Source organism: Blastomonas sp. UPD001 (genome assembly GCF_003426715.1).
Taxonomy (GTDB): Bacteria; Pseudomonadota; Alphaproteobacteria; order Sphingomonadales; family Sphingomonadaceae; genus Blastomonas.
In genome coordinates, this window is record NZ_QKVT01000067.1 from 1 (window position 1) to 53,373 (window position 53,373).

Here is a 53,373-nt window from a genome sequence, read left to right on the forward strand (position 1 = left end):
TGCCGCCGCTCCTCCGAGTACCATGATCGGACAAGTTCGCTCGCATTAATGCCCGGGTTGTGTGCGATTCCTAGATTATCAAAGGGATAGTCTCGAACATGCACGCGCCAAAGACGCCGCAATGAGGCCATCGCCAGACACTCGGCGAGCTCCGGCGAGATGAAGGGGAGGGCGCCTTCGATCCGCGCAAGGGTCAGTTGCCAAGGGGGAGGGTAAGGCGCCATCGGGCAAATAGTATATGAACGGCCTAAAAAGTATACCCAGCTTGTACGGTTGATTTGCTGTCCGATAAATGCCCTTCACGGACGACGAGCTATTCTATATAAAGCAGGCGAAATTCACTGCGATGTCGCCCCGGCCCGAAGGCAAGGGGGGGCACAGCAGCGGACTTGAATCTTGAGGAGTGTCGCCTTGGACGATGACAGCAGCAAGGCCTTGAGGCATTCAGATGAGGTTGCGCTCGCGCCCTTGGGGAATGCGATCCCGCCGCAGCTCGCGGCTGAGATCGAAGCGGCCCGCTCTTACCGGGCGCGGTCCAAGGCCGCCAACACGGTCCGGGCCTATGAGAGCGACTGGCGGCAGTTCGAAGAATGGTGCTGGACGCGCGATCTTGAGCCTATGCCGGCTATGCCGGAGGCCGTGGCCACATACCTTGCCTCGCTGGCGCAGGCGGGGAGGGCGGACAGCACCATCGGGCGGCACCTTGCAGCCATCGCCTGGCACCACAGGCAGGCAGGGCAGGTCGCACCCCAGCATCGCGATCCGCGTGATGTCATTGGCGACACACTTGCCGGGATCCGGCGCGAGCAGCGCGCACGGCCGACGCGCAAGAAGAGCGCAATTCTGGCGGCCGATCTTGCGCGGATGATTGCAGCTGCTGAAGGCCAAAGTCCGCGGGCTATCCGCGACCGGGCCGTCATGGCACTTGGGCTGGCGGCGGCGTTGCGGCGTTCCGAGTTGGTCGCGCTACAGCTGGCTGACCTCGAGCTGGTGCGGGAAGGCCTCAAGCTGACGATCAGGCACTCGAAAACAGACCAAGAAGGGGAAGGGCAGGTCATCGCGGTGCCGTCGGGAAAGATTCTCAAGCCGGGCGCGCGCCTCAACGAATGGCTCAGCGCAAGGGGAGGGGAGGCTGGTCCTTTGTTCTACCGCACCGACGCACAAGGGATGATGACCAAAGAGCCCATGTCGGATCGCTCGGTTGCCCGCCTGATTCAGCGCTACGCCCAAAAGGTTGGGCTCGATCCTGCCGCAGTCGGTGCGCACTCACTGCGCTCAGGGTTTCTGACCGAGGCGGCCAAGGCCGGAGCCTCGCTGCCCAAGATGCAGGAGGTATCGCGTCAGAAGAAGGTGGAGGTGCTCCTCGGTTATGTTCGCGATGCCGCGTTGTTCAAGAACCACGCCGGTGAGAGCTTTCTATAGGGAATCTAGGCTATGGAATGCTGGCTTGCTCCACGATGGTCCCTGGTTTCAGATACCCTTACGGAGCGTCACATATGGCAGAGGCATTATCGTGCTAGGTCTGCTAGAGCTGGATCGCGAATAATTGATTACACCGCAGGAAAATTTCATTAGATTCCCCAGGTAGTCGATTTTGATCCTGCCGATTGAGTGACTGAAACATAGAAAATGGCCCGCGCTGATCATCTCGTCTCGCTCGTTCGCGCCAGCGTTGCTGGCGACCGTGAGACGCTGCGCGCAGCGGCCGAGGCCATTGCCGCGGACGAACGAGCCAAAAATCACCACATCGTTGCAGATCGCATCGAACGCGCACTAAGCACCGTGCCGGTAACGCCGCCGCCTCTCACGACCTCCCAGCCTCAGGTCGGGCCAGGTCGAGACACGATCATCGAAATCGAAGCGCGGGTTAGATTTGATGATCTGCTCCTTTCGTTGCCAGCGCGCGAGAATGGTCGTCAGCTGATCGAAGAGCACATGCGTGCTGATGTTTTGCGCGCACATGCCTATGAGCCACGGCATCGGATTCTGCTTTCCGGGCCTCCTGGAAACGGGAAGACGTCCTTTGCTGAGGCAATCGCGGAGGCGCTGGGCTTACCATTCTTCGTCGTGCGTTATGATGCTTTGATCGGCAGTTACCTTGGTGAGACCAACGCTCGGCTTCGCAAACTGTTCGATTATGTGCGCACACAGCCGAGCGTCCTATTTTTCGACGAGTTTGATGCTATCGGTAAAGAGCGTGGCGACACCCATGAAACCGGCGAAATCAAGCGCGTGGTCTCGTTCTTGCTCATGCAACTCGATCAATTGCCGCCGTATGTTATAGTTGTTGCGGCTACCAATCATGCAGAGTTGCTTGATCGCGCGGTATGGCGTCGCTTTCAGATGCGGTTAGCTTTTCCACAGCCCGATCGCAAACTGCTTGAGGTGTTTTTGGACAGGGTCATCTCTGGCTGGCCTGAAACTCCGCGCATGACTGTACAGAAGCTCGCGACCCGCCTTGGCGAAGTAAGTTATGCCGAAGCGCTCGACCTGTGCCAGAATGTGAGGCGCAGGCAGATATTGGGTTTGGGGGAGATTGGGATTGATGATGCGCTCGAGACAGAGCTTGAACTATGGAAATCGCGCGTACGGCCCGGGAATGTAGATGGCGAGCGATCCAACCAAGCCCCTGCTGAGGCTGACGCCAGACCAATCAAGACAACGCCCCGCCGGTCAGCAAAAATTTCCCCGGCCACCTGAATCTTTCCCTCGGGATCGCCAGCAAGCCACATTTGCCCCAAACTTCGACCGCCTGGCCCAGGCTTTGGCGCGAGATCCGGGCGGTCTCGAACTGCGTGCCGATCCGGCTGCCCTGGCACCGGAGAGATTGCTCGTCTTCGAAGTCCGTGGCTCGGTGAACAATTTTGCCGCAGCCGTTCAGCGCGTGCCCGGCCTCGAACTGATCGACGAGGAGGAGTTAGGCAGCGACGACGACAAGGAGCCCGTTGCCTACCTCCTTGTTCCGGACGCACGCGCGCTCGCAGAACTGCTCTCTCTTTGGAGGCGCTGGAACGCCGATCAACTGCAATTCGGGGAGACGCCGTGGCGTGGCGTGTTCGAACTGCTTCGCGATCTGCGACCATGGGGGCCTCAGGACAGGGTCCAACGAATCGACGCCAGTTTTCTCGCCGAGGAGATCGAGGAGCGCGGCGAGGACGAGCTTGTCCCGCTGGAGATCGAATTGATCTACCGAGCCTCTGAGGTTCAGGCCCAGGCACGGGAAGATGAAGTGCGCGCGGCAGTGACCGCACGCGGCGGGGATATCATCTCGCGTGCCCGGCTGCCCGACATCGCCTATCATGCCCTGCTTGTGGATTTGCCGGTACGCGCGATCCGGGAGATCATCGATCGGGCGGAAGGCGGCATCGCCAGCCTCGAGCCTGTCATGCACATCCGCCCGCAAAGCCTAGCGACGACGATCGAGATCGAGGACGTCACAGACGCCGGCACCGCTGCTGCGGTCGGCAACCTGCGCGAACCGATCCTGGCCCTGCTCGACGGAGTTCCGGTCGCTGCACATCCGCTGCTCGCCGCTCATCTGGTCGTGGATGATCAATTCGATCTCGAACCCCATGCCCCCGTGGACCAACGCGTCCATGGCACTGCGATGGCGTCGCTCCTCGTGCATGGCGACAGGAACAATCCCGCACCGGCATTGCCGCGGCGCATTCATGTTGTTCCGGTGATGGGTGCTGGGGATCGCTTCCCGGCACGACGGCTTGTCGTCGATATCATCTTTCTCGCCATTAGAGCGATGCGAGAAGGCCCGGATGCAACGGCGCCGGGCGTGCTGATCGTCAATCTCTCGCTTGGCAACGAGCGGCGTCCCTTTCAGTCGTCGCTGTCGGCATGGGCACGGCTGCTGGATCGACTGGCGTACCGATACGGCATTCTGTTTCTGGTGAGTGCTGGTAATGTGAGGGAGACCTTCGGCGTCCCAGCCTTCGCGACCGGCACGGCTTTCGAAGACGCTGACGCCGCCGCTCGCTGTGACGGCACGCTGACCGCGATCGGCAATCTGATGGCTGACCGGCGTATGTTTTCGCCGTCCGAGGCAATCAACGCGGTGACGGTCGGCGCGTCCAACGACGATTGGGTGTCGGCTGCGGACCGCCGCGCCGCCCGCACCATCATCGACCCCTTTCCGGGCATTCGTGCCGCCAACCCGTCGAGCGCTCTCGGCCCTGGATTTGCCCGATCAGTCAAACCCGACATTTTGATGCCGGGAGGTCGCGAGCACCTCCGCCAGATGCGGACCGACGGTCATGTCTTCGTCAGGCCGGCGCCCTCGACGCGCCCCGCTGGCCTCAAAGTGGCTGCGCCTCGTACCGGCGCCTTCGGGGTAGCCGAAGGCTATTCGGGCGGGACCAGCGGCGCGACCGCGCTGGCATCACGCACATGTCATCGGATCCACGACGCACTAGAGGCGGCGTATCCGGATTTTGCGGGCCTGCCCCACATTCAGCGGGCGGCCTTGCTTAAGGCACTGCTTGTCCATCCCGCCCGGTGGCCCGATGACATTGCTGCACGGATCAAAGCGATCATCGGTCCAGTCGGCGGACATCACAGCCACATCAAGGACAATATCAGGCGCTTCCTGGGATTTGGCTATGTTGACGCCGAAGACGCGGTAGCGTGCGCGGAGGACCGCGCGACGTTCTGGGCGGTTGGAGAACTTTCGCGCGACCGTGTCACCACTGTCCGTGTTCCCATACCGGCGGTTATGAGCGGTCAGGCCCGGCCCCACAGCCTCTCGGCGACGCTGGCATGGTTCACACCCGTGCAACCGGGACGCAAGAGCTACCGATCCGTTCGCCTCAAGCTGCTCGATCCAGCAGAAGCCGGCACTTTGGGCGTTTCTCCGCGAAGCCTTCAACCGGACGGCAATCAGACTAATCGCGGCACCATATTCATGCGTTGCTGGGAAGGTGACAAAGCGCCGGTCGTCGGCCCGGATATGACGATTGACCTCGTTGTGCAGCGCGATCCAGATCCGGGCACTCCGATAGATGAAGCTGTACCATTCGGTCTTGCGGTCACGGTCGCCATGCCCGGCATCGTCGGTCTCTACACGCAGGTCGCACAGCGCCTCGGCATCGCGCCGCGTCAGTCGGTCTGAGGCTCGCTTTTTTTCGGGATTTTGCAACTGTGAACGTCAAAAGGAAGCCTGCCAAAGCCGAGCGACCAACATCGAAAATGCGCACGATATTCCGCGAGGTCGCGCGCGACATTGTCGCCCGGGATCGCAAGGCGCGTAAAGGGGGGCGCACGCAAAATACGATTGGCGAGATCGAGCGCGCAATGGTGAAGGCCTATGTCTGCGGACAAGAAGCTCTGTTGAACAAGCGCGAGGGGTTCCGCCCTTCGGTCAATGCTTTGGTCGATTGGCTGGAAATTCCCCCTCGGGCAAGAGAGACGCTGAGCTTCCTGACAATCTGTTTTTCTCACCGCTGGTCGGCGTCACCTCAAGCTTTGTACGCTGAACAACGATTTTCCGGACATAATGTGAACATTGGTGTCAGGCAGCGGCGCGAAGGTACTGGTAGAGGGTTTCGCGGCTGATGCCCATGTCGCGCGCGATGGTCGCCTTGCGTTCACCGGCGGCAACGCGGCGGTGCAGATCGGCAATCATCTCATCCGAGAGCGACCGTTTCCGCCCCCGATAGGCGCCGCGCTGCCGAGCGATCGCAATGCCTTCGCGTTGCCGTTCGCGGATCAGGGCGCGCTCGAACTCAGCAAACGCACCCATGACCGAGAGTATCAGATTGGCCATCGGGGAGTCCTCCCCCCGAGAAGGACAGGCTTTCCTTCTCAAACTCGATCCGGATACCTCGCTTGGTGAGGCCCTGGACCAGCTTGCGCAGGTCATCCAGATTGCGGGCCAACCGATCCATGCTGTGGACGACGACGGTATCGCCTTCGCGGGCGAAAGTGAGCAGAGCCTCAAGCTGGGGGCGGTTGACGTCCTTGCCCGATGCCTTGTCGGTGAAGGTCCGATCGAGCGACTGACCTTCCAATTGGCGATCCACATTCTGATCGAACGTGCTGACCCGGACATAGCCGATCCGTTGCCCCTTCACTGCGCACTCTCTCCATCAAAATGTCAGGTTGAAATCTATGATACGCAACGACATTCGTCAACAAATTCCGTTTAGTACCCTAATCTGACAGAAACCGCGGTAGCGCCCTGACGTCCGGTTAGGCTATACTCCAAGCTGACATCACAAAATCAAATCCCTCAAAGATGGCGTCAATTGCCTTGATGGGGTAAAAACTGGAGTGCTTCCAGGATGGGACATTCGGCAACGTCATCTCCAGTGCATCTGGCTAACGTGGTCGCCAGCGTCACCTCTATCTTCTGCAAATCTGCAATGCGGCGGCGGACATCTTCAAGGTGGAGTTCGGTTCTCGCCATAACCTCCGCGCAGGTTTGTGCACCGGTATCGGTGAGCGACAACAATGACCGTATGTCATCCATTGCATAGCCAAGGTCGCGCGCGCGCAGGATGAACTGCAACCTTTGCACCAGTTCCGGCGAATAGACGCGGTAGCCGTTGGAACTGCGAGGCGGCCCCGGCAGCAATCCCACCTTCTCGTAATAGCGGATGGTTTCGAGATTGCAGCCTGTTTTCCGGGCAAGCTGGGCACGCAAGATGCCGACCTGTTGCTCCATGAAAATACCTCTTGAGTCTGTAGTGGCTACAGAGCCTACACTGCGAATCACTCAGTTGGAACAAGGGATTCAAGCCATGGTCTCAACGCCGGAAGCGGGACAGCCAGCCCTCACCGAAAACCACGAGCCGAAGCAGGCAAACTGGGTTGCGGCGGGCGCATTGATCGGCGCGGGGCTCGCCTCGGCTTGCTGCGTCGTCCCGCTACTGTTGGTTATGCTCGGAATTTCCGGCGCGTGGATCGCCAACCTGACGGCGCTCGAACCTTACAAGCCCTATGTCGCAGGCGTAACGCTCGCGCTGCTCGGCTACGGCTTCTGGCATGTCTATTTCAAGCCGAAACCGCCCTGTGAAGACGGTTCCTACTGCGCTCGTCCACAATCGGCTTGGACCACCAAGGCGGTGCTGTGGCTGGGCCTTGCCGTCGCCATCCTGGCGCTCACCATCGACTGGTGGGCACCCTGGTTCTATTGAAAGGAAATACCCATGAAAAAGACAGTATGTATCGCTATGGCCGTGCTGGCTATGGCTGGCGGCGGGGTCGCCTATGCAGTTAGTGGCACGGCGCAAGATCGCCCCGCGGCTACCGCAACCGCTCAGAAGCAAACCACCTTTGCCATAGAGAACATGACCTGCGCCACCTGCCCGATCACCGTGAAGAAGGCGATGGAAGGCGTCGCCGGGGTAACGGCGGTCACGGTCGATTTCGCAGCCAAGACCGCGCGCGCAACCTATAACCCGCGCCGCACCAATGCTGCTGCGATTGCCGCTGCATCAACCAACGCGGGTTATCCGGCGCGCGCTATTCAAAACTGAGCGGGGCGCCGCCAGCGCCTCAAGAAAGCGATAAGCAATGAACGACTGTTGCAACCGCCCCGGGCAGGAAGGATTTGACGTTGCCGTCATCGGCGCGGGTTCTGCCGGGTTCTCCGCCGCGATCGCCGCTGCCGATCTGGGCGCGAAAGTGGCGCTCGTCGGTCACGGCACGATTGGCGGCACCTGTGTCAATGTTGGCTGCGTTCCTTCCAAGACGCTGATCCGCGCCGCCGAAGCGGTGCATGGTGGGCTTGCCGCCGCGCGCTTTCCCGGCCTTGGGGGCGCTGTCCAGATGGATGACTGGTCCGTATTGGCGGCGTCGAAGGACGATCTTGTCACGACGCTGCGCCAAAAAAAATATGTCGATCTGCTGCCCGCCTATGAAGGTGTGAGCTATATCGAGGGCAAGGCACGCTTTGCCGATGGTGCGCTGATTGTCGGCGATGCGCCCATGAAGGTCGGCAAGGTCATATTGGCGATGGGTGCGCACGCCGCCGTGCCGCCGATTCCGGGGATGGACAGCGTGCCCTACCTAACCAGCACATCGGCGCTGGCGCTGGATCGCTTGCCCAAATCGCTGCTGGTGATCGGTGGCGGGGTGATCGGGGTAGAACTGGGACAGATGTTTTCGCGTCTGGGCGTTGATGTCACCATCTGCTGCCGAAGCCGCCTGCTCCCCGAAATGGACCCGGAAGTGAGTGCCGCGCTGAAAAACTATTTGGAAGCCGAGGGCGTGCGGGTTTGCGCAGGTGTCGGCTATCAGCGTATCGCCCAAACACAGAGCGGGGTCGAATTGACCTGCGAGGGGCATTGTGACACCGTCGCGGCGGAACAGGTGCTCATCGCCACCGGACGCCGACCCAATAGCGACGGGCTTGGGCTGGAGGAGCGCGGCATAGTGCTTGCCCGTAATGGTGGAATCGTCGTCGATGACCACCTCGAAACGTCGGTTCCAGGCATTTACGCGGCGGGCGATGTAACGGGACGGGACCAGTTCGTCTACATGGCCGCCTATGGCGCAAAACTGGCCGCGCGCAACGCGGTGACGGGCAACCAATACCGCTACGACAATTCCTCCATGCCATCCGTCGTCTTCACCGACCCGCAAGTCGCCAGCGCCGGCCTCACTGAAACGACAGCACGGGCGCAAGGCCTGGACATCAAGGTTTCGCTGCTCCCGCTCGATGCTGTGCCAAGGGCACTGGCAGCACGCGATACGCGGGGTCTCATCAAACTGATTGCCGACAAGGCGAACGACCGTTTGCTGGGCGGCCAGATCATGGCACCCGAAGGCGCGGATTCGATCCAGACACTGGTGCTGGCGATCAAACACGGCATGACCACCCTGGAATTGGGTGCAACGATATTTCCTTACCTGACCACTGTGGAAGGCCTCAAACTGGCGGCCCAAACGTTTGATAAGGATGTCGCCAAACTGTCTTGCTGCGCCGGGTGATTGCTCGGGGATCAACCGGCAACGAATGGCCTCCCTCCAGTGCAAGCCGCTTTGGTGTCAATTTTGTAATTCGCCTCAGCGGGAGAGCAAAATGGCACGACGCCGACTTCTGACCGGAGACGAGCGCCGGCGCCTGTTCGATCCTCCTGTCCAAGAAACCGCGATCATTGGGCATTATACCCTTTCTGCGGAAGATGTTGAATTGGTTGGGCGCCGCTATGGTCCAGCAAATCGCCTCGGTCTGGCTGCACAAATCGCTTTGATGCGACATCCCGGCTTTGGTCTGCAACCCGAGATCGGGCTTCCCGACGTCATTCTTCAGTACCTCGCGGCACAGTTATTCGTCGATCCTTCCTCCTTCTCTGCATATGGTCAGCGCGCGCAAACCCGTACCGATCATGCCGATCTCGTGGCGCGTTATCTTGGCATACGCCCGTTTCGACGCGGCGACCTGGCACTTGCCCTGAATCTTGCCGCGCAAGCCGCCGAGTATACAGACAGAGGTGAACCGATTGTTCGCGCCCTCATGGTTGGCCTGAAGGGTGAGCGGTTCATTCTTCCGTCAGGCGACACACTGGAACGCGCCGGTCTTGCTGGCCGGGCACGCGCACGCAAAGCTGCCGCAGCCGCAATCGTCGAAGGCCTCAGCTCTGCTGAACTGACACGGCTAGACGAACTCGTAATCAACAACCCGGATTTCGGCATGACACCGCTGGCGTGGTTGCGTAATTTCGAAGAAGCCCCGACTGCGGCCAATATCAATGGCTTGCTTGAGCGCCTGCGCTATGTTCGCGGCATAGGTATCCACCCGGTAGTTGGGGGCGCCATTCCGGAATTCCGCTTTGCCCAATTTGTCCGCGAGGGCGGCGTGGCACCGGCATTCCTGCTTTCGGATTACAGCGTCAATCGCAGGCGGGCGACGTTGACGGCCGCAGTGATCGACCTTGAGGCCAGACTTGCCGATGCCGCGATCCAAATGTTTGACCGACTTATCGGCGGCATGTTCACGCGCGCGCGGCGTGGGCGCGAGCGTCGCTACCAAGATAGTATTCAGTCGGTGGGGCAACTCATGCGGCTGTTTGGCGCCACGATTACAGCACTTGATGAGGCTGTCCAGAATGGCGGCGATCCGCTCGAATTGATTGACGAAGCGGTGGGCTGGCACCGGCTTGTTGCGGCAAAGGCCCAAGTAGATGCCCTTGCTGATCTTGCCGGCGAGGACGCACTGGTAACGGCAACCGAGCGTTACGCCACGCTACGGCGTTTCAGCCCGGCATTTCTGGACGCCTTCACCTTCAAGGCGTCTGGAACAGGGACGGCACTGATCAAAGCCATCGATGTCATTCGCGATGCGAACACACGAAAGTCGCGCGACCTTCCCGATGGCGTTCCACTGCCATTCCCCAATCGGCAGTGGAAGCGTCTCATCACCGAAAGCGGCCGTATCGACCGCCGACGTTATGAAATTGCGATCATGGCAACCTTGCGTGATCGTTTGCGCGCCGGTGATGTATGGATCGAGGGAACCCGCAACTATCAGCGCTTCGATGCCTATTTGCTGGGTCGGCGCGACGCCGCCAAAGTGGCGGATGTGCTTCCGTTCGATTCAAATGCTGCATCCTACCTCGCTGACCGGGCACGAAATCTTGACTGGCGGCTGCGCCGATTTGCCAAGCAGTTGAAAACAAACAAGCTTGAGGGAGTGTCGCTCGAACGAGACCGGCTCAAGCTTCAGCAAATGCCGCCTGTCACCCCACCGGAAGCTGAAGCCCTCGATCGCAAGCTCGATACCCTGCTTCCCCGCGTGCGCATCACCGAGCTGCTGCTTGAAGTCGCCGAACGCACTGGTTTTTTGAACGCATTCCGTGACCTGCGCTCAGGCAAGGAGCACGACAACCCCAGCACGGTACTCGCCGCAATTCTGGCTGATGGCACCAACCTCGGGCTGGAGCGGATGGCCAATGCCAGCGAAGGCGTCAGCTATGCCCAACTCGCATGGACCCACAACTGGTATCTTTCACCCGAGAACTATCAGGCCGCGCTGGCCATGATCATCTCAGCCCATCACGAATTACCCTTCGCGCGGCATTGGGGCGCTGGCACCAGTTCGTCGTCCGATGGCCAGTTCTTCCGGTCGGGGCGGAGCCGTTCAGGGGCGGCGGACGTCAATGCCAAATATGGCGCCGAACCTGGCGTGAAAATCTATTCTCACCTTTCCGATCACTTCGCATCATTCGGATCACGGATCATGTCCGCGACGGCAGGTGAAGCGCCTTACGTGCTCGACGGGCTTGTCCTGGGCGCCGGCAACCTTCCGTTGCATGAGCACTATACCGATACCGGCGGCGCCACCGATCATGTTTTCGCACTCTGCCACCTACTCGGGTTCCGCTTCGCGCCCCGGCTGCGCGATATTGGCGACCGCAAGCTGGGTTCGATCGCTGCGCCATCGACATACAAGGGCATCGAAAATCTGATGGGCCGCACCATCAAAACGGCAGCGATCGAGGCCGATTGGGATGACATCGTCAGGATTGTCGCCTCAATCAAGGATGGCACGGTGGCGCCGTCAGTAATCTTGCGAAAACTTGCCGCCTACAAACGCCAGAACAGGCTGGATTTTGCATTGGCTGAACTGGGCCGTATCGAGCGCACTTTGTTCACGCTCGATTGGCTTGAACAACCGGAACTGCGACGTGCCTGTCAGGCCGGTCTCAACAAAGGCGAGGCGAGGCATACGCTTGCCGCCGCCATCTATACCAACCGGCAGGGTCGGTTCACCGATCGCTCGCTGGAAAATCAGGAATTTCGCGCATCTGGGCTGAACCTGCTGATTGCGGCGATTTCCTACTGGAACACGGTCTATCTCGACCGGGCCGCCCAGCACCTCAACGCTGTCGGCACGACGTTCGATGCGGCACTGCTTGCGCACCTTTCTCCGATGGGCTGGGCGCACATCAGTCTGACCGGCGATTACCTCTGGGAGCAGGCCAGGCGACTTCCAGCAGGTGAATTCCACCCACTCAACGAGCCAATGGCGCGGTTGAAGCGTGTAGCGTAGCCCATGTTCCGCTTATGTCCGAGAAATCGTTGTCTGGCGAACAAACCTTGAGGTGACGCCCAGTTCGGTGGGAACGCCAGCACGTTTGCCGCTGTTCACCTCAGTCTTCTTTACCCACTCTAGCACCGTGTGCCCCGAACAGCCGATCTTCTCGGCAATGGATGTGATCGCCGCCCAGCGGGACGAATGGTCGCCTTGGTGGTCCAGCACCATGCGGACGGCCCGCTCACGAACCTCCGGTGCAAACTTGTTCGTCGTCTTGCTCATCGTAGACCCTTCCTCTCAGGAGTTGGGGCCTCCGGCAATCCCGGGGCGGTTCAAAGCAATGATTGCTCGTTCGCGGTAGCCCAGCAGCCTGAGCGCATTAACGACGACGAGCAGCGTTGATCCCTCATGAACCGCCACCGCAGGCCCAATACCGAGGCCGAGAATGGTGGCAGGCACGAGGAAGGCGACGACACCCAAGCTGACGAAGACGTTTTGCCGGATTATTCTGCGGGTGTGCCGGCTTAGGCCGACCGCGAATGGTAGATGCGCAAGATCATCGGCCATCAACGCCACATCTGCCGTCTCCAGCGCTACATCCGAACCCGCTGCGCCCATCGCGATGCCGACCGTCGCGCTTGCCATCGCCGGCGCATCGTTGACGCCGTCGCCCACCATCGCGACCTTTTCCTCGCCGGCAAGCTTTTTGATTGCCGCGACCTTGTCTTCAGGCATGAGGTCGCCCCATGCCTCGTCGATCCCGACTTTTTTGGCGATCGCTTCGGCGACTTTCTGGTGATCGCCAGAAATCATTATCATCCGCGACACGCCCATCTCGTGCAGCCGGCGCAGCGCGGTCTTTGCCGCTGCGCGGGGCGTGTCCATCAGGCCGATCGCGCCCAGGTCACGGTCCCCCTTGCGAACCACCATCGTTGTGCGACCGTTCTCGCGCAGTTTCGTGATCGCGTCTTGCGCTCCCTGCCCCAGCGCTGGAATGCCCTCACTTCCGAACATCTCGGCCTTGCCGATCCAGACCGTCTCGCCATCCACGCTCGCGGTGACGCCTCGACCGGTCAGGCTCTTGAGGTCGCCGACAGTCGGCATGGCGCGATCGTTCAGACGGTCGCGGCCGTCCCTGACGATAGCTTGGGCCAAAGGATGGTCGCTTAGCGCCTCGACGGCGACCGCCAGCGCCAGCAACTCGCCTTCATCGGCGCCATCGACGGGCACGACATCCGTGATGCGCGGACGCCCTTCAGTCAGCGTACCCGTCTTGTCAAAAGCGATCGCTTTGAGTGACCCAAGGTTTTCGAGCGGTGCACCACCCTTCACGAGCACGCCGCCCCGCGCTGCACGGGCAACGCCCGACAACACCGCGCTTGGCGTTGCAATCGCAAGCGCACATGGGCTTGCCGCCACCAGCACCGCCATCGCGCGATAGAAGCTGTCGCGGAACGGCTCGTCGACGACCACCCATGCAAACAGCAGGAGCACAGAGAAGATGAGGACAGCAGGTACGAAGATTTGCTCGAACCGGTCGGTGAAGCGCTGCGTCGGCGACTTCTGCGTCTCCGCTTCGCTCACCATCTTCACGACCTTGGCGAGCGCGCTTTCATTTGAACGGCGTGTCACCTCGATCTCGATCGCGGCGCTCCCGTTGATCGTACCGGCAAAAACCCGGCTTGCCGCGTCCACTGCATCAGGCTTTGCCCGCGCCGCTGCGGCATTGGCGACCGGCACCTTGTCGACCGGGATGCTTTCACCCGTCACCGGGGCCTGGTTGATCGCGCTGGTGCCCTTGATGACGAAGCCGTCAGCAGGCAGGCGCTCGTTCGGGCGGACGATTGCAACGTCGCCGACGACCATCTGCGCGACTGGGATTTCGCTGATCTGCCCGTCGCGACGCACGGTCGCGATTTCCGGGGCGAGCTTTGCCAGCGCCTCGATCGCCTTCTTGGCGCGTCCCATCGCGTAATGCTCAAGCGCATGTCCCAGGCTGAACAGGAACAGCAGCAGCGCGCCTTCGGCCCATGCGCCCAGCGCAGCGGCGCCGGCGGCGGCGACCAACATCAGCGTGTCGATCTCGAACTTCTTCAGCCTGAGATTGTCGATCGCCTCGCGCAGCGTGAAGAAACCGCCGAAGAAATAGGCTGCGACATAACTGGCCGTGGGCAGCCACTCCGGTGCGCCGGCAGCCAGCGTCTCAATCGCATAGCCGATCCCCAGTAGCGCGCCGCAGGCAAGCGCGAAGATCAACTCGGTATTGGGGCCGAGAAACTCGGCGTGGCCATGGTCGTGGGCCTCGCCGGTGCCGTGCACTTCTTCGCCCGCGCCGTGGCCCCTGGAACCGCGTTCATGGCCGGCATGTTCGTCTGCAGCGACCCGCTTGCCAACGCTCACCTTGAGCTTGCGAAGCGCAGCGCGCACCTCCTCTTCAGTAGTCTCGCGACGATCATACTCGACCCGGATCAACCCGCTAGTGCTGGCGCTTGCCTGCACGACACCGGGCAAAGCGCACAACGCATCGCTCACGGTGCGCGCACGACGTTCGTGACTGATACCTGTTACCTGCCAGATCGCATGGCCGAAGCGTTCGGTGATTTCGGCACCTGCGGCGCGCACCATCTCGCGCAAGCGCGGAAGCGGCAGCTTGGCGGCGTCGAAATGGATGCACAGCGCTGCCGGCGTGTCGCCGTCTACGCAGATCACATGCGCCCGCTCGACGCCTTCGCGCTTAGACAGCGTGGATACGAGACGGTCCAGGCAAGCATCGGCCGCGTCAGGAAGGTCCGGCAGCAGCACGGGAATATCGAGTTCGAGCTTGTCGTTCATGACGACCTCCTTTCGCTTTTCTTGGTTTCGGCGCGCGCGTCGCGCAGGATTTCGACACCGCCTTTGATGGCGATGATGGCGGTGGCGAAGCCGACCAGCAGGTCCGGCCAGTTGGTGCCCAGCCACAGCACCAGCACGCCGGCGATCAGGATGCCGCCGTTGGAAATAAAGTCATTGAAACTGAAGGTGGTCGCGGCCCGGAGATTGACGTCCGGCTCCTTAAGGCGCTGGAGCAGCCGCAGGCAGAGGTAATTCACGCCGCCAGCGATCACAGACATGACCATCATGGTCGGTCCGATGGGCTCGCTGCCCTGCAAGTAGCGTCGTCCGACATCGATCAGGATGCCGCCCGCGAAGATCATGAGCATGACGCCCGAGGCCATTGCCGCGCGTGTTTTCCATGTCTTGCCCCGGGTGAGCGCGACGAGGCTCAGCGCATATACCGCCGTGTCTGACAGGTTATCGACGCCGTTGGCGATCAGTGCGCTTGAATCTGCAAAATAGCCTGAGACGAAGAAGCCCGCCGCGATCGCCGCGTTCAGCAGCAGGACGATCCAGAGCGTGCGACGCTCTTCCCCACCAGTGTTGTCGTTGCTCGGGATCATCCCATGATCTCCTCGAGCGTCAGGAGGGCGAGGAATCCCACAAAGAACATCGAGCTGATGAGCGGAGTGTCAGGCTTCTCGTGTGCTTCGACCAACAGCTCCTCCGTGACGAGATAGAGCAGCGCCATAAGTCCGAAGCTGAGGAAACCGGCGATCATCACCGGGGAGAGCGTGGCGACCGGAACGGCCGCCAGCGCGCCGATCGGCAGCAGCAGCGCCATTGCCGAGACGATCACGATGATGCGCAGCCGCGAACGGTAGGTTTCCGCCAGCTCGTTGGTGAGCGTCAGCCCCAGGAACAACACTTCGAGCGTCAGCGCGATCGTCAGCAGGAAACCTGCCTTCTCACCGGCGACGAACGCCAGGCCGAGCACCAGACCATCGACGAGGATGTCGATGCCGATCGCGGCGAGCAGTGCCATCGGCCCCCTGAAGCGGGCCTCGAAAGCCTTGAGCGCCAGCATCGTTGCAACGCCCGCTGCCCCGCCAATCAATGTGGCGCTGGGCGAAGCCTCATGTTTGACCTGGGGCAGGATTTCGGTCGCCGCGAGATGCTGCAGGCCCGCCACAAGGCCGGGCTGTAACTTTGTGCGGCTCGCTATGATCGCGCCGAGCACGACCGCCAGGACAGGCGCAAGCGTATAAAGCAGTGCCTGCATATCCTACGTCTCCTCCGGTGTTCGGTGACAGACGTGGATCTTCCCGCGCCGCATGAAGGCGATCGCCCCGCCCGCCACGATGGCGCGCGATTGGTCGCCTCGAAACTCGTCACCCGTTCGCTGCGCGCGCAGGATCTCGGTCTTGCCGTTGGGCAGCCAGGTGACGGCCATCTTCAAGCCGTCATCGATGAAGTCGACATCGGCGCGCGTGCCGTCGTCACAGTACATGATGCGCTGCCCTATGAGCTTTGACGTCAGATGCTTTTCATGCGTCGGTTCGGTGGGCTGGGTCGGCGCTGGATTGCACGCCCCTACAATCAAGCCAGCTACGAGAACCGCGCCGAGGCGCGTGGTCGCCAAGCCTGTTTGATGCAGCGAGGCGCGCAAGTCGGTCACAATGGCGCGCCTTGGTCCGGCGCTATCGGCTCAGGTGCCGGCAGTCCCGCCGTGTCGAGATCTTCCATCTTGATCGTGCGGCACGTGGCCGTGAGGGGTGATGTTTCGCCAACAACCATGAAAATTCGACCTTTGGTTTTCTCCGCGATCATCCGATGGGCATGTTCAAAATGTCCCGATAAGCCGAGAGCAGCTTGTTCCGGACTTGCAGGGTTGCCTCGAAAGTAATGGACGCACGGCTTTGAATGAGCGCGACAGTCGCAATGTCGGTGGTTTCGCCACGTTCGTACGCTTCGGTAACGACATCCTCTTGCTCCTGGGTCTCGTTGACCTTGGCGACCACAGCGTTAAGCGTGTCGGCAAAGGTTGAGGCCGGAGCGGTCGGCGCGACGCCTGGCGGTGCCGTTGGCTGCGCCTCGCGCAAGGCGCGACTTCGTGCGATCACTTCGGCACGAATGGCCATTACATTCGAGATCGACGTGTCAGACATCGCTTCTCTCCCGCTGCAGTGCGATGTGTCGGAGGACGGGACGTTTCATCGGGTGCCCTCCCGTTCGCAGATCCGGGTGCGGCCATCGCCTTCCACGATCGTGAGTTGCGACCCTTTGAACGTCGCGGTGGCCGTCTCGCCAATATATTGCAGGCCCTGCGCTGGAGCCGTCAGTGTCATCGGCGGCCCACTGTTGGAGCGCCGCAAATCAATCTGCAGCCCGCTGTCCTTGTAGTCGACGAACAGGGGTTCCCCATCGGAACAACGATACGGATGCCGGCCCATTTCCCCGGTCGCCACAGCGCTATCGGACGAATGGATTTGCTGCTCCGTTGGCGGGGCCGGCGGCTTGCTTTCCGAGCAAGCCGCCAGCCCACCAGCGAGGACAAGAGCGGGCAGTGCCCGCTTCCAGTGCGTCATCATCGCGCCTTCCTCCTGTAGCGGGAGGGGACGCGCTGACGATTGATCCCACGGGCAGGCTGGCCTACCCGCCAGCGCAGATAGGTCGCGAAGCGTTCGTCTGCCTCGACCATCAGGGAATGCAGGCGGCGCAACATCATAGCCGCGAATGGGAATGAAAGCGCACCGCGTAGCGTGCAGCTATGCGTTACCCTGGTGCCGCCATCGTTCCCTGCCAATTCGTACCGTTCCTCGAGGGTGAAAAGGTAAGGGATGCCGCAGGACCATGCGAAGGCATGCGGCTTGTCGAATTGATCGACCCGGGCGGGCGTTCGGATCGGCCGGGTGATGCCCTGAATCGCGAAGGTGCATTCCGTGTCACCCAGGCGGGACGGGCTATCTAGAAATACGAGCGGACTCCACGCCCGGCGGTGATCCGGATCGGTCAGCGCCGACCAGATGCGCAGTGGCCCACCGTGAAGCATTGAACTGGTTATGGTGCGAGGCATATCCCCATCTCCAAGAGATGAGCGGGGCGATCGCGGACCGCCCCGCTCACCCATCAGGCCAAGTTGTTCACGAAGGTCTGACCGTGGTCGTCCCCTTCATGCTCCTCTCTGTAGTGCTCGGGGTTTCCGATCACCTTCTGCCCGAACCGGGCGTAGAGCGTCGGCAGCACGAACAGCGTCAGCAGCGTCGCCGAGATCAGGCCGCCAATGACGACCGTCGCCAGAGGCTTCTGCACCTCCGCGCCTGCCCCCGAACCCAGCGCCATCGGAACGAAGCCGAGGCTGGCGACTAATGCAGTCATGATGACGGGGCGCAAACGCTGCATTGCGCCGACGTGCGCGGCCTCCTCGCGGCTCATGCCCGACCGGATCAGGTCGTGGATCGAACTGACCATGACCAAGCCATTGAGGACTGCGATGCCCGACAGGGCGATGAAGCCCACCGCCGCCGAGATCGAGAAGTCCATGCCACGCAGGAACAGCAGCAGCACGCCGCCCACCAGCGCAAACGGCACGCCGGTGAACACGATCGCGGCATCCCGCACCGATCCCAACGCCCCGTAGAGAAGCAGGAGGATCAGGATGAAGCAGGCCGGGATGACCAGCTTCAGCCGCTCGCTTGCCGATTGTAGGTTCTCGAACTGGCCGCCCCATTCGAGATAGGCACCAGCGGGCAGCCGGACCTGGCTGCCGATCGCCGCCTGCGCGTCCGCGACGACACTGCCGACGTCGCGACCGCGCACATTGGCCTGGACCACCACGCGGCGTTTGCCGTTTTCTCGGCTGATCTGGTTGGGACCATCGATCACCTTGATGTCGGCGACGCTGGAGAGCGGCACATAGCCACCCCCTGCCAACGGCACCTGCACCTGTTCGAGCAGACCGATGTCTGCACGTTGCGCCTCGGACAGCCGGATCACCACCGGGAAGCGACGGTCGCCCTCGAAGATCTGGCCCGAGGTTCGACCGCCGATCGTGGCGGTGACGGTGTCCTGCACATCCTGCGCGGTGACCCCCAACCGCGCCATTGCGTCGCGATTGACGCGAATGTCGAGCATGGGCAGGCCCGTTGTCTGTTCGACCTTCACGTCCGCCGCACCTTCCGTTTTGCGCAGCACCGCGGCGATCTGCTCGGCCGTCCGGTTCATCTGGCTGAAGTCGTCGCCGAATACCTTTACGGCGATGTCGCCGCGCACGCCGGCGATCAGCTCGTTGAAGCGCATCTGGATGGGCTGGGTGATCTCGTAGGCATTGCCCGGGATCTTCGCGAGGTTCGCCTCAATGCGGCTTACCAATTCCTCCTTCGGCAACTCGGGATCGGGCCAATCCTTGCGCGGCTTCAGGATGACGAACATGTCGGTCGCGTTGGGCGGCATCGGGTCCGAAGCCAGTTCGGCCGTGCCCGTCTTGGAATAGACGAACGCTACCTCGGGCTGCTTGGACATCATCCGCTCAATCGGCACCTGCATCGCCTGGCTCTGCTGGACCGAGGTCGCGGGGATGCGCAGCGACTGGATCAGCAGGTCGCCTTCGTCGAGCTGCGGCAGGAACACCGAGCCGAGCGTGGTGAAGGCTAGCGCCGCCACCACAAGGCTGCCGACACCTGCCCCGATCGTCAGCGTCGGGCGCTTCATGGCCCTGTCGAGACCGGGTTCGTAGCGCTTCTTCAGCCACGTGATGATGCGGCCGTCCTTCTCCTCCACCTTTTTCGATAGCCAGATCGCGATCATGGCGGGGACGAAGGTGAGAGAGAGGATGAAGGCGAAGCCGAGCGCGATGATGACGGTGAGCGCCATCGGCACGAACGTCTTGCCCTCCACGCCGGTCAGCGTGAGCAGCGGCACATAGACGAGGATGATGATCGCCTGCCCGTAGACCGAGGGACGGATCATTTCGCGGGCGGCGCGAGCCACGGTCGCCAGCCGTTCCTTCACGGTCAGCAATCGCCCTTCATGATGCTGTTGCTCGGCAAGCCGCCGCAACGCGTTTTCGACGATTATGACAGCGCCATCAACGATCAGGCCAAAGTCCAAGGCGCCAAGGCTCATCAGATTGGCCGAGACGCCTGCGCGCAGCATCCCGAAACCGGTCAGCATCATGGTAATTGGGATAACCAACGCCGCAATCAGTGCTGCACGGAAGTTGCCCAGCAACAGGAAGAGGACGACGATAACCAAGAGAGCGCCTTCCGAAAGATTCTTGGCGACGGTCTTGATCGTCGAATTTACCAGCTCCGTGCGGTTGAGCACTGGCTGAATGACGACGTCAGGGGGCAGCGAAGCGTTTATCGTCTTAAGTTTTTCCGAGACCGCAGTCGAAACGATGCGGCTGTTCTCGCCAATCCGCATGATCGCCGTGCCGACGACGACTTCCGTGCCGTTCTCCGACGCCGAACCCATGCGGATCGCCTGACCCGTCTTCACAGTCGCAACCTGTTCGACAGTGATCGGCACGCCATTACGCGTCGCGATCACTGTCCTGGCCAACTCGCTCGCATTGCGAACAAGCGCGTCCGAGCGGACAGCCAGACCCTCACCATTGCGATTGACGAAGCCACCCCCGACGCTGGTGTTGTTGCGTTCCAGCGCAGTACCCAGATCTGTGAGGGTAATGTTGAGCGAAGCAAGCTTCTGAACGTCGGGCACGACGAGAAACTGTTTGGCGTAGCCGCCAATTGAGTCAACTCCTGCTAGGCCTGGCGTGGTTTTCAGAAGCGGCGTCACTATCCAGTCCTGCGCTGTGCGCAAATAGGTCGCTTTGTCGACTTCGGTCGTCAGTCGTTCACCCTCGGGCGTGATATAGCTGCCGTCAGGCTGCTGGCCCGGTTCACCGGGCTTGTGCTTGTCGTCCTCACGATGCTCGAGCCGAACGGTGTACATGTACACCTCGCCCAGGCCTGTCGCTATCGGACCCATTTCAGGGTTTACGCCATCAGGGAGGTTCTCCTGCACGCCCTGCAAACGCTCACCCACCTGCTGGCGGGCAAAGTAGATGTCCGTCGCGTCCGAAAAGACGGCAGTAATCTGCGCGAATCCGTTGCGGCTCAGCGAGCGCGTATATTCAAGGCCGGGAGTGCCGGCGAGCGCGGTTTCAATCGGGAAAGATACCTGCTTCTCGACAAGCTCAGGCGAGAGTGCGGGCGCACGGACGTTGATCTGGACCTGATTGTTGGTGATGTCCGGCACCGCGTCGATCGGTAGCCGGTATAGGGAATAGGCGCCGATGGCGGTGACGATGACGGTGAGGAGCAGGACCAGCCAGCGCTTCTCGACCGCCCATGTGACGATGCGGGCGATCATGGCTTAATCCTCGTGGCTCGCTTCGCCCTTGCCGATCTCGGCCTTGAGCGTGAAGCTTCCGGTGGTGGCGATCTGTTCGTTGCCGGTCAGGCCCGACTGGACGATCACCGTATCTCCAGACGCATCGCCGAGCTGAACCTGGGTCGCCTTGAAACCGGTGGGCGTGCGGACGAACACGACCGGCTTACCCTCCAAACTCTGGACCGCTGTCCTCGGCACACGGATCGCATTGCTGCCACCACTGCCCGTGAGTTGGACGGCAGCCATCACAGGCTCGCCGACCCGCCACTCACCACCCCGATTATCGAGCGTGGCAATTGCGGGCACCAGCCTCGTCTGTGGGTCGAGCGCTGGCGAAACGAAAGTCACGCGCGCAGTCGCTTGGCGCCCCGCCGCCGTGACCAGCACCGTGCTGCCAGGTCGCACCCTGCCCGCATCCTCAGCTTTAAGGTTGAGGGCAATCGACACCTGGCTAAGGTTGGCGATACGATAAAGCTCGGCATCAGCAGCGACCGTCTGTCCCAGCGTAACTGGACGAGCGATGATCTGGCCGGAGATCGGCGCAGCAATACCAAGCCGGTTGAGGCCGCCGCCGCCGCCGCCTGCGGCCGACACCATGCTTTGCGCCTGCTTCAGCGCGATCCGCGCTTCGGTAGCCGCCGTGCGTGCCGCGATCAGATCCTGCTCTGGTGACACCCTCTGTGCGAACAAGCGTTCCTCGCGCGCGAGGTTCGAATTGGCGAGCTGAAGCCGCGCACGTGCAGCTTCTACCTCCCCCTTTATTTGGGCCACCTCAGGGCTTTCGATGACCGCAATTGTCTGGCCGCTTACGACTGATTGGCCCAGGTTGCGTGTCAATGCGACGACCCGCCCTCCAATCGCGGCTGACACGACCTGCGTCCTTTGTGGGTCGCCCTCGATTATCGCAGGCAGTTCGATCGTCCCGGCTCCGCCGATGATCGGTCGTCCGATCTGCACGCCGGCGGCAGCGATCTGATCGGCATCTAGCGTGACGACGCCTTCATCGGCATGGCCCGATTCAGCACCGCCATTTTCCCCGTTCGCGGCCCTTTCATTGGCGGCGGCGCCTTCCTCATTACCTGAATTTTCGCCGCCACATGCAGCCAGCAGGAGCGCGAGCGACGCTGCGCCAGCGAGATAAAGACTCTTCATCACTTGTTTCCTCCATCGGGCGCAGGAGTGGTGAGCCGCTCCAACCGCGCACGGGCATTCTGATAGTTTGCGAGCGCATTGATCGCAGCGTTACGCGTCTCGGCGAGGGTACGTTCTGCATCAAGCAACTCAAGTTGCCCGAACTTACCCTCCCGATAACCGATCCGGGCAATGCGGGCGGCCTCCTCGGCAGCCGCCAAGGCAGGGCCGGAGGCTGTGCGAGCCGCTGTTTCCGCATTTGCCGCTTGGGCCTGCGCGTCGGTGATTGCCTGCTCTATGTCGAGCGCAGCCACCCGGCGCTGAGCATCTGCCTGAGACTGCTGCGCGGTCGCCTGCGTAATCGCCGCGCGACCATTATTGAACACCGGGATCGGAATCGACACGGTCAACACCGCCGCCAAGTCGTTGGTCTCTTCCAAGCGGCGAATAGCAGGACCGACATTCAGATCAGGAACCCGATTGGCGCGTGCAAGACGTACCCCAGCTTCTGCAATAGAAACATCAGCGTTCGCGGCCGCCATTGCCAGAGTACTGGAAGTGTCCACTGTCGCTACCGGACCATAAACGTTTGCATTGGCGAAGCGGTCGAGTGCTGTCCCGTCAAGAACACCGGTTATCGGTCCGCCGATCCGCCGCTCCAGGTTTGTATGAGCCGCTTTGGCCAAGCGAAGCTGTTGCTCCACATTCGCCTCAGCGTTGATACGGGCAACCTCCGCTCGCTGCTCCTCCAAAGGGGAGGCGCGGCCCGCCTGCACCCGAATGCGTGCAGCCTGAAGCGCGTCGCTGGCGATCCGGGCCTGATCCCGCGCCGTCGCCACCCGCCGGTCGGCTGCGACCGCTTCGACATAGAGCTGCGTCACCTGAAGCCGGACATCCGCCGCGATGATCGCGGCCTGGATCTCGGCCCGGGACAATTGCGCATTGGCGACCGCGACGCGGGCGCCGCGCTTGCCGCCTAGCTCGATCGGGATTGCAAAACCGACCGTGGTTTCCGCGCTGCGGACGCCCCGATACGGACCTGACCCGACGACGTTCTCAACCTGGCCTTGAACGACCGGGTTCGGCCGCAAGCCCGCAACGGTGCGACCCGCGCGCGCTGCCTCGACCGCAGCACTGGCTGCTTCCGTGGCGGGTGCGGATCCGCCAGCTGAACTGACTGCCTGTTCAAGCGTGTAAACTGGCGAATCTTGCGAAAAGGGTGCGATCGATCCGACCTGTGCATGGGCGATCGAAGCGCATGAGGCGGCGATTAAGAAAGTCACAAAAATCTTATGCATCGAGATGGCGCTCCGTCATAAAGACCGGCCTGCATGGGTGACCAATCGGCAAGTCGGACGATTGACCTTTGCCGGCGCGTCTTGTCTTTGGAGTGGGATATGCCCTGCGCAGAGGGAGAGACACGGAGTTAGCCGCAACAGTCCGGGTTGTGATTAGCCGGATAGTATCGGCAAGTGGGTGCTCGATTTCGCTACCGCTGATAAAGGGGGAGGCAGCCAGCGCTGGCGAGGCAGCGACCAGCATCGCCGCCCGGGTGGGGACGCACAAAAGCAATTGCATGGAAAACTCCTGAACACAGGTGCAAATGGCACACGGGCGCAATGGCCCGAGTGCACTGAGCGACTGGGTTCAGGCTGACGGCGGTTGAAGGGGAGGCGCTTGAGCGAACGAACTCAGAACGGCGTTACTCAAGGCTGAATGCGAGGTATCGCCGCCCAGTGGCAGACCAAAATCACTTGTCCCTTCGCTGGCAAGTCCGATGCTGCAATGATGATGAACCAGCCCATGACATGGGCCACCGTCATCGCTGGAACTATTCCGGTGCCCGTCCATGTTTGCATGATCAGCGTGAGCATCCAGCATCATGACGCTGTCGTACCCGCTCGCACTATGCGCTGCAGCCGGCGATTCAACGCCGCCAAAGGCAAGGCCGATAGCCAGCCATAACAGGAGGAACATAGCCCGCACGCTAATGACCTACTCGTACCGACCGTAAAAAGCAACCGTGAACGCCTAGGGTCATTTGCCTATCCCGTCTTGCAAGAGCTCAAGAAGATCAGGTGGAATTGGCATTGGCTGAAAGGCGCTCACAGTCGACCGCCCGGTATTTCCGATCGGCAACTTTCCCGTCAGCGCGCCGATCGGTGCAAGAAGCAGTCGGAAGATCTGGCCAAGTGCTTCGCTCCAATCGCGCTGCCGGATGGCGAGACTGAACATTGCGCCGTGAATGGCGAGATGGAGGCCCCAAAAGGGCTGCGCAATAATGTGCACCCGTTCAAGATGGCGCCAGGCAAGGCCATGATTTCCTAAAGCTTCAGCTGACCGATATGCCGCCATTTCGGCCGCAATTACCCGCCGCGCGCTTAGGCTTCTAGCCAGCTCCCGCCAGCGTCCCTGCCGGTGCCAATAAAAGATCTGCGCGAATGCCCAGATAAGCGGGGTCAACAAGCCGGCGGACACCTCAACCTCGTCGGTGTAATGTGTCCCCCCGCTCCGATACGGAGCAACCGTAATCCAATGGTCCCACCTTGTGATCAGGTGACTATAGCCGTCATCGCGCAGACGCTTCGGCCATTCGGTGCCGGCAGCTTCGTGCTGGGACGTCACGATCCACTGTGTCCCGAACGGAATAATGCCAAGGAGGCGGAGCTTGACCTCATAGCGCTCGCCAGGCCGAAACCTGTCGAACGCCGCGTCATCGACCGGGATGAAGCGCACCAGCGGCCAGGCGATATGCTGCAGCAGGCGCGCCGTCTGCACCTCGGCCCAGACTGTTTCCGGCTTGAGCGCGATATGTGTCGAACGGGAAACCTTCATGCCGCAACGCTCCGCAATTCACGCCGTGCCTGCTGGACAATCTGAATGCCGCCGCTGATCCCGAGCAGTGCCAAAATCGCTGCAACAATAAGGTCGGGCCAGGCTGTTCCGGTGCCGAACACGCCAAGTGCGGCCGCCATAACGGCGATATTGCCGATCGCGTCATTGCGCGAGCATATCCAGACCGAGCGCATGTTCGCGTCTCCAGTGCGAAAACGGTAGAGCATGATGGCGACACCGGTGTTGGCCGCCAGCGCGAGCGCGCCGATGATTCCCATCAGTTCAGGCTCGGGTGCAGCTCCGCCGAGCGCCGCCAGAACGGCTGTGATCACGACCCAACCACCCAGACCGATGAGGGCGAGCCCCTTGGCCAGCGCCGCCCGCGCGCGCCATGCCAGCGCCATCCCGGCGACCAGCAGGCTGATCGCATAATTGGTGGCATCCCCCAGAAAATCGAGTGCGTCCGCCTGCAACGCGCGGCTGTCCGCAGCGGCCCCTGCCGCCATTTCCACCGCGAACATGCCGGCGTTCACGCCGAGCGCGATCCACAAAGCCCTGCGCCAGCGCGGGTCGTTCAGAGTTGCCGTCGTTCCGCACGCGGCCTTGCAGCAATCATCAGCCATCTTTTTGCCTTCTCGACAATCTGCGAGTCGGCATTCTATCTACACCCTGTAGCAACTATAGGGTCAAGCCCGAAGGAGTGGCAGTGAAAATTGGCGAACTCGCGAGCGCCACGGCGACGAAGGTCGAGACGGTGCGCTATTATGAAAAGATCGGGTTGTTGCCGCCACCCGCCCGGACAAGTGCCAATTACCGTGCCTATGGCAATGATCATCTGGCGCGCCTGTCGTTCATCCGCCGCGCCCGCGATCTCGGTTTCACGCTCGAAGCCGTGCGCGAACTGCTCACGCTGTCGGATGACAAGGCCCAATCCTGCGATGCCGTTGACGGAATCGCGCGCGTCCACCTCACCGAAATCGACCGCAAGATCGCCGATCTGAGCGCACTGCGCGGCGAACTGGACCGGGTCATCGGATCCTGCCGTCACGGGACCGTGGCCGACTGCAAGATCATCGAGACCCTCGCCCCGCGCACGCTGACCGCAACGTGATCGAAGATCGCTGCTTTGGCGCCAACGCTTCGGCCTCGCGTGCATGGATCCACCAGACCGCGTTGACGATGCTGCGACACCCGGCAATGGTCTGCCCAGCCCCACTATCGCCACGGATCGAGCACTAACCATGCCAACCCTGCAAACCGGACTCATCTATGCGCTCGCCGCGCTGGCGGAGATCGCCGGTTGCTTCTCGTTCTGGGCATGGTTGCGGCTCGACAAATCTGCCTGGTGGGTTGCGCCGGGCATGGTGTCGCTCGCGATTTTTGCCTGGCTCCTCACGCTGGTCGATACATCCGCTGCGGGCCGCGCATTCGCAGCCTATGGCGGCGTCTACATCGCAGCGTCACTGATTTGGCTTTGGAGTGTCGAAGGCGCACGACCCGACCGCTGGGATGTCATTGGCGCGGCGATTTGTCTCGTCGGAGCAGGATTGATTCTGGTGGGTCCGGGACGATCAGCCTGATGGCTGCAATTGGGATGGTCACTCGAAAAGCATTTCGTGAACATCCCGAATGCCAATAAGTTAAAGGCTATAATGAATAGCTTTTACGAGGCTTGCTCGACTGTTAGGCATTCGCGCAAGAGCGGTCCAAAAGAAAGCGGGCGCCCAGTTGGTGACCGGACGCCCGCCCTTATGCCTTGGCTAGTCCCTTACGGGCAGCAGTCCATTGCAGCCTCGCAGCATGCGAGCACGAGGTCGCAGCAGGACATTGCGAGCGATGCGACCTGCTCCGGCGCGGCGGCAAAAGCAGCTGAGCTGGAACCGAGCAGCACTGCTGCCGTGATGATGTACTTCTTCATGATGTTTATCTCCGTTGAAATTGAATTCCGTCGATCAGCGGAGCATTCGGGGAGGCGGCGGTTCCGGCCCCCCGTTAGGCAGGGGCGGAAACTTTTCGAGAAGCGCTAGAAAATTGAGTGACGAAAGATCGCGCGGCTCTAGCGACGAAACGCGCGCTGCCGGACCGGCAAGACCTACTGCTACATCAAGACGATGTTCGAGCTGAACCGGCGCTATGGCTGGTCGAAGTTCATCATCATCGTCCCGAGCATCGCCATCCGCGAGGGTGTCGCCAAGTCGCTTTCGATCACAGCGGAGCACTTCACCGAGACCTAGGGGAAGAAGGCGCGCTTCAGCGAGCACCAACGCAACTGCCTCGGCATATTCTTCCTCGAACATGCGGGCATATTCGCCGTTCTGATCGTCGCGGCTGTAGTCGCGGTACTTGGCCACCTCGTCGATGAAGAACAGCGACAACACCTTGACCCCTTGGGCAAAGAGCTGGCGTTCCTTTTCGAGATGTGCGCGGATCGTTTCGCGGAGCTTCCGCTCGATGAGGCTGCCTGGCGCAAGCACCTCGAAGCACATCTATTTCGTCGCTGAAACCAAGGGGTCGATGTCGTCACTTGCGCTTCGAGACCTTGAGCGGGCGAAAATCGACTGCGCCAAGAAGTTCTTCGCCAAGCTAGCGGAATCGAACCCGACGCCCAATGTCAGGTACGGGGTAGCTGATAGCTACAACAAGCTCATGGAAATCGTGACGACTTGATCATTGCCCCCGGGCCTCTCAGCTCGCCCGAATAAGGCGCGGTCAAAGTCCACCACGCCGGATTGTCCGATACACGGTCGGCCGCGAGACCTTGAACAGCTTGCCGAGGTCGCTGATCGAGTATTCGCCGGTGGTGTGCATCTTGAGCAGCTCACGCTGCTGGAGGTCGGACAGCTTCGGCGGCTTGCCTCGGAGCTTGCCCTTGTCCCGGGCGATCTTCATGCCCTCGCGGGTGCGCAGCCGGATGAGGTCGCTCTCGAACTCGGCGAAGGTGGCGAGGATGTTGAAGAACATCCGGCCCATGGGATCATTGGGATCATAGACCTGCTTGCCCAGCGCGAGGCTGACGCCGCGCTTCTCCAGCTCATCGGCGATCGCGCGGGCGTCGGGCACCGATCGGGCGAGGCGATCCAGCTTGGGCACGACGAGCGTCTCGCCGGCGCGGACCGCAGCCAGTGCCTGGGCAAGGCCGGGGCGATCGCGGTTGCGGCCGGTCAGTCCATGATCGGTGTAGATGCGGTCCTCTGGCACGCCGAGCTCGATCAGCGCCCGGCGCTGGGCGGTGAGGTCCTGCTTGTCGGTCGAGCAGCGGGCATATCCGATGAGAGTGTTGGTCATGGCTCTAATCAATCATTCGAATTGCTGCGGGCTGTCTGAAAAGTCGCCTCAGTCGATCACGCAAGCTACGCTCGCTTCGCAGCGTGCATAACTGCACGCCGCCGATCTCCATTTGTACAAAGGCGGCGGCAGCGGCGATTACTTCAAGGTGCATTCCACCAATAATTTCATCGCTTTGAGGCTCGAGGATGAGGTACACTTCACAGCCGTCGGGCTTGGCCTTCAGATTTGGTCCGCCGTAGCGCATGTAAGCATTAGCGGCATCGAGCCGCTTCCACTCACCCGGACGGTCAAAATCAATATGGTTCCCCCCGAGCTTGTTCGCGACGAAACGCAATATTTGACCTGTATTGAACCAATGGCCATCGTAAAACAAACGCGGTTGAGCCAGAAACTTTTTAAGCGGAAGTCGGATCTGCCCTTCATTGACGAAGCTGCGATCAACGCATCCGGGGTCGAGTGGACTGTCATAGATATGGCGTATCGCTTGCCCGTTAGCCATCACCCCGCCGGTCAAATAGTAGCGGAACGCATTTGTACGTTCGCCGTAAGCCTTCGCGAGGCTGTTGCCCTCTACAGAGAACAACGCTGACTGCCGCAAAGGTGCGAGGATCCTTTGAAGGTCGCCATCAACAAGCCAGCGACGAAGAATTCCGGATGTGAGCCGGATGTGGCTCTCGCTTACCGCCCTCCCTTGAGGAAAAATGAGAGGTACCAGCGTTTCGATGTCTCCGACGAGCAGGCGGACCAACTCGTTATACTGTTCATCGGTGAGCGCGCTTGTCATATGTAACGGATGAGGCCCCTGTGTGAGAAAATAAAGCGTACCACCTTAATGAGAGAGCGGGCAAGCCGGATTTGCGGAGGGCAGGGGGGGCTGACCTCTGTTGCCCGGAAAGTGTCCGGTGAACGATCGCTTTCGGACAAGCATCCGCAAGGCATTTCAATTTTTGCGAGGGATGGATACAATGGTAAGCCCCTGTCATTGGGCGCTTCGAAACGGTTGCCGCCTCAAAGCTCTACTGCGACTTTGTCGGCGTTCTGTGTCTCGACTCGCATTTTGCGCGCGAGGGCGCCGATGCGGCATTCATCGGTCTGCACCGCGAGAACGTCGCTTCTTGGTTACAAGAAATGCGACGCATCTCCTCCAAAAGGAGCATCGGGGAAAGTCAGAGCCGCACGAAATCGGTCTCTGGACTCAGCGCCAATCCTTTTAATGGCCTTGTCTGTTGATCTTTGCTCTGACCGGGCTCAAATCGAATTTACGCCGACAACGGGCTTGCGATTGCCCTGATCGCTTTGAGCCCGCTCCCGAACCGCGCAATCTGCTCGCGATGGGCCTCCAATTCGCTGTAGGGCAGATAAGAGATATCGAGGTCCGCCACGCGGCTGAAGGCAGGCCGGGCAATTTGGGCGCGCACATCCTTTTCCCGGTTGCCGGGAGCGACGAGGAACAGTCCCGCCGCAGCGTGGAACTTACTGCCACTGAGCGCCAGATCGAGCATCCGGACGATCCCGGAATAGATTGAGGTCGAGTGCTCGACCTCGAACGCTGCAGCGACCCGAGCGCTATCCTGCTCGAGCCAGAGCACGTCGATCAACCGGATCGCGTCCGCGCCAGGAGCGGTGGCAATTTCATCGGGCAGAAGATCAAGGCAACCCTCGCGGAGCGGCGTTCCCTCGAACAGGCGGCCCCGGTCATTCGCGGCAATCCATACGCGATAGCCGAGCGCCAGCCCAAGATCGCGAAGCCAAGCCTGCATTTCGGTGTGGGTCCGTTCGCTCTCGCCCTGGGCAAGCTGGGTCTTGTCCAACTTGGCTGCCTCCGCGCGCACCGCATCGAGCCTTCGACCCCAATCGTTGGGCTCTTCTCCATCCAAAGGCGGTGCGGGATAACGGCCCGAGCCGATGTCGAACAGGAGCCCCCCGATCGCGCCGAGGTCGTTCGACAGCAAGTCGCGGTATTGGTCGTTGAGATCGAGGATGCCGCCGCGCATCGCCAGAAACTGTTCCCAGCTTCCCAGCTTCACCTTGGCGCCGGTCATCGCGTTGTAGCCGTTGACGATCGCGGTATTGAATGGCGCGATCAGGATCGGATGCAGGAAATAGAGCAAATTGGCGACCGCCGGACCCAGGCCCTTGATCTTGAGTGCGTCGATTTCGCGGATATGGGAAATGACATCCTCGGCCTCGTCGCAGCAGACGCAATTATGGAGCAAGCGGCCGAAGGCGCGCTGATTGGCCGGACTTTCGTAAATGTCGGGAATGCGCAGCTTTGGCTTCCAGAGGAACGCATGGTCCGCGCCCTTGAAAATCTGGCGCTGTTCGGCGATCGAGTGGACGACCGTTTCCAGCGAAGAGCCGCGATAGGCGACGCCGAAAGTGCCTGCCTCGATCTCGGCCACGACCTGCTGGATGCCGCGTCTGATCGAGCGGAAATTTTTGATGCGCTCGTCCCACAGGAACCAGCTTTGATAGGTCGCGCCCGAATCCTCGCGCCATCGTGCGATGAGTTGGCGGGTCAGCGATGATCGGTCAGCAGCACTCATGTCGAAGCGATCAGCTGCCCGGCTGTTTAGGTTTGCGCGACGAGCTGTGCGTCGAGATGATGCGCCATGCTTGTCCATCCCATTTGAGCACACTGGTTGCTACGCCCAAACGCTCGATCACCTCATCCGATTTGAGGACGACCCGGTAGGTGTAGGTCTCGGTCGCGACCGCGATCGGTCCTTCGAGCCTGATATCGGCGTTGTAGTCTCCGAAGGTGAAGGATTTGAATTCCTTGAGTTCGGGGCCAAGGTGATGGTCGCGATAGGCGGCGAAATTGCCCTCGACCTTGCCCGATTCGACTACGACGGCGTCAGGCGCAAACAGCTGGTCGGTGCCAGTGATATCGAGGCGCTCAACCGCAGACTTGTAGGCCGATAGAACCGCCGCGACGCCTGCCCGATCGGGTTGCTGGGCAATGACTGGGCTGCCGATCGAAATGCTGGCAATCAGCAAGAACGCGTGACCGGCAAGTGAAGTTCGACGCATGGTAACTCTCCCCTGTTCGAATTGAATTGGCGCGTTTCAGGGCTTGCCAGCCGGGTGATTGTGCCCGTGCGAGCCATGAAAGAAGTGCATAAGCGGGCAGAGCAACAGGATCGCGTAGGGCAGTAAACCGAGCGCGTGTGCCCAATGTTCGCGCAGCAGGTAAAACAGCGCGATCGCGGCGAAGGATGCCGCAGCGAGAATGGCGGGACGGGTGAAACGCATCGGCTAGATCTCCACGTGCTTGAGGCGGAGGGCATTGCCGATGACGCTGACCGAGGACAGCGCCATGGCCGCAGCTGCGATGATCGGCGACAGCAGCAGTCCGAACAGCGGGTAAAGCGCCCCCGCCGCAACGGGAATCCCCGCGACATTGTAGGCGAAGGCGAAGAACAGGTTTTGACGGATATTCGCCATGGTCGCATGGCTCAGGTGCCGGGCGCGGACAATCCCGGTCAGGTCGCCCTTGAGCAGGGTGACGCCCGCGCTTTCGATTGCGACGTCGGTTCCCGAGCCCATCGCGATGCCGACATCGGCGGCGGCAAGCGCAGGGGCGTCGTTCACCCCGTCGCCGGCCATCGCGACGATCTTGCCCTGGTCGCGCAGCCGCTTGACGATGGCGCTCTTCTGGTCCGGCAGCACGTCGGCTTCGACTTCGGCGATACCGAGCCGCCGCGCAATCGCCTCGGCCGTAACGCGGTTGTCGCCGGTCAGCATGATGACATGGATGCCCGCTTCGCCGAGTGCCTTGAGCGCAGCGGGGGTCGTCTCCTTGACCGGATCGGCGATGCCGATCGCCCCTGCGGCCTTGCCGTCGATGGCGAGGAAGATCGCGGTTGCGCCCTCGCTGCGCATCCGGTCGGCGCGCTCCGCGAGCGCGCCGGTCGCAATGCCGCTTTCGCCCATGAAGCGGGCATTTCCGGCGACGAGAATGCGGCCATCGACAGTGCCGGTGATGCCCTTGCCGACTGGCTGATCGACACTGCTCGGCTCGCTGATTGCAAAACCTCTAGCTTCTGCTTCCCGCACGATCGCGAGCGCCAGGGGATGTTCGCTACTGCGCTCGAGGCTGGCGGCGAGGCGCAGCACTTCGTCCCTGTCGAACCCCTCGGCGGTCTCGATGGCGACCACGGCAGGCTTGCCTTCGGTCAGCGTGCCGGTCTTGTCGACCACCAGCGTATCGACCTTTTCCATCCGTTCGAGCGCCTCGGCGTTCTTGATCAGCACGCCGGCCTGCGCGCCGCGACCAACCCCGACCATGATCGACATCGGCGTGGCGAGACCCAATGCGCAGGGGCAGGCGATGATCAGCACCGCGACCGCCGCGATCAGGCCATAGCCCATTGCAGGGGCCGGGCCGATAAGCGACCAGGCGACGAACGCAATGGCGGCGATCGCGATCACTACGGGAACGAACCAGCCCGACACCGTATCGGCAAGCCGCTGGATTGGCGCGCGGCTGCGCTGGGCGTCGGCAACCATTTGGACGATGCGCGCCAGCATCGTGTCGCGTCCGATTTTCTCTGCGCGCATCACCAGACCGCCGGTCTGGTTGATCGTTCCGCCGATCAATTTGGCGGCGGCCTCTTTGGTCACCGGCATCGATTCGCCGGTGACCATCGATTCATCGACCGTGCCGCGGCCTTCGAGCACCACGCCATCGACCGGCACCTTCTCGCCGGGACGGACACGCAAGGTGTCTCCAACCATGACCTCGTCGAGGGAGATTTCCTCGTCGCTACCGTCAGAGCGGATCCGCCGGGCGAGCTTGGGCGAGAGATCGAGGAGCGCACGGATCGCCCCGCTGGTCGTTTCGCGGGCGCGCAGTTCGAGTAGCTGCCCGAGCAAAACCAGAACGGTGATCACCGCCGCCGCCTCGAAATAGACCGCGACCGATCCATCCTCGGCACGGAACGCGGCAGGGAACACGCCGGGGGCAAGCGTGGCCGTCATGCTGTAGGCCCAGGCGACGCCGGTTCCCATCGCGATCAGCGTGAACATGTTGAGATGGCGACTTTTCAACGAAGCCCAGCCACGCTCGAAGAATGGCCAGCCGGCCCACAGGACCACCGGCGTCGCCAACACCATCTGGACCAAATTGGCGATCCCGCCATCGAGCATGTGGCGCAGTCCGGTCAGATGCCCGCCCATTTCAAGCGCGAAGACCGGCAGCGAGAGCACGAGGCCGATGACGAAGCGCCGCTTCATGTCGGCATATTCTGGGGAAGGGCCGTCGTTTTGCGTGGGGGTCATCGGCTCCAGCGCCATGCCGCAGATCGGGCAGCTTCCGGGACCCGGTTGTTGGACCTCCGGATGCATCGGGCAGGTCCAGATCGCGCCTTCGGGTGCTTCGTGCTGCAGCTGCGGTGCTGTTCCACCCGATTGGTGGGTAAACCGCTGGGGGTCGGCGATGAATTTCGTCCGGCAACCCTGGCTGCAAAAATAGAAGGTTTCAGCCTCGTGCGTAGCTGTCGGTGTCGAATCCTCAGGTTCGACAGTCATGCCGCAGACCGGATCGTGAAGCCTCGACGATTCGGTAGTGTGGTGGCGGGAGGCCATGTGTTTGCTCCATGGTTATCCTCCCGCCTCCGGCCCGCAGGCTGGGCGACCCGACGGGCATGCCGAACGGGAAGGAACGGCTAGCTGCTAATCTTGGATACGCGGATCGAACCGTCATCCCTCAAGCTGGCATCGCTTTTCTGGCCACCCGCGGCCCCGAAGTCTTTTTCACCGCACAGGATCGAGATAGATCCAGTCACAGTCTTCACGTGTTGGAGTTCGCGCACCTTCGCGAAGCCCGCCTCGCGCAATAAAGGGATGAGCACGCCGTCGGCATTGGGCTGGGTGTCCGCAATCCCATCGAGCTGCTGGATCGTTGCCCTGAACAGTCTGCGCATGAGCCAAGAGCGCTGCTCGCCATAGTCCGCGATGAAGAGGCGGCCTCCTGGCTGGAGTATGGCATGCACTTCGCGCAGCAGTCGCAGTTTCTCGTCGAGCGGAACCTGATGAAGCACCAGGCACAGCGTCGCCAGACTGGGCACCGGCCAGTCCGCTACCGCCTCTGCCGAGAAGAACGATTGCCTGAATTGGGCATCGATACCGGCTCGTCGCGCTTTTTTGCGGGCGATGTCCAAGGCATGAGGGTCGGGATCGATGCCGAAATAGCGAGTGGCCGGATTCTTGCGTGACACCAGCAGGGCAAGGCTGCCGGTTCCGGCACCGATGTCGAGCAACAGGTCGTGGTCTTCAGGAGCCAAGAATTCGACCAAAGCCTCGCGCCAGACTGCCTCGCGGGTCGATAGCCGGACACCGGCATCGTAAAGCGGCGTCAAAAAGTGATAGCCAGCGGCGGGCGTGTAGGAGCCGCTCCCGGTCATCGGCGTACCCCGCTGCGCTGCGGTGCGGGATCAGTCGCTGCTAATTCCGCAGTGAATGGCTCGACAAGCTGTGCTAGATAGGTCTCGGGATAGTCGGAGCGACCGGCAATACCGAGCGAGCTAGCGCGAATCTGGGCGCTCGATCGGAATTGAGCCGTCCCAAGCATCACATCCCAGATCGTCAGGAACAGACCGAAATTGACATCGCCCTCGGTCTCGGACGCGAGGTGATGGTGGCGATGCACCGGCGCGATCGCCCAGAGCAATGCCAGGGGCCCGACCCGCATGTCGACATTCGAATGTTGCAGCTGTAACTGGATGGCGACCGCGAACGATCCGACAATCGCGACGTCCTGCGGAATTCCCAGTAGCAGCCACGGCAATGTCCCGACGGAAATCTCGATCAGCTGGTGGATCGGGTGTTTAAGCAAGCAGTTGAATCCGTACATTCGGCGCACCGAATGGTGGACCGCATGGAAGCGCCACAGCAGGGGGATCCTGTGACTGGCGTAATGGGTCAGGCTGATCCCGGCATCAAGCAAGATGATCGCCAGCGCTAGCTCGGCCCAGAACGGCAGCAAGGAAGGCCAGAGCGGGGACCAGGGGACGAGGCTGGCAAAGAAGGGAAGCAAGAGCACCAGCACGAGGATCGAGCCTTCGTTGACCAGCGCATGGGCGATGTCGCGGCGGGCGTGGCCATGGCTGCGATTCCAAACCGGCTCGAACGGCGCAACGCGCTCCGATACAAGCGAGGTGACAATCGCCAAAGCGAACAGCGCGATCAGCCAAATGGGCGATCCACCGGACGAAACCAGCACGGCCGCGGCCCCGACAAAGCCGAGAAAATAGACAGGTGCATAGAGAGTTCGGAAGAGAGACATTCGGGCGATCCCATACGGTTCGCTCGGTTCTCTGCGGCAAGCGCAGCGCCGGGTCTTGAACGAATCGCTGGTTCGAACCTTAGCGGACGATCGAAATGTCGAGCTGGGCGAGCCCGAGCGATGGCGTAACCCCGAACCATTCGACCAGCCGCCGGTTGAAATGCGCCTGGTCGGCAAAGCCCCCTGCGGCAGCCGCATCGGCGAGGCTGGCGGAGTGGCGGAGTGCGTCGATCGCATGTTGGAGCTGCAACCATTGCAACAATTTGACAGTCGGAAACCCGAAATCGCGGCTGACGACTTCACGAAGGCGTGCTCGCGACAGCCCCATTGCTTGGGCCAATTCGGCGGCGCTCATCCCTGGTTCGATCCCTGCCAATGCCGATCGCAACCGGCTATCGATCAAACTCACGGGACTGGTTCCCAGGAAACGGGCAATCCACTCTTTGGCTTCGGTCCCGGATCGCACGGCCCGCAGCGCCGCAGTCTGCGTGGGAGGGAGGCGGAATGGCTCGGGCCGTCCGAACAGGTCGCACCGCCCGCCAAACCGCGGATCGACATAGATGGTTCGCACCGCTGATCCGGCGGGGCCGAGGCTATGCAAGGTCCCGGCCGGGATGGCTGCGGCCTCGCCCGCGGCTAGGTGCAAGGAAAGCGTTCCGCCGATTGCGCAGGGAGCATCGAGCGCAAGGCTGACCTGGTGCGCCAAGTGGCGATGCGGCCGGTTGTCGCCCGCACGGACGTCGAGCAATGCCCAGCCGACGCCAAGCACCATTGTCCCCGACCAGGGCGAGCCCCTTCCGCTCAAGGCCCCATCGTGCTGGCGGGCGGCTCAAGCATGCCGAACCACGCCACAAGCGCCAGGATCGCTATCGCCGCCCCCGCTTCCAGCATCAGGCTCTTGCGAAGTGCCGCGACAGCGCTGGACGCATCCCCGTCGTTCAGCCCAAGTGCCAGATCTGGCGTCAGGCGCCAGCGGTTTCGCGCAGCGAGGAGCAGCATCCCGGCAACCAGAACCAGTTTCAGAAAAAGTGCCTGCCCGTATGTGGTGTCAAAAACGCGCAAGATATTCGAAAAGCCGATCAGAACCTGACCGTTGATCAGTCCGGTAACAGCGATTATTCCAACACAGATCGTGCCGACCCGTGAAAAATCTTCGAGAGCGCGATGCCCGACCACCAATTTGCGGCCCGAATGCTGATCGAGCGGGGACCGCAGGAGCAGCAGGAAGGCGGCGATCCCGCCGAGCCAGATCGCAGCGGCGAGCATATGCAGCATATCGCTCAGCTTGTGGATGAGACCCAAGCCGCCCTCGCTTGCTCCAGCATGACCTGTCCAGACGAGCGATGAAAGCGCCACTGCGCCCGCAAGCGCTATGGTGCCAAGCTGCTGCTCATCGGTCCAGCGCCGCGAGAAGGCAGCCATCAAAACAACCGCAAGCGCCGCCATCCGCACCAACCACGCGGTGCCGATCGGCGTTTCAAACAGGATGGATTGGCTGGTTTCCCAGTCGATATCGGTTAACGGCCCGCCCATCATGGCCGCGATCAGTGCAGCCAATCCCAGACCCGACAAGGTAATTGCCGTAACTGACCAGAAAGTGAGCGCCCACCGCAGTGAAAGCACCTGCCCTTCCGGCCTTTCATCGTGCCGCAAGGCGTAGAGCGGAAAGGCGGCGAGCCCGACAAGCAGCATCAGGCTCAGATACAATCCGAGCCTGATGGCAATCATCCCAAAATCAGTGTCCACGTTCTATTTGACCGTGAAGCTGAATTCACTGCCCATACGATGCGTGTCAGCACCAGCGGCCGACCATATGACTTTGTAGGTGCCCGGGCTGAGTGCCTTCTTGGGCATGAGCATCATGGATTTCCCGTCCTTGCCCATCATCGACGTGAAAGCGATTTTCATTGGCGCGTGATCGGACATCCCGGGCATGCCGATCATCAGTAGCTCAACCTTCATCGTCGAAGCGATTACCCGCTCATTGAACTGCAGGTTTACCGACGTGACATTTGAGACGGTTGCGTTTGCGGCAGGCGCCGAACTGACCAATTTGGCATGGGCGAGAGCGGTATCGGAAAGGGCGGTCAGCGAGAGCACGGCCAACGAGAAGGCAACAAGGGTCTTGCGCATATTCGGTCTCCAAAAAAGTGGTGCCAGTCATGAATACGCATGTCGAGGTCGCACCCCTCAGGACGGAAATTGTTGAGGGGTTTTTCGCGCGAGCGCGTATGGCGCTGCAGAACAATTGTTGGATGAGGGTGTGATGGACGATTTCCTGAAACAGTTGCGGCACCCCCCGCCGGTGGGCCTGTTGGACGGCGTCGACGATAACGTATTGGCAATGCTCTCGGATCGTCGACGCGAGACTGGTGCGTCATACCGCCTCATGGCGTTGGCTGCAGTGGTTTCCCTTGGCTGGGGCGCTTTCGCGGGGGTCACCACGCGTGCCCCGATTGTCGCGGCGCGCCCGCTCTCGCCATTCGCGCCGAGCACCGCTTTGGCCCCTTCAACCTTGCTGGATGCACGCTAACGATGGGCTACCGAAAAATTCTGCTGATCGCCGTGGTCGCCTTCGTTTCGGCGCTGACAGGCGTCTTTATCGGGCGCTTTGTCGCGGATCAGCCGCGAGCAAAAGAGAGCGAGTTGCACGCGCTGCTTCACGACAAGCTCGAGTTGACCCCGCAGCAGCGCTCGAAGGTTGAGGCGATTGAAGCGAAGTTCGCCGTTCGGCGAAAGGCGCTCGAACTTGAAATGCGAGCGTCGAATGTACGGCTCGCTGAAGCCATCGCGGAAGAGCACGGGTACGGACCAAAGGTGACCGCCGCGATCGACCATAACCATGTGGTCATGGGAAAACTGCAGAAGGAGACGCTGGAGCATCTCTTCGCCATGCGCGGGGTGTTGAACCCCGAACAGGCCAAAATGTTCGACAACACTGTGGTCAAAGCCCTGACCGCCGATGCGCAGTGACACTCGATCTTTCGCAATGTGACGACCACGAGCTGTCAAGCCTTGCGGTAGCCGGTCAAGCGCAGGCATTTCGGGAATTGATGCGTCGCCACAAGGATCCGGTTTATCGTTTAATCCGCAACAATGTCGGCGATCCGAACGAGGCGCTCGATTTGCTACAGGAGAGCTTTGTTTCGGCGTTTGGCGCCATCCGCCGCTATGACCCGGATCGGCCGTTTCGGCATTGGATTGCCAGGATCGCGCTCAACAAGTGCCGCGACTGGGCGCGGCGGCGGGCCGTGCGCTCATTCTTCTCGCTGGCCCGCCCGATCGAACGCGATGAGGATTTCGGGAGCGATGCGCCTGGGCCTGCGCGCGAAGCCGAGAGCCGTGCGGAGCTGCTGCGGGTTGAAAGGGAGATTGCCAAATTGCCGCAGCCGCTTCGCGAAGTGCTCATCCTGCGAACTATCGAGGAAGCGAGCCAAGCCGAGACCGCCGCGATCCTGGGGATCAGCGAAAAGGCAGTTGAAACGAGGCTCTATCGAGCGCGAGGTCAACTGAAGGCGCAGTTGGCGGCCGAGCCTGTATCCGGTCGGCCCTAATCACGCACGTCATTAGCAAAGCGTACCACCGCTTGCAGCATTTATGGACAGCCGGTGGGGTTTGGTCGCTCGCGAGCCGTACTTGCATGGCGATGCGGCGGGGCAATTGGCGGAATATTTTCTGATTATGCGTGAGGGATGCATGTGCCCGCCGCGTAAAGCCATGTGTAATCCCCATCGTCGAACCTGGACAAGATATGACCCTCGACAGAAGATCCTTTATCGGCGTCGCTGCCGCCGGTGGCGTAACAGCCGCCCTTGCACCCTGGTTTCCGGCATGGGCGCAGCCCGTCTCGCCGGGGATCACGGAGCCGATTCCAACGGTTTCGGGTAACGACATCAGCTTGCGGATTGCCCGTCAGACCATGCGTGTCGATGGCAAGGTCAGCCGCGCGATCGCGATCAACGGGACTGTCCCGGCACCGTTGATCCGTCTACGCGAAGGCCAGAATGTTCGCCTCTCTGTTACGAACGACCTCGACGAAGACAGCTCGATCCACTGGCACGGTTTGCTGCTCCCGTTCCAGATGGACGGGGTTCCAGGCGTCAGCTTCCCTGGCATCAAGCCGCGCTCAACCTTCGTCTATGAATTCCCTGTCATGCAGTCGGGGACCTACTGGTATCACAGCCACTCGGGTCTTCAGGAGCAGCTTGGACACTACGGACCGATCGTCATCGATCCCAAGGGTGCCGATCCGGTGGCCTATGATCGGGAGCATGTCGTCGTGCTTTCGGATCACAGCCGACTCTCGCCCGAGGCGATTTTTCACAAGCTCAAGGTCAATCCCGGGCACTTCAATATGCAGCGCCAGACGCTCGGAGGTCTGCTGTCGGGCAAGGATCAGCCGCTTAAGGACCGGCTTGATTGGGGCGCGATGCGCATGGATCCCACCGATATCGCCGATGTCAACGGTTCGACTTACACTTTTCTGGTCAACGGCTATGGCCCGAAGGACAATTGGACGGCGCTGTTCCAGCCGGGCGAGCGGGTGCGACTGCGCATCATCAATGCCTCGGCAATGTCGATTTTTAACGTCCGCATCCCGGGGCTTCGCCTGACGATCGTGCAAGCCGATGGGCTCAACGTTCGACCGGTCGAGGTCGACGAGTTTCAGATCGCGGTTGCCGAAACCTATGATGTTATCGTGACGCCGGCCGAAGACCGCGCCTACACGCTGGTCGCCGAAGCCAACGACCGCTCGGGCATGGGCCGCGCAACGTTAGCGCCGCGCCCGGGGATGGTCGCCGCAGTCCCGCCGCTGCGTGAGCGTCCGCTAGCCAATATGAAGGACATGGGCATGGGCGAGATGGACATGTCCGGTGGCTCGATGTCCGGCATGGATCATGCAGCGATGGGCCATGGCTCCGGCGGCTCGATGGACATGCCCGGAGCACCCGCTCCGTCGACAGACTCGATGCCCGGCATGGAGATGTCCAATTCCGATACCATGTCCGGGATGGACCACGGTTCGATGAACATGCGTGATTTCAGTGTGGCACCGCAAGTCGAGAAAAATCCGGGCGTACAGACGATCTCGCCGATGCCTGTGGACCGAATGGGCGAACCGGGCCAGGGATTGGAGAATGTCGAGCACAAAGTGCTCACCTATCACGATCTCGTAGCGCTTGAGCGCAATCCCTATGTCAACGCTCCTGATCGTTCGTTGGACATTCACCTGACCGGCAACATGGAGCGATTCATGTGGTCGTTTGACGGCGTTAAAATGTCGGACTTTCACGAGCCCATTCCGTTCATCGAAGGTGAGCGGGTGCGGATAAACCTCATCAACGATTCAATGATGAGCCACCCGATCCATCTCCATGGGCATTTCTTCGAGCTGGTGACCGGCAAGGGCGCATACTCTCCAAGGAAGCACACCGTGCTGGTGCAGCCAGGCGGTAAGGCAAGTTTCGACTTTACCGCCGATGCCGTCGGTGACTGGGCGTTCCATTGCCATCTGCTCTATCACATGCACGCAGGGATGATGCGCGTTGTCAGCGTGCGTCCGCGGGGGGTAGGCGCATGAGCCGAGCCGAACTGTTGCTCGCCAGCGTGATGTTTTGCGCGGCAGCCGTCCCCGCTTCGGCACAATCGATGCAAAGCATGGATCATGGCTCGATGCCGCCCGCTAGCGAGCCCGCCAAACCCAAGGCGCCTTCTGCAAAGCCAGTCGCTCAGAAGCCGGCGGCGCCTCCTTCGGCAAGCACATGCTCGCCTGAACACGCGGAAATGGGGCACTGCGTTCCCGAACCAACGGGTTCGACGCCATCCACGCCCGACACAATGCCAGCGATGAAGATGGCACCGCCGCCCGCGCCATCCGATGACGGTTGCCTGCCCGAGCACGCAAGGATGGGGCATTGCACTCCGGCTGCCGAAACTCCCAAGCCGTCGGAGACGGCTCCGGGATCCGCAGCCGATGAAATGCCAGGCATTTCTATGGGCACGGCCTCGTCGGTAGCAAGCGGTGTCGATCCGGACTGCCCACCTGAGCATGCAAAGATGGGCCATTGCACGCCAAAGGTCGCTCCTTCATTGCCCCAAGGCGGGTCCGGGACGGCGACCGGCACCGACTTCGCGCCTGGCAACGCGCCCGCCCCCGCGCCGCCTTCGGACTGGTATGCCGACCGGTTTTTCCCGAGTGAAACCATGCGGCGCTCGCGCGACGAGATGATGAAAGAAGCCGGGGGCACGACTTTTCGCTATGTATCCTTCGATCTTGCCGAATACGTCGTCCACAAGGGCAAGGACAGCTATCGTTTCGATGGCGAGGCCTGGTTCGGCGGCGACATCAACCGCTTCGTGTTCAAGTATGAAGGCGAGGGCGAGTTCAGGGGGGCATTGGACGATCTTGAGCTGACCGGCGTCTATTCCCGCGCGATCTCACCCTATTGGAACCTGCAGGCGGGTGTCCGCTACGACGTGACGCCTGATCCGTCGCGCACCTATGCTGTCGTCGCCATTGAAGGTCTGGCACCCAATTGGTTCGAGGTCACGGCGTCGGCATTCTTGTCGGACAAGGGGGAACTGCGCGGCCGGTTCGAGGGATTTTACGATCAGCGCATTACCCAGCGGCTGATCTTGCAGCCCCGGATCGAGGCCAATTTTTCCGCGCAAGCCATTCCCGAGCTTGGGGTCGGAGATGGCCTTTCGAACCTCGAGCTTGGGGTTCGCTTCCGCTACGAAATCAGAAAGGAGTTTGCACCTTATGCAGGCTTTGAGTGGACTAGGCAGTTTGGCGAATCCGCTCGCTTCGTCAGAGCGAACGGAGGAGAAGTCTCTGACCCGCACTTTGTGATGGGCGTGCGGGTCTGGTTCTAGAGGAGTTAGTCTGGAGGAACGGTTCGTAGCGGACCAGCAGATCCATCTTTCCAAGGGTATTTTCTTGAATAAGCTCGCTCCTCTCGCATTAATAGCGGCGGCGTCTGCGCTTGCCGGCTGCGGCGCGACTAAACAGCCCTTTGCGCCCGACCAATCGGCAAATTCGGGACCGGCTTTAGCGGAAGCCCAGGCAGACGTGACGGCAACGGATAGTGGCGCAAGCGGATCACCGGCGGGGCCGGAGGGCGCGCCGCAACGATCCGAAGCAAAACCGGTACCAGAGCCCAGCACCCCGAAACCAAAACCAGCTTCAAGGGCCGGCGCACCAAAACCTCAACAGAGAGCGGAATCCAAGGCTGCAACGCCCGTGCCCACCAAGACCGCACCGCCGCCCGGCGAAGCCGATCCTCATGCGGGCCATGACATGAGCGACATAAGATAAGGCAACAATCGGAACGCCGATGGTGATCGGAGGCGGTCGCAATGGGTGCAAATCGGGGGACCAATGGGAGCGAAGGTAAGGGTTCATGTCGCCGCGAGCCGCATTCACAAATGGTTGGCGCTGGTTATCGGGGCGCAGCTCCTGATCTGGTTTTCGAGCGGTGTGCTGATGAGTTATCTGCCCATCGAGCAAGTGCGCGGCGAACATCTTGTGGACCGCGAGCGCGTTGTCGCGATGCCGAAAGGCGTCGATTTCGTCGCGCCGACCCGCCTGGTCGCGGCGGCCAAGACCCCGGTCGAGTCGGTATCCTTCGCCATGCTCGCCAATCGCCCAGTCGCCCTGGTCGCGACGGCGGAGGGAACCACTCTTTTCGATGCGGTGAGCGGCGCGCCACTACTGCCGGTTGACGCAGCGCTTGCCCTCGCAATTGCACGCGATGCGTGGAAGGCTCCGGTCAAGCCCGATGCCAAAGTTTCTCGCGTCCTTGCCGAAAGCCCCGAATATCGCGGCGCGCTTCCCGCATGGCGCGTGGCCTTTGCCGATCCTGACAGCACCAGCGTTTTCGTCGCGGCGGACTCGGGCAAGTTGACGGCGGTTCGCAACGGGACGTGGCGGCTCTACGATTTCTTCTGGAGCCTCCACATCATGGACTGGAAGAACCACGAGAATTTCAACACTTGGTGGTTGCTGGCCTTTGCGTGCGGCGGCTTGGTGCTCGCTATTGCGGGCGCGATCCTGCTCTTCATGCGCTGGCCGTTTCGCCGGAAAAGGCGGGCGGCATGAAGTTTTTGGCTGTTCTGTTTCTCGCTCTCGGCCTCGCATTACAGACCGGGCCGTTGTGTGCTGATGCGGCACCGCTAGCCGCGGCGACATCGATGGCGATGGATTGCTCGAACGCGCAAGACGGTCATCTTCCGGTGCCCGATGGTCACGCGAAAGATTCTGCCATGGCTTGTCATGCCTGCGCCTCACGCGCGGCCGAGCCGCCGACCGTGCAGCCGGTCGCAGTCTGGAATGATCCGGTGCCCAAAGAGGAGGCAGCAACCTCGATTAAGGGAATTGCCCTCAAACCACCGCATCCGCCGCCGCGAGATCAGGCCATGCCAAATCATTCAACCTGATCACGGAGCAATAGATCATGAAACTCAACTATCTGCTTGGCGCGTTCGCGCTCACCCTGTCGACAGCGGCTTTTGCCGCAGAACCGCCTTCCGCTCCGAAGAAGGAGTGCTGCTGCAAGAAGGACGAACATGGCAAGATGGCCTGTTGTCAGGACAAAGCCGAGGCAGCGTCCGACGATCATGCGGGCCACGCCATGGGCGGCATGGAACACAAGTAGGCAACTCGGTGCTCAGGCGGCTAGCTGCCGCCTGAGCACTTCAGGAAGGCGAGATATACAATGCGAAAACTCATTCTGGCACTGGCGTTAGCGGGTTCACCCGCCATGGCCTCGACCGCGGCAATCATGCACCGGGATCCCGGATGCGGCTGTTGCGAGAAGTGGGCGGCACAAGTCCGCAAGGGGCTGGGCAAGACCATCAGAGCGGTCGACGCCTCCAACCGCGCAGCCCTTCAGGCAAGGTATGGAATTCCACCCACCCTCCGTTCGTGCCACACCGCCGTGATCGACGGGATGGCCTTCGAAGGTCACGTTCCGATCGAGGATATGCGGCGTGTCCTTTCGGCAAGGCCGAGAGGCGTGAGCGGCCTTGCGGTCGGCGGCATGCCACTGGGGTCGCCGGGGATGGAAGTGCCGGGGCAGGAACCCCAACGCTTTGCGGTTTACGCCATCGGCGCCGGGGCGCCGACTGTCTATGCGCGGCATTGACCGTTTGCGGCGCTGACTCGACCGGTCCGCCGTTGCAAACGAGGCCGAAATGTCGCGGTAAACTGCCAATCACCCCCGAGAGGGCTGTCCCGAGCGCTGCAGCCCTCACGGGGGTGATTCCCGGGAAAAATATGAGCGCGCCTCACCGGTGCGGCCAGCGGACGGGACACGTGTCCGAAATTCGTGAGGGGTGGCCGGTCGCTGTGCGTATTCTAGAACGAAGGCCCAGCGCGTGTACCGGAAGATTCCATTCGCATGTTTCCAATGACTGCCCGAAGCGACTTTCGCGAGGAACGGCTTTTCCGCCCGCGGGTCGCAAGCGTGGCGTGCTAGACATGGCGGGCGATCGGCACAGGCCGGCCCCGGATGGCAACCAGCCAGACCTGCCTCGGCTCGCCTATCTCGCCTTCCTGAGCGCCCCTGGGCATTTTTTTGTTTTGCTCGATAGTCGTGGCCAGATCCTGGCGCTGAGCGACGACGAAGGGCGCGCCGACCATTGGTGTCCGGCCGATGCTATCGGTCAGTCTCACGAAATTTTCTACGCGCCCGATGAAGCCGCTTCCGGTCTTCCGGTTGCCGATCTTGAAGCGGCCCGGCGTGGCAAGTCGTTTGAGCGCAATGGCTGGCGGGTTCGCCAATCGGGCTTGGAATATCTCGCACATGTGTCGTTTGCTGCCTTGCGCGAAGGCGACCGATTGCTGGGCTATTTCTGCATCGCGCGCGATGTCACCGAAGAGGCCGCGATCCGCGAGGCGATGGAGGCGCGCGAACAGCATTTGAACTCGATCCTGGCGACGGTTCCGGACGCCATGATCGTGATCGATGAGCGTGGCCGGATTTCCTCGTTCAGCGCCGCGGCCGAACGATTGTTCGGCTATGAGGAAAGCGAGCTGCTCGGAGCCAACGTATCGTGCCTGATGCCCACTCCGGATCGCGAACGCCACGACGCCTATCTGGAGCACTACTGCACGACCGGCGAGAAGCGGATCATCGGGATCGGCCGGGTCGTGACCGGACAACGGCGCGATGGAACGACCTTTCCGCTTGAACTCTCGGTTGGCGAGGCGGGGAAGGATGGCGAACGGATTTTCACGGGCTTCATCCGCGACCTGACGGAGAAGGAGCGCGACGAGCTCAAGCTCAAGGAATTGCAAGCCGAACTGGTCCATGTCTCGCGGCTGAGCGCCATGGGCACCATGGCCTCAACGCTGGCGCACGAACTCAACCAGCCGTTGACCGCCGTGGCGAACTATCTGGAGGAATCGCGCGACATGCTCGAGGAGGCGGCCGACGAGAACGCGATAATCATGCGCGACGCGCTCGCGGAAGCGGCGAACGAGACATTCCGGGCCGGCGACATTGTTCGCCGGCTGCGCGAATTCGTTGCGAAGGGCGAGGTCGACAAGCGCGTCGAGCAATTGCCTGGCCTGATCGAGGATGCCGGTCGGCTCGCGCTAACCGGTGCCCGCGAGAATGGCGTGCGCGCCTTGTTCAACCTCGACCCGCTGGCGACGCCAGTGCTGGTCGATCGGGTGCAGATCCAGCAAGTTCTGCTCAACCTGATGCGCAACGCGGTTGAGGCCACGGCGCAAAGCCAAGTCCGGGATTTGACCGTTGGAACCAGGCTTCGGCCGGACGGATACGTCGAAGTCACGGTGCACGACACCGGCCCCGGCATCGCGCCCGACATCCGCCCTCGACTGTTCGAGGCCTTCGTCAGCGGCAAGCAGGAAGGGATGGGGTTGGGCCTGTCGATCTGCCGCACGATCGTCGAAGCCCATGGGGGACGCATTTGGGCCGAGCATCCCGACACCGGCGGAAGCCGTTTTCATTTCACGCTGATGCATGCGGCTGAGGAGGCTGCCGATGAGCGATAGTCGTGTCGTTCACCTCGTCGATGACGAAGAAGCTATCCGCAAATCTGCGGGCTTCGTCTTGTCGCGCGCGGGCTACAAGGTTCTGTCCTATGGTTCGGGCGTCGAATTCTTGAAGTCGGCGAAATCCGCGCCGAAAGGGTGCGTGGTGCTAGACGTTCGGATGCCAGAGATGGATGGGCTTGAGGTCCAGGCCGCGTTGGCCGATCGCGGTATCGACATGCCGGTGATCGTCCTTACCGGTCATGGCGATGTGACCGTTGCCGTCCAGGCGATGAAGGCCGGAGCGGTCGAGTTCCTCGAAAAACCGTTCGAAAAGGCCGCGCTTCTCGGCGCCCTCGAGCGGGCGTTTGCGAGACTTGAACGCAACGATAGCCGCGATCTCGAAGAGCGGGAGGCGCGGACGCGGATAGCGTCACTCACGCCGCGTGAACGCGAGATCCTCGAGGGTCTGGCCAAGGGCTATCCCAACAAGACGATCGCCTATGATCTCGGGTGTTCGTCGCGCACCGTCGAGGTTCACCGGGCAAGCCTGATGCAAAAACTCGATGTGCACAGCCTGTCCGATCTGCTGCGGATTGCCTTCGCCGCTGGTCTTTAGCACAAGAATCTAGGATTCTGTGACATCTACGTAAGGACATTGTCCGCAAGACCGGCGATTCCTGATAGGAGTTGCCTTCTCAGTTTCAGTTACAGGGTCCATGTCCACAAGTCAGAGCGAGCCTGGCAAGAAGCGCTACAAGGTTCTCATCACCGACGATGAGGCCAGTATCCGCCGTTCGTTGCAATTCTTGCTGCATGCGCGGGGTTATGAACCGCTCAGCTACCGATCGGCATCGGCCTTGCTGGCCGATCCGGCTTCGCTCTCCGCCGACTGCATGATTGCCGATTACAACATGCCGGATCTCGATGGCGTCAGCTTGCTCGGCGCGTTCAGGGCCAAGGGATGGAGCGGCCCCGCGATCCTCATATGCGCATCTTGCGATCGCGAGCTGAGGTTGCGGGCCAAAGCTTGCGGCTATGCAGAAGTGATCCAGAAACCCTTCATCCGAACACCGGTTCTCGAGGCGCTGTACCGCTTGTGCGACTGCGCCGAGCCTGGGGATTGTGACGAGGACCGCGAAGGCGGCACAGGGTGCGGCTGCTAGTCTGGTCTCCGGCTCTCTCAGTGCGCGGTCCTTGTATTGGGCAGCCCAAAGGGTGGCCAAGACCAAGCGCGGCCCCGTTGGTGAAACCCGGGTGGAGTATGTGGCCGTTGCCCGACGTCCACTATCATTGGACTGATGTCGCCCCTCTCCAGACAAGGGGCAGAACAAGCAGGAGAAGCAGCGCAAGGCTGCCGATGCTCCAGAGGATGACGGGTTGATATTGCGGCGATGCCAGTGCGAAGGCCAATGGTGCAAGCGCCTGGCCGATGCTGGCCGCCGCATGCTGCAAACCCAGTCTCGAGCCCGAAGGAGCTGTGTTTCCGCCGATCCAGAAACTGGTGATCAGGCGAAGGCTTGCGGAACTCCAGCCGGCCACAAAGATGGTGCCAGCCATAGGCAGGGTCGCAAGGTTGAGGGAATAGAGGAAGACGCTTGACGCGAGAAGGGCAAGGGTAATGCCGGCGAGGCGTCTCGGTGAGGTCACGAGCCAGGTGACTCTTGCAAGGAACAGCTGCGCGGCAAGCATGGCGAACCCGCAAAGGCTAAGCATCCAGGCGATCGTCTCTCGATTGGGCGCATCCGTGCTTCGCGGGATGAGCAGGGCGACATGCATGGCCGCGAGCCCACCGCCACCAACGACCGCGATGAGCAGTAGCATCGAGATCGCGGGGCTGGACGACGATTGCGGGTGGCGAATCTCGGAACAAGCGATGCACCGAGGCGGCAGATGGGCGAAGCACAGCAGGCTGGCGACGCCAGCGATGCCGAGCGCCACCATCAGCAGGGGTGCGCCGGGAGTTACGGCGGCGGAACCCTCTGCGAGCAAAGGCCCAATCATGTCCCCCAGGAAGACGAACCCCGTTAGCCAGGTAAAGCGCTTCGCCTGCTCGCCGCGCTCGGGAACCGCGAAGCTCGCGGACAGCAACGCCAGCGGGATGATGGCCGCAGCGGCCATGCCGGCCAGCGCGCGGAGCAGATAGAGAGCCGGTAGCGGCACCGCTCCGACTGGCGCCGTCGCGAATGCGAGTGCGACGAGAGCGGTGCGAAGCAGGATCCGGTAATCCATCCGATCCGCGAGCCAGCCCCAGAGCGGGGCCAGCAGCAAGGCCGCGAGCGGATGGACGCCGGTAAGGCTGGCGACGTGGAAGTCATGCAGGCGCGGCGCAAGCTGTGCGGCATTGCGATCAACCAGGGCCGGAAGGAAGGCGAGAATGGCGGTCTGCCCCGCCGCAGCAGCGGCTACGGCGAGCAGAAGAAGAATGGACGAGAGCGATTGCCTGCCTTGCGGGCGCGCAAGATGGCCGAGGCCGGTCTGCCATGTCTCGGACAGCCGCCCCAGAATCACAGCAACAGTCGGAAGCCGACGACGACGCGACGTTCGACCGGGCTTTCGCCCTCGGCGCGCCGAAAGTCGGCGGTGCCGCCGAGCGCGCGTTCCCAGACGAAACCGACATAGGGCGCGGACTTTCGAGAAAACTCGTAGCGCAGGCGACCGCTGAGTTCGACATTGCTGAAGCCGCCACCAAGCTCGCGGTCGGTAGATCGCTTGCTGTAGATGTTGGTCTCGACTTGAGGCGTCAGGATGAGGCGATTGGTGAACAGGATTTCATAGGAGGCCTTGGCGCGCGCCGCCAAGCGGCCATCGGCGCCCACATAGCCGGTCAGCTGAATGTCGAACCAGTAGGGAGCGAGGCCCTCAACGCCGACGGCGGCCCAAGTCGTGCCACCTTTCCCGAGATCCTGGCGAACGCCGACCAACGTACCCCAGAATGCGCCCCCGCCGTGCCACCAGAACCCTTCGACGCTGCTCTCGGGATCGAGCCGATCGCGTGAATTCTTGAGCCCCTGGCTGCGGAGCCAGAGCTTGTTGTCGTCCGGCCCGTTTGTGACCAGCACTGTCCAGCCGAACCCCTGTCCCTCGTTGCCCGTGGCGAACTCGAGCTCATCGACCAGGATCTTGGGGATCGAGAGCTTGTCGGCCATTTCGTAATTGGGCAGCGTCGAGTTGCGGTAACCATCGGCATAGTCGTCGGAATTGCGGGCATCGCGCGGTGCCCTGCCGCCCTGCATCTTGCCCGTGTCCATCTCCGTGCTGTCTGGCGACCTGCCCGCTCCGGACATATCCATGCCGGGCATGTTCATACTCGCATGATTTTCGACCGGCGGAGCGGGCTGCGGCTCCTGCGCGGGCTTGACCGACTGGTCGGCCTGGGAAGCGGCCGGTGGCTGTTGCGGAGCTTCCTGGGCCCGAACTGGAGTCGCGACCGCAACCGAGACGATGGTGGCGAGAGCGAATTGTGCGGTGCGGGGGTGTGCGTGGCTCATCATGCGACCACCACCTCGCGGAACATGCCGGCCGCCATATGGTAGAGCAGGTGGCAGTGGAACGCCCATCGGCCCATCGCATCGGCCGTCACGCGGAAGCTGACGCGCTGGGCGGGCTGGACGACTACGGTATGCTTGCGCACCCGAAACTTGCCATCCGGGCCTTCGACATCGCTCCACATTCCGTGGAGATGCATCGGATGGGACATCATCGTGTCGTTCACCAACGTGACGCGAAGCCGCTCGTTCGGGCGGAAATGCAGAGGGCGCGAGTCATTGAGCTTGATCCCGTCGAGCGCCCAGATGAAGCGCTCCATATTGCCGTTGAGGTGGAGTTCGATCTCGCGTTCCGGCTCGCGGGGATCGGGATCGCCGTTCGGCGTGCGCAGGTCCGCCAGCGTCAGAACGCGCCAGGGGCGGTCACGCAAGCCGGCGCCGGGATCGTCGAGATTTCTGCGGGGATAATCGACCCGCATGTCGGTGTTCGCGCCATATTCAGTGCGGGCGTGCCGGGCCTTGGGCGGCATTTCGGCCATCCCATGTCCGGCGTGTTCGCCGCCGTCCATCGCGGCCATTGCACCCATCATGTCGATTGGTTCGAGCCAGGGCCGTTCGTCGAGCGGCGGTACCGCCGCAGTCATGCCAGGCGCAGGCGCGATCGTGCCGCGGGCATAGCCGGTCCGGTCGATCGACTGAGCGAAGATCGTATGGGCTTCAGCGTCGGGCATGGTGAACTCGGCATCGTAGGTCTCGCCGGGGCCGATGCGAAACTCGTCGACCGTAACCGGTTCGACAGGTTGCCCGTCGGTCGCGACGATGGTCAGCGCGACCCCCGGAATCCGTACGTCGAAAAAGGTCGCGGTCCCCGCACAGATGAAGCGCAGCCGGACCCGCTCGCCGGGCGCGGCGATGCCGGTCCAGTTGCCCGCAGGCGGCGTCCCGTTCATGAGGTAGGTGTAAGTCGCCGCCGAGACGTCGCTGTAATCGGTCGGGCTCATCCGCGCGCCATTCCACATCGCCCGCCGATCGAGCGCCTTGCCGAGCCCCAGTTGGCGTACGTCCTTGAGGAAGTCGCCCGCCGTCGGCTGCGCGAAATTGTAGTAGCTGCTCAGCTTCTTGAGGTTGGTGAAGATCTGCAATGGCGGTTCGTCAGACCAGTCGCTGAGGATCACCGTATAGTCCCGATCCGGCGCGGCGACGGGCCCACGCGGTTCGACGACGATCGCGCCATAAAGGCCGGTCTGCTCGGCAAGCGTGTGGGCATGATACCAGTAAGTGCCCGATTGGCGCAGCTCGAAGCGGTAAGTGAAGGTCTCGCCGGGCGCGATGCCGGCGAAGCTGATGCCCGGCACGCCGTCCATCTCGGCCGGAAGGATGATGCCGTGCCAATGGATGCTCGACATCTCCTTGAGGCTGTTGCGTACGCGCAGCGTAACCGTGTCGCCTTCCAGCAGCCGGAGAACCGGCGCGGGCACGGCCCCGTTCACCGCAGTCGCGACCCGGCGCTTGCCGGTGAAATTGACCGGCAGCTCGGCGATCTCAAGGTCGAACTCGGTGCCGCGCAGCTCTGCCGCCGAAGCGGCAGTGGACCGTGCGAGAAGCGCCGGGGTGAAGCCTGCAACCGCACCGCCGACCGCCAGACCCTGGACGAAATGGCGCCGCGCGATAGGCAGGCTGTGGAAAGGAAGCATGGACAGTATCTTTCGCGAATGATGGGATCACGCCAGATCGAGAACGATCCGGCCTTCGATGTCGCCGTGACGCATGCGCGAGAAGACATCGTTGATGTTCTCGAGCTTCTCCGCATGCACGGTCGCGTGGACCTTGCCCTCGCCGGCGAAGGTCAGCGCTTCGAGAAGGTCGAGCCTGGTGCCGACGATCGAGCCGCGCACGGTGATACCGTTGAGAACGGTGTCGAAGATTGACAGCGGAAAGTCGCCTGGCGGCAGACCGTTGAGCGCCACCGTGCCACCACGGCGGACCATGCCGAGCGCCTGCTGGAACGCTGTGGGCGAGACCGCAGTGACCAGCGCGCCATGCGCGCCGCCGATCGCCTTCTTGAGGGCCGCCGAAGGAATCTCATCGCACGCGTTGATCGTCAGCGTGGCACCGAGACGAGATGCGAGATCGAGCTTGCGATCGTCGATGTCGACCGCCGCCACGTTGAGGCCCATCGCACGGGCATATTGCACGGCCATGTGGCCAAGCCCCCCGATTCCGGAGATCACAACCCATTGACCCGGCTTCGCCTCGGTGGCCTTGAGGCCTTTGTAGACGGTGACGCCCGCGCAGAGGATCGGCGCGATGTCGAGAAAATCGACATTGTCGGGCAGGTGGCCGACATAGTTCGGGTCGGCGAGGACATATTCGGCGAAGCTGCCGTTGACCGAATAGCCGGTGTTTTGCTGACTTTCGCACAGCGTTTCCCAGCCGCCCAGGCAATGTACGCAGTGGCCGCAGGCTGTGTACAGCCAGGGCACGCCGACGCGGTCGCCTTCCTTGACGTGGGTGACGTCCGATCCGACCGCGGCGACATGGCCGACGCCCTCATGGCCCGGAATGAACGGCGGGTTGGGCTTGACCGGCCAATCGCCCTCGGCGGCATGCAGATCGGTATGGCACACGCCGGTCGCCGCGATCTTGACGAGTATCTGACCAGGACCGACCACTGGGATCGGCGCCTCCTCGATGACCAGCGGCTGGCCGAATTCGCGGACGACTGCCGCCTTCATGGTTTTCGCCATGTCTGCTTCTCCATCAGAAGGAAGGTCAGAACAGGCCGAGAGCGCGCTCGTCGTAAGAGACGAGCAGGTTCTTGGTCTGCTGGTAATGGTCGAGCATCGCCTTGTGGTTTTCGCGCCCGAAGCCCGACGCCTTGTATCCGCCGAAAGCGGCGTGGGCGGGATATTGGTGATAGCAGTTGGTCCAGACCCGGCCGGCCTCAATCGCGCGGCCCAGCCGGTAAGCAGTGTTGCCGTTGCGGGTCCAGACACCAGCACCCAGGCCGTAGGCGGTGTCGTTGGCGATCGCGATCGCTTCCTCGACCGTCTTGAAGGTCGTCACCGCCAGGACCGGACCGAAGATCTCCTCCTGGAAGATGCGCATGTGGTTCTGGCCCACGAACACGGTCGGTTGGACG

58 protein-coding genes and 1 pseudogene are annotated in these 53,373 nt (G+C 61.8%); 23 read left to right on the forward strand and 36 right to left on the reverse strand.

Annotated elements, in window-relative coordinates:
- Window positions 1-411: 411 nt before the first annotated feature.
- From DM995_RS18425 to DM995_RS21430, 4 genes are all read left to right on the forward strand, one after another.
- A complete protein-coding gene (locus DM995_RS18425; protein WP_051146240.1) occupies window positions 412-1,422 on the forward strand; it encodes a site-specific integrase in 1,011 nt (336 codons plus the stop codon).
- 207 nt (window positions 1,423-1,629) lie between these two features.
- Window positions 1,630-2,700, forward strand: coding sequence for an AAA family ATPase (locus DM995_RS18430; RefSeq protein WP_066531344.1), 1,071 nt, complete (start codon window positions 1,630-1,632; stop codon window positions 2,698-2,700).
- A gap of 154 nt (window positions 2,701-2,854) precedes the next feature.
- Window positions 2,855-5,119, forward strand: coding sequence for a S8 family peptidase (locus DM995_RS18435; RefSeq protein WP_232824546.1), 2,265 nt, complete (start codon window positions 2,855-2,857; stop codon window positions 5,117-5,119).
- Window positions 5,120-5,148: 29 nt separating this feature from the next.
- Complete coding sequence (locus DM995_RS21430; protein WP_155646352.1) at window positions 5,149-5,562, forward strand: hypothetical protein; 414 nt, start codon at window positions 5,149-5,151, stop codon at window positions 5,560-5,562.
- On the opposite strand, the gene DM995_RS22965 is transcribed toward DM995_RS21430, so the two are convergent.
- The 3 genes from DM995_RS22965 to DM995_RS18445 all read right to left on the reverse strand — a co-directional run bounded on the left by DM995_RS22965 (window position 5,519) and on the right by DM995_RS18445 (window position 6,673).
- Window positions 5,519-5,749 (reverse strand): helix-turn-helix domain-containing protein, encoded by a 231-nt coding sequence (locus DM995_RS22965; RefSeq protein ID WP_502696620.1) that lies wholly within the window; start codon window positions 5,747-5,749, stop codon window positions 5,519-5,521. The two genes, DM995_RS21430 and DM995_RS22965, sit on opposite strands and share 44 nt — an antisense overlap.
- Window positions 5,733-6,080, reverse strand: coding sequence for a recombinase family protein (locus DM995_RS22970; RefSeq protein WP_427468340.1), 348 nt, complete (start codon window positions 6,078-6,080; stop codon window positions 5,733-5,735). Before DM995_RS22970 ends, DM995_RS22965 begins: the two co-directional genes overlap by 17 nt.
- A gap of 170 nt (window positions 6,081-6,250) precedes the next feature.
- Window positions 6,251-6,673, reverse strand: coding sequence for a MerR family transcriptional regulator (locus DM995_RS18445; protein ID WP_039330852.1), 423 nt, complete (start codon window positions 6,671-6,673; stop codon window positions 6,251-6,253).
- Between the two features lie 76 nt (window positions 6,674-6,749).
- Here DM995_RS18445 and DM995_RS18450 point away from each other — a divergent pair, with 76 nt between their 5' ends.
- The 4 genes from DM995_RS18450 (at window position 6,750) to DM995_RS18465 (ending at window position 12,004) form a co-directional block, all read left to right on the forward strand.
- Window positions 6,750-7,145, forward strand: a complete 396-nt coding sequence (locus tag DM995_RS18450) for a mercuric transporter MerT family protein (protein ID WP_014072602.1) — start codon at window positions 6,750-6,752, stop codon at window positions 7,143-7,145.
- 12 nt (window positions 7,146-7,157) lie between these two features.
- Window positions 7,158-7,487: a heavy-metal-associated domain-containing protein gene (locus DM995_RS18455; protein WP_004213249.1), complete on the forward strand. Its 330-nt coding sequence runs from the start codon at window positions 7,158-7,160 to the stop codon at window positions 7,485-7,487.
- Between the two features lie 37 nt (window positions 7,488-7,524).
- Window positions 7,525-8,943: a mercury(II) reductase gene (gene merA / locus DM995_RS18460; RefSeq protein ID WP_039330847.1), complete on the forward strand. Its 1,419-nt coding sequence runs from the start codon at window positions 7,525-7,527 to the stop codon at window positions 8,941-8,943.
- Window positions 8,944-9,034: 91 nt separating this feature from the next.
- On the forward strand, window positions 9,035-12,004 hold the full coding sequence (locus DM995_RS18465) for a Tn3 family transposase (RefSeq protein ID WP_014072601.1): 2,970 nt from the start codon (window positions 9,035-9,037) through the stop codon (window positions 12,002-12,004).
- Window positions 12,005-12,067: 63 nt separating this feature from the next.
- Here DM995_RS18465 and DM995_RS18470 read toward each other — a convergent pair.
- The 15 genes and pseudogenes from DM995_RS18470 to DM995_RS18535 all read right to left on the reverse strand — a co-directional run.
- Window positions 12,068-12,271 (reverse strand): annotated as a pseudogene (locus tag DM995_RS18470) (transposase); the annotation flags it as partial.
- Between the two features lie 15 nt (window positions 12,272-12,286).
- Window positions 12,287-14,821, reverse strand: coding sequence for a heavy metal translocating P-type ATPase (locus DM995_RS18475; protein WP_052241852.1), 2,535 nt, complete (start codon window positions 14,819-14,821; stop codon window positions 12,287-12,289).
- Window positions 14,818-15,426: a cation efflux transmembrane domain-containing protein gene (locus DM995_RS18480; protein WP_039330843.1), complete on the reverse strand. Its 609-nt coding sequence runs from the start codon at window positions 15,424-15,426 to the stop codon at window positions 14,818-14,820. Before DM995_RS18480 ends, DM995_RS18475 begins: the two co-directional genes overlap by 4 nt.
- Complete coding sequence (locus tag DM995_RS18485; RefSeq protein ID WP_116970635.1) at window positions 15,423-16,085, reverse strand: ZIP family metal transporter; 663 nt, start codon at window positions 16,083-16,085, stop codon at window positions 15,423-15,425. Before DM995_RS18485 ends, DM995_RS18480 begins: the two co-directional genes overlap by 4 nt.
- Before the next feature lie 3 nt (window positions 16,086-16,088).
- The gene (locus DM995_RS18490; protein WP_171007820.1) at window positions 16,089-16,472 is read right to left on the reverse strand and encodes a hypothetical protein; all 384 of its coding nucleotides are present in this window, start codon (window positions 16,470-16,472) and stop codon (window positions 16,089-16,091) included.
- A 5-nt stretch (window positions 16,473-16,477) separates the two neighbouring features.
- Window positions 16,478-16,633: a hypothetical protein gene (locus DM995_RS22540; protein ID WP_156135678.1), complete on the reverse strand. Its 156-nt coding sequence runs from the start codon at window positions 16,631-16,633 to the stop codon at window positions 16,478-16,480.
- A complete protein-coding gene (fliE, locus tag DM995_RS18495) occupies window positions 16,630-16,971 on the reverse strand; it encodes a flagellar hook-basal body complex protein FliE (RefSeq protein WP_039330840.1) in 342 nt (113 codons plus the stop codon). The genes DM995_RS22540 and fliE overlap by 4 nt, the downstream gene beginning before the upstream one ends.
- A gap of 45 nt (window positions 16,972-17,016) precedes the next feature.
- On the reverse strand, window positions 17,017-17,394 hold the full coding sequence (locus DM995_RS18500) for a hypothetical protein (protein ID WP_039330839.1): 378 nt from the start codon (window positions 17,392-17,394) through the stop codon (window positions 17,017-17,019).
- Window positions 17,391-17,879, reverse strand: a complete 489-nt coding sequence (locus DM995_RS18505) for an SRPBCC domain-containing protein (protein WP_039330838.1) — start codon at window positions 17,877-17,879, stop codon at window positions 17,391-17,393. Before DM995_RS18505 ends, DM995_RS18500 begins: the two co-directional genes overlap by 4 nt.
- A 53-nt stretch (window positions 17,880-17,932) precedes the next feature.
- Window positions 17,933-21,178: an efflux RND transporter permease subunit gene (locus DM995_RS18510; RefSeq protein ID WP_039330837.1), complete on the reverse strand. Its 3,246-nt coding sequence runs from the start codon at window positions 21,176-21,178 to the stop codon at window positions 17,933-17,935.
- A 3-nt stretch (window positions 21,179-21,181) separates the two neighbouring features.
- Window positions 21,182-22,351, reverse strand: a complete 1,170-nt coding sequence (locus tag DM995_RS18515) for an efflux RND transporter periplasmic adaptor subunit (protein WP_039330835.1) — start codon at window positions 22,349-22,351, stop codon at window positions 21,182-21,184.
- On the reverse strand, window positions 22,351-23,628 hold the full coding sequence (locus DM995_RS18520; protein ID WP_039330833.1) for a TolC family protein: 1,278 nt from the start codon (window positions 23,626-23,628) through the stop codon (window positions 22,351-22,353). The genes DM995_RS18515 and DM995_RS18520 overlap by 1 nt, the downstream gene beginning before the upstream one ends.
- A gap of 408 nt (window positions 23,629-24,036) precedes the next feature.
- Entirely contained in the window at window positions 24,037-24,204 is a 168-nt protein-coding gene (locus tag DM995_RS21435; protein ID WP_156135677.1) for a hypothetical protein, read from the reverse strand.
- 163 nt (window positions 24,205-24,367) lie between these two features.
- Window positions 24,368-25,165: a DUF3703 domain-containing protein gene (locus tag DM995_RS18530; RefSeq protein WP_082013220.1), complete on the reverse strand. Its 798-nt coding sequence runs from the start codon at window positions 25,163-25,165 to the stop codon at window positions 24,368-24,370.
- Window positions 25,162-25,788 carry a cation efflux transmembrane domain-containing protein gene (locus DM995_RS18535; RefSeq protein WP_039330829.1) on the reverse strand — a complete coding sequence of 209 codons (627 nt, stop codon included), beginning with the start codon at window positions 25,786-25,788 and terminating at the stop codon, window positions 25,162-25,164. The genes DM995_RS18530 and DM995_RS18535 overlap by 4 nt, the downstream gene beginning before the upstream one ends.
- A gap of 83 nt (window positions 25,789-25,871) precedes the next feature.
- Here DM995_RS18535 and DM995_RS18540 point away from each other — a divergent pair, with 83 nt between their 5' ends.
- A complete protein-coding gene (locus DM995_RS18540) occupies window positions 25,872-26,276 on the forward strand; it encodes a MerR family transcriptional regulator (RefSeq protein ID WP_052241857.1) in 405 nt (134 codons plus the stop codon).
- Between the two features lie 130 nt (window positions 26,277-26,406).
- Window positions 26,407-26,745 (forward strand): YnfA family protein, encoded by a 339-nt coding sequence (locus DM995_RS18545; RefSeq protein WP_039330825.1) that lies wholly within the window; start codon window positions 26,407-26,409, stop codon window positions 26,743-26,745.
- Window positions 26,746-26,933: 188 nt separating this feature from the next.
- Here the strand turns inward: DM995_RS18545 and DM995_RS21440 are convergent, their stop codons facing one another.
- Window positions 26,934-27,083, reverse strand: a complete 150-nt coding sequence (locus DM995_RS21440; RefSeq protein WP_156135676.1) for a hypothetical protein — start codon at window positions 27,081-27,083, stop codon at window positions 26,934-26,936.
- Between the two features lie 34 nt (window positions 27,084-27,117).
- Window positions 27,118-27,651: a hypothetical protein gene (locus tag DM995_RS22975; protein WP_232824548.1), complete on the reverse strand. Its 534-nt coding sequence runs from the start codon at window positions 27,649-27,651 to the stop codon at window positions 27,118-27,120.
- 28 nt (window positions 27,652-27,679) lie between these two features.
- Here DM995_RS22975 and DM995_RS22835 point away from each other — a divergent pair, with 28 nt between their 5' ends.
- Complete coding sequence (locus DM995_RS22835; protein WP_353653380.1) at window positions 27,680-27,832, forward strand: hypothetical protein; 153 nt, start codon at window positions 27,680-27,682, stop codon at window positions 27,830-27,832.
- A gap of 42 nt (window positions 27,833-27,874) precedes the next feature.
- Here DM995_RS22835 and DM995_RS18565 read toward each other — a convergent pair whose 3' ends face one another.
- The 11 genes from DM995_RS18565 to copC form a co-directional block, all read right to left on the reverse strand.
- Window positions 27,875-28,450, reverse strand: coding sequence for a recombinase family protein (locus DM995_RS18565; protein WP_116970639.1), 576 nt, complete (start codon window positions 28,448-28,450; stop codon window positions 27,875-27,877).
- 4 nt (window positions 28,451-28,454) lie between these two features.
- Entirely contained in the window at window positions 28,455-29,237 is a 783-nt protein-coding gene (locus DM995_RS18570) for a hypothetical protein (protein WP_116970640.1), read from the reverse strand.
- Window positions 29,238-29,712: 475 nt separating this feature from the next.
- Window positions 29,713-30,999: a type II restriction enzyme NmeDI-related protein gene (locus DM995_RS18575; protein ID WP_116970641.1), complete on the reverse strand. Its 1,287-nt coding sequence runs from the start codon at window positions 30,997-30,999 to the stop codon at window positions 29,713-29,715.
- A gap of 10 nt (window positions 31,000-31,009) precedes the next feature.
- Window positions 31,010-31,453 (reverse strand): YybH family protein, encoded by a 444-nt coding sequence (locus DM995_RS18580; protein ID WP_232824549.1) that lies wholly within the window; start codon window positions 31,451-31,453, stop codon window positions 31,010-31,012.
- A 69-nt stretch (window positions 31,454-31,522) separates the two neighbouring features.
- A complete protein-coding gene (locus DM995_RS18585) occupies window positions 31,523-31,708 on the reverse strand; it encodes a DUF2933 domain-containing protein (protein WP_116970643.1) in 186 nt (61 codons plus the stop codon).
- Between the two features lie 3 nt (window positions 31,709-31,711).
- Window positions 31,712-34,042, reverse strand: a complete 2,331-nt coding sequence (locus DM995_RS18590; RefSeq protein ID WP_116970644.1) for a heavy metal translocating P-type ATPase — start codon at window positions 34,040-34,042, stop codon at window positions 31,712-31,714.
- 80 nt (window positions 34,043-34,122) lie between these two features.
- Window positions 34,123-34,860 carry a class I SAM-dependent methyltransferase gene (locus DM995_RS18595; RefSeq protein ID WP_067511735.1) on the reverse strand — a complete coding sequence of 246 codons (738 nt, stop codon included), beginning with the start codon at window positions 34,858-34,860 and terminating at the stop codon, window positions 34,123-34,125.
- The gene (locus DM995_RS18600; RefSeq protein ID WP_039330770.1) at window positions 34,857-35,741 is read right to left on the reverse strand and encodes a sterol desaturase family protein; all 885 of its coding nucleotides are present in this window, start codon (window positions 35,739-35,741) and stop codon (window positions 34,857-34,859) included. Before DM995_RS18600 ends, DM995_RS18595 begins: the two co-directional genes overlap by 4 nt.
- Before the next feature lie 79 nt (window positions 35,742-35,820).
- Window positions 35,821-36,513: a helix-turn-helix domain-containing protein gene (locus DM995_RS18605; RefSeq protein ID WP_052241818.1), complete on the reverse strand. Its 693-nt coding sequence runs from the start codon at window positions 36,511-36,513 to the stop codon at window positions 35,821-35,823.
- A 29-nt stretch (window positions 36,514-36,542) separates the two neighbouring features.
- Window positions 36,543-37,487, reverse strand: a complete 945-nt coding sequence (gene copD, locus DM995_RS18610) for a copper homeostasis membrane protein CopD (RefSeq protein WP_157973328.1) — start codon at window positions 37,485-37,487, stop codon at window positions 36,543-36,545.
- Window positions 37,488-37,490: 3 nt separating this feature from the next.
- A complete protein-coding gene (gene copC, locus DM995_RS18615; RefSeq protein ID WP_116970646.1) occupies window positions 37,491-37,874 on the reverse strand; it encodes a copper homeostasis periplasmic binding protein CopC in 384 nt (127 codons plus the stop codon).
- Window positions 37,875-38,007: 133 nt separating this feature from the next.
- Here copC and DM995_RS18620 point away from each other — a divergent pair, with 133 nt between their 5' ends.
- From DM995_RS18620 to DM995_RS18670, 12 genes are all read left to right on the forward strand, one after another.
- Window positions 38,008-38,274 carry a hypothetical protein gene (locus DM995_RS18620; protein ID WP_039330765.1) on the forward strand — a complete coding sequence of 89 codons (267 nt, stop codon included), beginning with the start codon at window positions 38,008-38,010 and terminating at the stop codon, window positions 38,272-38,274.
- 2 nt (window positions 38,275-38,276) lie between these two features.
- Window positions 38,277-38,714, forward strand: a complete 438-nt coding sequence (locus DM995_RS18625) for a periplasmic heavy metal sensor (RefSeq protein ID WP_039330763.1) — start codon at window positions 38,277-38,279, stop codon at window positions 38,712-38,714.
- On the forward strand, window positions 38,711-39,295 hold the full coding sequence (locus DM995_RS18630; RefSeq protein ID WP_039330761.1) for an RNA polymerase sigma factor: 585 nt from the start codon (window positions 38,711-38,713) through the stop codon (window positions 39,293-39,295). Before DM995_RS18625 ends, DM995_RS18630 begins: the two co-directional genes overlap by 4 nt.
- A gap of 197 nt (window positions 39,296-39,492) precedes the next feature.
- Window positions 39,493-41,322, forward strand: coding sequence for a copper resistance system multicopper oxidase (locus DM995_RS18635; protein ID WP_039330760.1), 1,830 nt, complete (start codon window positions 39,493-39,495; stop codon window positions 41,320-41,322).
- 266 nt (window positions 41,323-41,588) lie between these two features.
- On the forward strand, window positions 41,589-42,617 hold the full coding sequence (locus tag DM995_RS18640) for a copper resistance protein B (RefSeq protein WP_232824550.1): 1,029 nt from the start codon (window positions 41,589-41,591) through the stop codon (window positions 42,615-42,617).
- Window positions 42,618-43,122: 505 nt separating this feature from the next.
- The gene (locus tag DM995_RS18645; protein ID WP_039330756.1) at window positions 43,123-43,842 is read left to right on the forward strand and encodes a PepSY domain-containing protein; all 720 of its coding nucleotides are present in this window, start codon (window positions 43,123-43,125) and stop codon (window positions 43,840-43,842) included.
- Complete coding sequence (locus DM995_RS21445; RefSeq protein ID WP_137775969.1) at window positions 43,839-44,180, forward strand: hypothetical protein; 342 nt, start codon at window positions 43,839-43,841, stop codon at window positions 44,178-44,180. Before DM995_RS18645 ends, DM995_RS21445 begins: the two co-directional genes overlap by 4 nt.
- Window positions 44,181-44,197: 17 nt before the next feature.
- Window positions 44,198-44,398: a hypothetical protein gene (locus DM995_RS18650; RefSeq protein WP_039330754.1), complete on the forward strand. Its 201-nt coding sequence runs from the start codon at window positions 44,198-44,200 to the stop codon at window positions 44,396-44,398.
- Between the two features lie 60 nt (window positions 44,399-44,458).
- On the forward strand, window positions 44,459-44,887 hold the full coding sequence (locus DM995_RS18655) for a DUF411 domain-containing protein (RefSeq protein WP_039330752.1): 429 nt from the start codon (window positions 44,459-44,461) through the stop codon (window positions 44,885-44,887).
- Between the two features lie 335 nt (window positions 44,888-45,222).
- On the forward strand, window positions 45,223-46,764 hold the full coding sequence (locus DM995_RS18660; RefSeq protein WP_052241816.1) for a PAS domain-containing sensor histidine kinase: 1,542 nt from the start codon (window positions 45,223-45,225) through the stop codon (window positions 46,762-46,764).
- Window positions 46,754-47,362: a response regulator transcription factor gene (locus DM995_RS18665; RefSeq protein ID WP_039330750.1), complete on the forward strand. Its 609-nt coding sequence runs from the start codon at window positions 46,754-46,756 to the stop codon at window positions 47,360-47,362. The genes DM995_RS18660 and DM995_RS18665 overlap by 11 nt, the downstream gene beginning before the upstream one ends.
- Before the next feature lie 100 nt (window positions 47,363-47,462).
- Window positions 47,463-47,909 carry a response regulator gene (locus tag DM995_RS18670; protein WP_052241814.1) on the forward strand — a complete coding sequence of 149 codons (447 nt, stop codon included), beginning with the start codon at window positions 47,463-47,465 and terminating at the stop codon, window positions 47,907-47,909.
- Window positions 47,910-48,033: 124 nt separating this feature from the next.
- On the opposite strand, the gene DM995_RS18675 is transcribed toward DM995_RS18670, so the two are convergent.
- The 5 genes from DM995_RS18675 to DM995_RS18695 form a co-directional block, all read right to left on the reverse strand.
- Window positions 48,034-49,254 (reverse strand): MFS transporter, encoded by a 1,221-nt coding sequence (locus tag DM995_RS18675; protein WP_082013215.1) that lies wholly within the window; start codon window positions 49,252-49,254, stop codon window positions 48,034-48,036.
- The gene (locus tag DM995_RS18680) at window positions 49,251-50,051 is read right to left on the reverse strand and encodes a copper resistance protein B (protein ID WP_039330921.1); all 801 of its coding nucleotides are present in this window, start codon (window positions 50,049-50,051) and stop codon (window positions 49,251-49,253) included. Before DM995_RS18680 ends, DM995_RS18675 begins: the two co-directional genes overlap by 4 nt.
- 182 nt (window positions 50,052-50,233) lie before the next feature.
- Entirely contained in the window at window positions 50,234-51,925 is a 1,692-nt protein-coding gene (locus DM995_RS18685) for a copper resistance system multicopper oxidase (RefSeq protein ID WP_039330748.1), read from the reverse strand.
- 27 nt (window positions 51,926-51,952) lie between these two features.
- The gene (gene adhP / locus DM995_RS18690) at window positions 51,953-52,978 is read right to left on the reverse strand and encodes an alcohol dehydrogenase AdhP (RefSeq protein ID WP_116970647.1); all 1,026 of its coding nucleotides are present in this window, start codon (window positions 52,976-52,978) and stop codon (window positions 51,953-51,955) included.
- A gap of 25 nt (window positions 52,979-53,003) precedes the next feature.
- Window positions 53,004-53,373 (reverse strand): aldehyde dehydrogenase family protein (locus DM995_RS18695; RefSeq protein WP_116970648.1); only part of this gene is annotated, 370 nt, incomplete at its 5' end.

Coding starts and splice junctions, on each gene's coding strand:
- DM995_RS18465 (WP_014072601.1), top strand. CDS start 9,035: ATGGCACGACGCCGACTTCTGACCGGAGACGAGCGCCGGCGCCTGTTC.
- DM995_RS18485 (WP_116970635.1), bottom strand. CDS start 16,085: ATGCAGGCACTGCTTTATACGCTTGCGCCTGTCCTGGCGGTCGTGCTC.
- copC (WP_116970646.1), bottom strand. CDS start 37,874: ATGCGCAAGACCCTTGTTGCCTTCTCGTTGGCCGTGCTCTCGCTGACC.
- DM995_RS18570 (WP_116970640.1), bottom strand. CDS start 29,237: ATGACAAGCGCGCTCACCGATGAACAGTATAACGAGTTGGTCCGCCTG.
- DM995_RS18565 (WP_116970639.1), bottom strand. CDS start 28,450: ATGACCAACACTCTCATCGGATATGCCCGCTGCTCGACCGACAAGCAG.
- DM995_RS18680 (WP_039330921.1), bottom strand. CDS start 50,051: ATGAACATGCCCGGCATGGATATGTCCGGAGCGGGCAGGTCGCCAGAC.
- DM995_RS21440 (WP_156135676.1), bottom strand. CDS start 27,083: ATGAAGAAGTACATCATCACGGCAGCAGTGCTGCTCGGTTCCAGCTCA.
- DM995_RS18545 (WP_039330825.1), top strand. CDS start 26,407: ATGCCAACCCTGCAAACCGGACTCATCTATGCGCTCGCCGCGCTGGCG.
- DM995_RS18595 (WP_067511735.1), bottom strand. CDS start 34,860: ATGACCGGGAGCGGCTCCTACACGCCCGCCGCTGGCTATCACTTTTTG.
- DM995_RS18635 (WP_039330760.1), top strand. CDS start 39,493: ATGACCCTCGACAGAAGATCCTTTATCGGCGTCGCTGCCGCCGGTGGC.
- DM995_RS18590 (WP_116970644.1), bottom strand. CDS start 34,042: ATGGCCTCCCGCCACCACACTACCGAATCGTCGAGGCTTCACGATCCG.
- DM995_RS18575 (WP_116970641.1), bottom strand. CDS start 30,999: ATGAGTGCTGCTGACCGATCATCGCTGACCCGCCAACTCATCGCACGA.
- DM995_RS18605 (WP_052241818.1), bottom strand. CDS start 36,513: ATGGTGCTTGGCGTCGGCTGGGCATTGCTCGACGTCCGTGCGGGCGAC.
- DM995_RS18455 (WP_004213249.1), top strand. CDS start 7,158: ATGAAAAAGACAGTATGTATCGCTATGGCCGTGCTGGCTATGGCTGGC.
- DM995_RS18585 (WP_116970643.1), bottom strand. CDS start 31,708: ATGCGTTTCACCCGTCCCGCCATTCTCGCTGCGGCATCCTTCGCCGCG.
- DM995_RS18645 (WP_039330756.1), top strand. CDS start 43,123: ATGGGAGCGAAGGTAAGGGTTCATGTCGCCGCGAGCCGCATTCACAAA.
- DM995_RS18445 (WP_039330852.1), bottom strand. CDS start 6,673: ATGGAGCAACAGGTCGGCATCTTGCGTGCCCAGCTTGCCCGGAAAACA.
- DM995_RS18515 (WP_039330835.1), bottom strand. CDS start 22,351: ATGAAGAGTCTTTATCTCGCTGGCGCAGCGTCGCTCGCGCTCCTGCTG.
- DM995_RS21435 (WP_156135677.1), bottom strand. CDS start 24,204: ATGCTCACGCTGATCATGCAAACATGGACGGGCACCGGAATAGTTCCA.
- DM995_RS18600 (WP_039330770.1), bottom strand. CDS start 35,741: ATGTCTCTCTTCCGAACTCTCTATGCACCTGTCTATTTTCTCGGCTTT.
- DM995_RS18535 (WP_039330829.1), bottom strand. CDS start 25,788: ATGGCTGATGATTGCTGCAAGGCCGCGTGCGGAACGACGGCAACTCTG.
- DM995_RS21445 (WP_137775969.1), top strand. CDS start 43,839: ATGAAGTTTTTGGCTGTTCTGTTTCTCGCTCTCGGCCTCGCATTACAG.
- DM995_RS18480 (WP_039330843.1), bottom strand. CDS start 15,426: ATGATCCCGAGCAACGACAACACTGGTGGGGAAGAGCGTCGCACGCTC.
- DM995_RS22540 (WP_156135678.1), bottom strand. CDS start 16,633: ATGATCGCGGAGAAAACCAAAGGTCGAATTTTCATGGTTGTTGGCGAA.
- DM995_RS18505 (WP_039330838.1), bottom strand. CDS start 17,879: ATGCCTCGCACCATAACCAGTTCAATGCTTCACGGTGGGCCACTGCGC.
- DM995_RS22975 (WP_232824548.1), bottom strand. CDS start 27,651: ATGTGCTTCGAGGTGCTTGCGCCAGGCAGCCTCATCGAGCGGAAGCTC.
- DM995_RS18650 (WP_039330754.1), top strand. CDS start 44,198: ATGAAACTCAACTATCTGCTTGGCGCGTTCGCGCTCACCCTGTCGACA.
- DM995_RS18670 (WP_052241814.1), top strand. CDS start 47,463: ATGTCCACAAGTCAGAGCGAGCCTGGCAAGAAGCGCTACAAGGTTCTC.
- DM995_RS18520 (WP_039330833.1), bottom strand. CDS start 23,628: ATGCATAAGATTTTTGTGACTTTCTTAATCGCCGCCTCATGCGCTTCG.
- merA (WP_039330847.1), top strand. CDS start 7,525: ATGAACGACTGTTGCAACCGCCCCGGGCAGGAAGGATTTGACGTTGCC.
- DM995_RS18475 (WP_052241852.1), bottom strand. CDS start 14,821: ATGAACGACAAGCTCGAACTCGATATTCCCGTGCTGCTGCCGGACCTT.
- DM995_RS18510 (WP_039330837.1), bottom strand. CDS start 21,178: ATGATCGCCCGCATCGTCACATGGGCGGTCGAGAAGCGCTGGCTGGTC.
- DM995_RS18450 (WP_014072602.1), top strand. CDS start 6,750: ATGGTCTCAACGCCGGAAGCGGGACAGCCAGCCCTCACCGAAAACCAC.
- DM995_RS18530 (WP_082013220.1), bottom strand. CDS start 25,165: ATGAAGGTTTCCCGTTCGACACATATCGCGCTCAAGCCGGAAACAGTC.
- DM995_RS18430 (WP_066531344.1), top strand. CDS start 1,630: ATGGCCCGCGCTGATCATCTCGTCTCGCTCGTTCGCGCCAGCGTTGCT.
- DM995_RS22965 (WP_502696620.1), bottom strand. CDS start 5,749: ATGGGTGCGTTTGCTGAGTTCGAGCGCGCCCTGATCCGCGAACGGCAA.
- DM995_RS22835 (WP_353653380.1), top strand. CDS start 27,680: ATGTCGTCACTTGCGCTTCGAGACCTTGAGCGGGCGAAAATCGACTGC.
- DM995_RS18640 (WP_232824550.1), top strand. CDS start 41,589: ATGAAGATGGCACCGCCGCCCGCGCCATCCGATGACGGTTGCCTGCCC.
- DM995_RS18665 (WP_039330750.1), top strand. CDS start 46,754: ATGAGCGATAGTCGTGTCGTTCACCTCGTCGATGACGAAGAAGCTATC.
- DM995_RS18655 (WP_039330752.1), top strand. CDS start 44,459: ATGCGAAAACTCATTCTGGCACTGGCGTTAGCGGGTTCACCCGCCATG.
- adhP (WP_116970647.1), bottom strand. CDS start 52,978: ATGGCGAAAACCATGAAGGCGGCAGTCGTCCGCGAATTCGGCCAGCCG.
- DM995_RS18685 (WP_039330748.1), bottom strand. CDS start 51,925: ATGCTTCCTTTCCACAGCCTGCCTATCGCGCGGCGCCATTTCGTCCAG.
- fliE (WP_039330840.1), bottom strand. CDS start 16,971: ATGTCTGACACGTCGATCTCGAATGTAATGGCCATTCGTGCCGAAGTG.
- DM995_RS18620 (WP_039330765.1), top strand. CDS start 38,008: ATGGACGATTTCCTGAAACAGTTGCGGCACCCCCCGCCGGTGGGCCTG.
- DM995_RS18660 (WP_052241816.1), top strand. CDS start 45,223: ATGGCGGGCGATCGGCACAGGCCGGCCCCGGATGGCAACCAGCCAGAC.
- DM995_RS18625 (WP_039330763.1), top strand. CDS start 38,277: ATGGGCTACCGAAAAATTCTGCTGATCGCCGTGGTCGCCTTCGTTTCG.
- DM995_RS18500 (WP_039330839.1), bottom strand. CDS start 17,394: ATGATGACGCACTGGAAGCGGGCACTGCCCGCTCTTGTCCTCGCTGGT.